This window comes from Acidobacteriota bacterium (assembly GCA_004299485.1).
Lineage (GTDB): Bacteria > Acidobacteriota > Terriglobia > Terriglobales > SCQP01 > SCQP01.
Window position 1 is genome coordinate 56513 of the sequence record SCQP01000012.1, and the last position, 55890, is coordinate 112402.

Consider the following 55890-nt stretch of genomic DNA (forward strand, 5'->3'; position numbering starts at 1 on the left):
GCGGTCGCGCGGAACCGGCTTCATGGGCGGGTTCAGATGTCGAGGTTTTTGACGTCGAGGGCGTGCTTTTCGATGAACTCGCGGCGGGGGGCGACTTCGTCGCCCATTAAGGTGGAGAAGATTTCTTCGCAGGCGGCGAGGTCTTCGGCCTTGACGGCGAGCAGGGAGCGGGTGGCGGGGTCCATGGTGGTATCCCACAACTGGTCGGCGCGCATCTCGCCCAGGCCCTTGTAGCGCTGCACGCTGAAGAGGCGTTTGCCTTCTTCGAGAATCGATTCCAGCAGGGCGCGGCCGTCGGCAAGTTTATGGGGCTCAGCTTCGCCATCGGTGAGCAGGAAGGGCGGGTGGTTGAATTCGGCGATGGTCTTGCCGACTTTGACCGCCTGCTTGAACTCGGGCAGCAGCGCCAGCTCGGCGTTGACGACGTGCTCGAGCTGATTGCGGTCCTTGTAGCGCAGCTCCCAGAGATCGTGCTCCTCGTCGAGCACGGCGGTGGCGCTGGCGACGCCGGGGGCTTCCTTGAAGCGGGCGGCGAGGGCGCGGAGCTTGTCGGGGGATTCGAAATCGGACTTCTTCTCCAGGCCGGCTTCGAGCACCAGGCGGGTCAGCTCGGGCGAGCGCAGCTTGCGGTCGGCTTTGTCGAAGTGCTGGTAGTACTCGCTCAGGGCGACGAGAAATTTCGTCAGGGCCGCGCCCTTCAGTTCCGCCCCGCCTTCGCCGTAGCGCAGGGAGCGGTCTTCGGTGATGCGGCGCATCATGACGCTGACGTACTCCTTGTCGTCCTTGATGTACTGCTCGCTCTTGCCCTTCTTGATGCGGTAGAGCGGGGGCTGGGCGATGAAGACGTTGCCGCGCTCGATGAGGATGCGCATGTGGCGGAAAAAGAAGGTCAGCAGCAGAGTGCGGATGTGGCTGCCGTCCACGTCGGCATCGGTCATGAGGATGACCTTGGCGTAGCGCAGCTTGGCGTAGTCGAGGTCGCCGGCGGCGGGGCCGATGCCGGTGCCGAGGGCGGTGATCAGCGCCCGGATCTCTTCATGGCCGAGCATCTTGTCGTAGCGCGCCTTCTCCACGTTGAGGATTTTGCCCTTGAGCGGCAGGATGGCCTGATAGCGGCGGTCGCGGCCCTGCTTGGCGGTGCCGCCGGCGGATTCGCCCTCGACCAGAAACAGCTCGGAGCGCTGAGGATCGCGCTCGCTGCAGTCGGCGAGCTTGCCGGGCAGGCCGCCGGAATCGAGCGCGCCCTTGCGGCGGGTGAGGTCGCGCGCCTTGCGGGCGGCTTCGCGCGCGCGGGCGGCGTCGACGGCCTTGAGGATGATCTTGCGGGCGACGGGCGGGTTGTGATCGAAGTACTCGCCCAGCTTGTCATTGATGAGCGCCTCGACCTGGCCCTTGATATCGCTGTTGAGCTTGCCCTTGGTCTGGCCTTCAAACTGGGGCTGCGGCAGCTTGACGCTGATGACGGCGACCAGGCCTTCGCGCACGTCGTCGCCGGTGAGGTTGTCCTTGAGGTCCTTGAACAGGTTCAGGGCCTGGCCGGTATTGTTGATGGTGCGGGTGAGGGCGCTGCGGAAGCCGGACAGGTGGGTGCCGCCATCGACGGTGTTGATGTTGTTGGCGAAGCTGAAGAGCACTTCCGAGTAACTGTCGTTGTACTGCAGGGCGACTTCCATCTGCAGGGTGCCGCCGGGGATTTCGCGCGAGCCCTCCATGGAGATGGGCTTGTCGTGCAAGACCTGCTTGCCCCGGTTGAGGTGCTTGACGAACTCGGTGATGCCGCCGGAGTACTGGAACTCGGCGGATTTTTCGGTGCGCTCGTCGCGCAGGATGATCTTGAGGCCGCGATTGAGGAAGCTGAGCTCGCGCAGGCGGTTGGCGAGAGTGTCGTAGTTGTACTCGGTGACGGAGAAGATCTCCGGGTCGGGCTTGAAGTCGATTTTGGTGCCGCGCTTGCTGGTCTTGCCGGCCTTTTTGATGGGTGCGAGGATTTCGCCGCGCGCGAACGACTGCGTCCAGGTGAAGCCGTCGCGCCAGACTTCGAGATCGAGCGTTTCCGACAGCGCGTTGACGCAGCTTACGCCCACGCCGTGCAGGCCGCCGGAGACTTTGTAGCTGGAGGCGTCGAACTTGCCGCCAGCGTGGAGCTTGGTCATCACCACTTCGGCGGCGCCGCGCATTTCGCCGTCCACTTCCATGGTATCGACGGGAATGCCGCGGCCGTTGTCAACCACGGTGATGGAGTTGTCGGTGTGGATGGTGACTTCGATGTGGTCGGCATAGCCGGCCAGGGCTTCATCAACGGAGTTGTCCACCACCTCATAGACGAGGTGGTGCAGGCCCATCTCGCCGGTCGACCCGATGTACATGGCGGGGCGCAAACGCACCGCTTCCATGCCGCCCAGGACTTTGATGGAAGAGGCGGAGTAGTCGTCGGCGTCGGCGAGCGCGCTGTCGAGAATCGGGGGTTCTTTGGTACTCACGAGGTGTAGTTCTCAGTTTTCAGTCGTCAGTATTCAGTAAAGGCTCGGGAGCGAGGCGGGCGGAAGTCGCTACCCAAGCCAGGAGCTGGAGTGCGGAAGCGTTAAAATGCGCACTACCAGAATAGCACGGAGAGGCGTTTCTGCCAAGTGCTAAGTATATGGAAAATCAGTGATTTGCAGCGACTTTCGGGGCGCGTCAGATGCGCATGGGCATGACGACGTAGCGGTACTCGGCACCGTCGCTGTCGCCGGGGCGGAGCTGGGCGGCGGAGGACTCGTCTTTGAACTCCAGCAGCACCGATTCGGTGTCCACGACCTGGAGGAAGTCCTGCAGGTATTGGGCGTTGAAGCCGATGACGACGGCGTCGCCTTCGAAGGCGATATCGAGCTCTTCTTCGGACTCGCCCATGTCGCTGTTGGAGGCGGTGAGGACCAGCTTGCCGGACTCGACGCGGATGCGGATGGCGTGGGAGCGCTCGTCGGCGAACTGGGCGACGCGGGCGATGGAGGCAGCGAACTCGTCGCGGCGCAAGGAGACGGAGTGGAGGTTTGCCTTGGGGAGAACGGCTTCGTAGTTGGGAAACTGGCCGGTGAGTTTGCGCACGCTGAGGAGGCGGGTGGCGCCGTCGGCTCCGGCTTCGGCTTCGCCGCTGGGGACGCGGAAGTAGAGGTGGGTGTCGTCCTGGGCGAACTCGACCTGGGCGTCATCCTTGACGCGGTCGAGCATGCTGGCCAGCTCGCCCATGGCTTTTTTGGGCACCAGGGCTTTGATTTCGGCGGTGACGCCGGTGAGGGTGAGGCCGTCCTGAACGATGTGCGCCAGGCGGTGGCCGTCGGTGGTGACCAGGCCGAGGGAGGCGGGTTTGAGCACCATGAGGGCGCCGTTGAGGGTGTAGCGGGATTCTTCCGTCGCCACCGCAAAGGCGGTTTTGGCGATCATCATTTTGAGCGGGCCGGCGGGCAAGGTGAGGGCGCCGGAGGGCGGAAAGGCGGCGAGCTCGGGGAAGTTTTCGCGCGACATGCCCACCATGCGGGTGTTGGCACGGCCGCAGCGCAGCGAGACCCAGTGGTTTTCGAGGCGCTTGAGGGTGATGGTGGCGTCGGGCAGGAGCTTGACGTAGTCGAGCAGCTTGCGCGCGGGCAGGGCGCAGGCGCCACTCTTTTTTACCGTCGCGGGGCAGGCGGTTTCCAGACCGAGCTCGAGATCGGTGGCGGCCAAAAGGAGGCGGCCTTCAGGGGTGGCCTCGGCCAGGATGTTGGCGAGGATGGGGATGGTCGTCTTGCGCTCCACCGCGCCTTGCAGCAGCAGCAGTTCTTTCAACAGGTCGAACTTGCGGACGGTGATTTCCATGGCTGCCCCCCTCGAAAACCCTCTGATTGTAGCAGGGGGAAGGGCAAGGGAACAGGGGTCAGGGGACGGGGAAGAGGGGGGAGGGAAAAGGGGAGAGGGAAGAGGGAGTGGGGGCGGGCGGAAGGAGCGGAGCCGGGGCGTAGGGGCCCCCGGCGCAGCGGCTTGGCGGCCTTAGAGAGCGGGCCCCCGGGCGAAGCCCGGGTGGGAGCCCGCGATTTAGAAATGCGGGGTGATGACGGTGGCGCCGGGGAAGGAGGTGGAGAACAGGGGGTCGCTCAGTTTGGGGTTGAGCTTGATCGCTGACAGGGTCAGGAGGTGGTAGTCGCCGCCGGGCTGCCAGATTTTTTGCTGCACGCCGATCCAGGTGCGGGGGTTGTACCAGATGTCGAGGCGGGTGATCTTGCTTTTGAGCTTGTCGGAGCGGGGCGTCAGGGTCAGTTCGACCGTGACCTTGCCCTTGAGCTGGACGGGGCCGTCGAGAGTGACGGTGAAGGCGCGGGTCAGGTCGGCGCCGGTGGCGCCCATGCCCAGCAAGAGGTATTGGTCGATCCCCGCGGGATTTTTGCCCAGGGGGTACTTCATGACTTGCTTGGCGCTGGGGGTGTAGACGTAGGCGGTGTGATCGACGTAGAGGAGCTTCTTGGCGGTGGCGCGGGGCTGGATGAGGTCCAGCACGTAACGGGGACCGTGCGCCTCGAAGTAGAGCTTGCCGGAGCTGTGGTCGGCTTCGTCGACCAGGGCGGTGTAGTCCACAACCGCGGCGGCGGCTTGGAGGGAATGAATTTTTGGGGCTGCGGCGGTGAGATGGTCAAGGACTTGGGGGAGGGTCCAGGTTGACTGCGGGGGCGCAAGGCCGAGCAGAGAGATGCTGAGCAGGGCGGCGGCGGCCGCGGTGAGGACACGCTTCATCGATGGGCTGGGGTTGCAACCCGGGCCGTGATGGCGGTGTGGGGGTGCGGAGGATGATGGAACCAGGAGCGCGGCGAGAGGAAGATGAAGGCCAGGATCACCGCGACCATGATGTCGTACTCGAGGCTGCCGCGCGGGTAGCTCCACCAGATAAAGGAGGCGATTTTGCGGCCGAGGTCCATGAACGCTAAGACTCTATTGTGGCTGTGGACGTATGGGACCCTGCTTCGCGCTGCGCGCTTCGCAGGGTGCCGCTGCTGCTGCGCAGCAGCGGCAGCGGCTTCATTACGGTGCGGTTGAGGATGGGGGCGATCTGGCGGACCGACTGCATCAGTGCGGCAAATTGCTCCGGGTACAACGACTGCATGCCGTCGCTGAGGGCTTCTTCGGGTTTGGGATGGACTTCGATGATGAGGCCGTCGGCGCCGACGGCGATGGCGGCGCGGCCGAGGGGCGTGACCTGGTTACGCTTGCCGGTGCCGTGGCTGGGGTCCACGAGGATGGGCAGATGGCTGAGGCGCTGGACCGCGGGGACGATGCTGAGATCGAGGGTGTTGCGGGTGTGGTCGGTAAAGGTGCGGATGCCGCGCTCGCACAGCGCCACCTGGTAATTCCCTTCCGCCATGATGTATTCGGCGGCCTGCAGGAGCTCGTCGAGGGTCGCCGAGAGGCCGCGCTTGAGGAGCACGGGTCTGGAGGCGCGGCCAGCGCACTTGAGGAGCGAATAGTTCTGCATGTTGCGCGCGCCGATCTGGATGACGTCGGCGTAGCGGGTCACCAGATCGAGGGAGCGTTCGTCGATGGCTTCGGTGACGATGAGCAGGCCGAAGCGATCGCGGACTTCGGCGAGGATCTTGAGGCCGTCTTCTTCCAGACCCTGGAAGGAGTAGGGCGAGGTGCGGGGCTTGAAGGCGCCGCCACGGAAAAAGTGCGCGCCGGCGGCGGCGACGGCGGCGGCGGTGGCGAAGGTTTGCTCGCGGGTTTCGACCGCGCAGGGGCCGGCGATGATGGCCAAATCGGGACCGCCGATGGTGGCGGCGTAGCCGGGGAAAGAGATAACCGTGGTGTCGGGGCGCAACTCGCGGCTGACGAGCTTGTAGGGCTTGGTGACGATAATGACTTCGGCCACGCCGGGCATTTCGCCAAAGGCCGCCGGCTCGACCGGGCCCTGATTGCCGGTGATGCCGATGGCCGTGCGCTGCGCGCCGGGGATGGCGTGCGGGCGCATGCCCAGATAGGTAATGCGTGCGCAGACGGCCTGGATTTGCTCTTCGGTGGCGGCCGGCTGCATGACGATTAACACGTTTATCAGTTTATCAGTTGGTCAGTAAAAGGCTCGTCCGGCGGGGTCGTCGTGGGGTGCGGACCGCGTCGCTCGGGGGAATGGGGTAGGCTGCTGGGATGGGTTCTTTCGAGGGGTTGCTGGCACGGTGGTTGCCGGAGTATGGCTGCGAGCCGGGCGAGGAGGTGGTGGCAACGCTGGCACGCTATCTGGAGCTGGTGGCGGCGGCGCAGGGGCGGGTAAGACTGGTGGGATCGATCGAACCGGAAGTGCTGGTGCGGCGGCATGTGGGGGAATCGGTGGCGCTGCTGCGATTGTGGCACGGCCACCACTTGCTGGAGCCGCCCTCCCGGTGGTCGGGCTGTGGCCGAGCGTCGCTCCCCGGCAACGGACGCCCGCTGGCGCTCAGGGCGTCTCCAAGTTGCCGCGTGTGGGCGCTTACGGGTGGGCGGGTGGTGGACCTGGGGTCGGGGGCGGGATTTCCGGGGCTGGTACTGGCGCTGGTGCGACCAGAACTAGAAACTACATTAGTAGAAGCAACGCACAAGAAGGCGGTATTTCTGGAAGAGGCGGTTGCGGAGCTGGGGTTGGCGGGGCGGGTGAGGGTGGAGAACCGGTTTGTAGCGCGGCAGCCGCCACGCGGGGAACGCACGCCGATCGCGGGGGCGGCGTTGGTGACGGTGCGGGCACTGGAGGGGATGGAGGAGGCGCCGCGCTGGCTGGGGCGCTGGTTGGACCCGGAGGCCGAGGCCGCTTTTTGGGTTACGAGGGAGCGGGCGGAACAGTGGCGGCGGCAGTATCCGGCGTGGCGCTGGGGCGCGTTTGAGGCGCTGCCGGGAGCGCACAGCCGGGGCCTCGTGCTGGCGCAAAAACCGGCGGGAGTGTAGCCCGCGCGGGCGGGCACGCGACCGGCAGGCCAGGCCATATCAGGGGTGGCTCGCCACTTTTTGCCCTGGTCGCTCCCGATGGTCGCTTGGAGTGCGGGCTTCGATTCCCGGCAGGGTCCGCCCGCTGGCGCTCCGGGCTCCACCGAGCTGCCGCCACTGGTTGTGCTCTGGGGAGTGTTCCACGTGAAACACTCCAGCGGCCGGCTGACTGACTGAGAACGGCCGGGAGGAGGCGCCGCGCGGACTGGGGCGCTGGCTGGACCCATGTTTCACGTGAAACACTTTCTCCCTCGCCCGGTCGAACTGAAAAGTGGCTCGCCACTTTTTGCCTTGGTCGCTCCCGATGGTCGCTTGGAGCCCGGGCTTCGATTCCCGGCAGGGTCCGCCCGCTGGCGCTCAGGGCTCCTCCGAGCTGCCGCCAACTGATGTACTGACAAACTGAAATACGGTGCGCTACACTCATCGCCATGGCTCGCGTGCTGGCGATTACGAACCAAAAGGGCGGCGTAGGCAAAACTACCACTGCCATCAATCTTGCCGCCTCGCTCGCCGCTGCGGAAGTCGCCACCCTGCTGGTGGACTGCGACCCCCAAGCCAACGCTTCAAGCGGGTTGGGCGTGCCGCCGGACGAGGGGCGGCCAAGCTTGTACCAGGGGATGCGCAGGGAGGCCGATGCAGCCTCCCTCATCGTTAAGACGGCGATGGAGGGGCTGGATCTGATCCCCTCGAGCCGGGACCTGGTCGGCCTCAATCTCGAGCTGGTCAATGAACCTGAGCGCGAGCTGCGGCTGCGGCAGCTCCTGGCGCCGCTGGCGCCACGCTACCAGTTCATTCTGCTCGATTGCCCGCCAGCGCTCGACCTGCTGAATTTAAACGCCTTAGTGGCTGCACACGCCCTGATTGTGCCGATGCAGTGCGAGTATTTTGCGCTGGAAGGGGTGGCGCAACTGGTGCGGACGGTTGAGGCAGTGCAGCAGAACTGGAATCCGGAGCTGGAAATCGCCGGGGTGCTGTTTACCCAGCTCGATGAGCGCACGAATTTGAGCAAACAGGTAGCCGACAGCCTGCGGGCGCACTTCGGCGATCGGGTGTTTGCCACCGCCATTCCGCGCAACATTCGGCTGGCCGAAGCTCCCAGCCACGGCTTGCCTGCACTACTCTACGATTTGCGCTCGCGCGGCGCCGAAGCTTACTTGCAACTAGCCCATGAGGTGATTCAACGTGAACAAACCCGCTTCACCGCCGCCAGTCCCGCGTAAAGCGCTGGGCCGCGGTCTCGATGCTCTGCTGGCGCGGCCGGCAGCGGCTGCTGCAGCGACGCAGACAGCCCCAGCCCACGACCGTGATTTGCGCGAAATTCCGGTCGCGTTGGTTGACTCGAATCCCCACCAACCGCGGCGGCAGTTTGATGAGACCGAACTGGAGGAGTTGGCCAGCTCCATTCGCACGCAAGGGGTGCTACAGCCGATTCTGGTGCGTCCAAAGGGGCAGAAATTTGAGCTGATTGCGGGCGAGCGACGCCTGCGGGCGGCGAAAAAGGCCGGATTGGAGCAGATTCCGGCGATTGTGCGCGTACTGCCTGATCTGCAAGCGATGGAGGTGACTATCATCGAGAACCTCCAACGCGCGGATCTGAACCCGATTGAGCAGGCTACGGGGTTTCAGCACCTGGCGCAGCGGTTTGGAATGACGCAGGAGGACATTGCTCGCGTCAGCGGAAAAGACCGGGCGACGGTGGCTAACTTCCTGCGATTGTTGCGACTGGAGGCGGATGTCGTCGAGCTGGTTCGGAGCGGCAAGCTTACGCCCGGGCAGGCGCGGCCGCTGCTGGCGCTGGCGCCGGAGACGCAGCGCGAGCTGGCGCGGAAAATCGCCGCGGAAGCCTGGCCGGCGCGCCGCGTGGAGCAGCATGTCGCCAAGCTGCAAGCACCGCCTGCACCGGCCCAGCCGGCGCCGGTGCGTGATCCTAACGAGCGCGAAGCGGAACTACAGTTGGCGCGGGCGCTGGGGACGCGCGTGGAGCTCAAGCCGGGACCGCGTGGCCGGGGCGCGATCGTGGTCAATTACGCGTCGCTGGATGAGTTTCAGCGGCTGTTTGAGCGGCTGACCCATTCCTGAGGGTTCTTTGTGGCACGGCCACCTCTTGTTGGAGCCGCCCTCCCGGTGGTCGGGCTGTGGCCGAGCGTCGCTCCCGGCAATGGACGCCCGCTGGCGCTCAGGGCGCCTCCTAGTTCCCGCGTTATGCCAGAATGGAGGCAATTGCTGATGTCACGCCTCCTTGCTCCTTTCGTTCTGTTTACTATCTTGATTCTGCCGCTTGGGGCCCAGACCTCCGCCCCGGTCCCAACCGAACAGGCACGGCAGGATAAGCTGGCCTCCATTTTGGAGATTCAAGAGCCGGGGCAACAGCTTCGCGCTCTGGAATCCTTCGCGCAGCAGTACCCGAAAGCGCCGGAATTGGGCGACGTTTATAATGCCGTCATCCAGGACGCGGTCGCGCTCAACGACGATAACCTGATCCTGGTCTATAACTTAAAGCTGGAGCAGCTTGACCCTGGCAACCTTGCGCAACGGGTCAAGGTCCTGAATCTGCTGCTGCTCGAAACCGACGCCGCCCATAAGCAGCAGACGGCGGCGCAGGCCGCCACGTTCGCCCGGATGGTTGAGGCCAAGACGCAGGAAACGCCGCCGAAGTCGATGGGACCGGCGCGCTGGCGGCTGGACATGGCGCGGCTGCGCTCGCTGGCCGGCCTGTTCCAGGGAGCGGCGGCGCAGGCGCTGGGGCAGTATCCGCAGGCGGAGAAATTTCTGGTGGCCAGCCTGCAGCAGAGCCAGACGGAGGAGGCGGCCCAGCACTTAGGGGATGTCTATGTGGCGCTAGGAAAACTTCCGCAAGCGGTGGATGCGTATGCGCTCGCACTGGCGCTGCCGGGACAGACGATCCCGGAGCGCGCCAAGCTGGAGCAGACCGCGGGCGGGCTCTACGCCCAGATCCACAACGGCAGCCGGGTGGGGTTTGGCGACCTGATCCTGCAGCGGTTCGGCGATGTGGCCGCGCGCGATGCCGAGCAGCAGCAGACGCTGCATCCCAATGCCGAGGCGAACGCCAATGCCACCACGGCGGGCCAGTTCGTGCTGACCGCGCTCGATGGCGCCAAGCACAGCCTCACGCAGGAAAAGGGCAAGGTGGTGGTGCTGGATTTCTGGGCGACCTGGTGCGGTCCCTGCAAGGTGCAGCACCCGCTGCTGGCGAAGGTGGCGGGGCAGTTTGCAAATAATCACGACGTGACCTTTATTGCGATCAACGAGGACGAAGAGCGTTCGCGGGTTGTGCCCTTCCTCGATACTCAGCACTGGAAGCACACCACCTGGCTCGACGCCGGACTGGGCGCGTTTCTGGGGGTGGAATCTCTGCCGACGACCATGATTCTCAACCCGGAGGGACTGGTGGTGTACCGGCAGTCGGGCTTCATTCCGGGCACGTTTGTGGCCACGCTGCACGCCGCCATCGAGCGCGCGCTTAAAGCCAGCGACGCGACGGCGGCGAATTAATCGAGCAGCAGGGCGAGTGTGGCTCGCCACTTTTTGCCCTGGTCGCTCCCGATGGTCGCTTGGAGTGCGGGCTTCGATTCCCGGCAGGGTCCGCCCGCTGGCGCTCAGGGCTCCTCCGAGCTGCCGCCATCGGCGGCCTCGGCAAACGCGCGGAAGATGCGTGCGGCTTTTCCTGATGTCAAAGCCGCAGGCGCTTTGTTCCGCCGGGCTACAGCGGGGCTGGTTTTGCTCTACCGCCAGGCGGCTTTTACGGGGACTTGGTGGAGGTCGCGCACCTGCGGTGGCCCGGCAGCGGACGTGGCAACGCGGCCCACCTCTGCTAGCCAGATGCCGTTGGATTGCGGCGGCTCGAGCGGGCCGAATACGGTGCTGCCGTCCGAGCAGGCGTAGGTGCCGATGCGGCCGGCGGGGCCGGGGGGGCGGGTTCCGGTAAATGGCCGGCAAACCGCGCCGTCGGCGAGCTCGAGGAGCCAGGGTTGGGGCGCGATGCGGGCGGGAATCGGTTCGTGCGGGAGCGGGAGGGTCAAGGCAAGCGCCAGGGGGTGCGCCTGAGCCGGATCGGCGGGGTTGGCGCCGCAGAGCAGGTCCGATTCGCCGGCGATTTCAAAGCAGGGGTCCTCGATCCGGTTGCCGAGGGTGCAGCGCCAGGCGTCGGGGCGAGCGGGCGCGGCGATAGAGTGCGTCCAGCAGGAACCGCTCACGCGCTGCGCGCGCGGCGGGACGGCGGCGGGAAGAAACGTCACGATGCGGGTGCGCGCGGGCGAGCAACCCGCGAGCGCAACCGCTGCCGCGAGCAGAACCAACCGCCGGTTAGATGCCACCCTGATTGCCGCCGAGAACACCGCCGAGGATCGCGCCCAGCGCTCCGGCGCCTGCCATGCCGGCGACGCCGCTCCCGCCACCTTGCACGCCGGCGGCGGCGACGATGCGGCTGGCGAGGCGGTCGAACGACAGCGTCTGGAGAATGACCGTGCCCGGGCCGGTGAGGACGATGAAGAACATACCCTCGCCGCCGAAGAGCAGGTTCTTGAAGCCCTTCACGAACTCGATGGTGTACTGCACGCCAGCGTCAAAGGCGACGACGCTGCCGGTATCGACGCGGATCTGCTCGCCGGGCTGCAAGTCGAGCTTGATGAAATGGCCGCCGGCGTGGACGAGCGCGTCGCCCTGACCTTTGAGCGTTTGCAGAATGAAACCTTCACCGCTGAACAGGCCGTAGCCGAGCTTTTGGCTGAAGCCGACCGAGAGCGTGACCTGCGGCGAGCAGCAGAGGAAAGAATGGCGCTGGCAGAGCCACTCGCGCGCACCGATCTCGAGGCGGTGGATGGTGCCGGGATAAGGTGCGGCAAAGGCGGCTTCGCCGGCGCCGTTCTGGGCGGTGAAGTGCGCCAGGAAAAACGAGTCGCCAGCGAGCGCCCGCTTGAAGCCGGACATCAAGCCGCCGCTCATGGCGGTGTTCATGTTCACGTCGCCGCGCATGTAGAGCAACGCGCCGGGTTCGGCCATGACGCTCTGGCCCGGAGCCATGGTGACGACCGCGCCCTGCATCTCGTAGCCGACAACTTTATAGCGGGCGTCGCCGATGGCGCCCTCGGTGGGCGTTACCGATGAGGAAGAAGCGGCCACGAGAGCGGGCTGGGGGGCGCCGCAAGCGGGGCAGAAGCGGTCGCCGGCGGCGAGGGATTGATGGCAGGCGGGGCAGGAGGGCATGGGTTGACTATAACGCGCTCTCGATTCGCGCCGGTCAGCGCGGCAGGTCGGTGCGGTAACCGGCGCCGCGTACGGCTTTGAGCTGCAGGTGGGCCGCAGCACAGGTGGCGAGGCGGGCGCGGAGGCGGCGGATGGCGACATCGACGGCGCGCTCGGTGATGAAATGCTGCGGCGCCCAAACGGCGTCGACAATCTGGCGGCGGGAAAACACCTGCCCGGGCGAGCGCAGGAAAAAGGCCAGCAAGCGGAATTCAGTGTCGCTGAGTGCCAGCTCCTGGGCGCCGCAATAGGCGCGCTGGGCGCGCAGGTCGAGGCGCAGTCCGCCGGCGGTGAGTTCCTCTTCGGCGCTGGCGGCGGTGCGCAGGCGGGCGCGGATGCGGGCGGCGAGCTCGCCCGCGCTGACCGGCTTGCCGAGGTAATCGTCGGCGCCCAAATCCAGGCCGCGGATGCGGTCGGGCTCGGCGCCCAAGGCCGTCAGCACCAGCACGGGCAGCTCGCGGCTGAAGGGGCGGCGGCGCAGCTCGCGCAGGATCTCGAGGCCGTGGGCCTGGGGCAGCATGAGGTCGAGAAGCACCAGTTGCGGGCGCCAAGTGGCGACCTGATCGAGCACGCCCGCGCCGGTGGCGTTCAGGGCGACTTCGTAGCCTTCGCGGGTCAACTGGAGCCGCAGGAGCGCGCCCAGATCAGCGTCGTCCTCGACCACGAGGATGCGGGCGGGCAAGCTCATGGCACGGGCGGAGGGGCGGAGTGATGGCGCACATCGACGCCTTCCAGCCAGAAAATCACGTCTTCGGCGATGTTGGTGGCGTGGTCGGCAATGCGCTCCAGGTTGCGGGCGATGAACATCATGCCGAGGTTGGCTTCGACCTGGGAGGGCTGGGAGACGATGGCGCGCGTGAGGCGTTCGAAGATTTCATCGCGCATGTGGTCGACTTCGTCGTCGCCGGCGAGCACCTGCCGCGCCAGGCCGGCATCGCCCGGCACCAGGGCATCGAGCGCCGAGCGCAGCATTTGGTTGGCGCGCTCCGCCATCAGAGGCAGATCGACCAGCGGCGGCGCCAGGGGCTGGCGCAGCAGGCGTTCCGCGCCCTGGGCGATGTTGACCGCCAAGTCGCCCATGCGCTCCAGATCGTTGCTGATTTTGAGGGCGGCGGCGACGAAGCGCAGATCCACGGCCAGGGGTTGCTGCAGGGCCATGAGCCGCAGCGCACGCTCGCCGACTTCGAGTTCGGCGCGATTGATCTCCGGCTCCAGCTCGCGCGTCACCGCCGCCGCCAGCGCGGGTTCGCGGTCGAGGACGGCGTGCAGGCTGTGCTGCACCGCGGTCTCCACCAGGCCGCCCATGCGCAACAGCAGATCGCGCAGTTCATTGAGTTCGCGTTGGAATTGCTCACGTGGCATGGATTCACTTTAGCCGAAGCGGCCGGTGATGTAGTCTTCCGTGGCCTTGTGGACGGGTTGGGCGAACAGGCGCGAGGTCGCACCGGTCTCGACCACGCGGCCGGAGAGAAAGAAGCAGGTACGGTCGCTCAGCCGCGCCGCCTGCTGGAGGTTGTGGGTCACGATGACGAGGGTGTAACGTTCCTTGAGCTCGCGCGCCAGGTCTTCGATGCGGGCGGTGGCGATGGGGTCGAGCGCACTCGCCGGCTCATCCATGAGCAGGATCTCGGGCTCGATGGCCAGCGCGCGGGCAATGCAGAGCCGCTGCTGCTGCCCTCCGGAAAGGGCGAGGGCGGGGCGGCGCAAGCGGTCCTTGACCTCGTCCCATAGGCCCGCGCCGCGCAGACTCTGCTCGATGCGTTCGGTTTCGCCGCGGCGGCCGCGGGCGAGGCCGTTGATGCGCAGGCCGAAAGCGATATTGTCCCAAATGGAGAGGGGGAACAGGTTGGGGCGCTGAAAGACCATGCCGACGCGCCGCCGCAATTGCATCAGGTCGGTGCCGGGCGCATAGATGTCCTGGCCATCGAGGAGCACTTCGCCCGTGAGGCGGGCGCCGGGAATGAGCTCGTTCAGGCGGTTGAGGCAGCGCAGGAAGGTGCTCTTGCCGCAGCCGGAGGGCCCGATCAGCGCCAGGATTTCGTTGCGCTTCACCTCGAGATCGACGCCGAACAAGACCTGATGCGCGCCATAGAAAAAATCCAATTGGCGCACACTCATGCAGGCTGTAGCCGCGGGCGGTGCGACGGGGATGGGTTGCGTGGTCACGAGGCTGCCTTTTCCTGGCGCGGGGCCCCGCTCGGCTGCGCCGAGCGGCTCGCGCGCTCCACCAGCGGCAGGCGCACACGGAAGGCGCTGCCGGCGCCCAGCGTGGACTCGACGGTGACCTCGCCGCTGTGCTCGTGGACGATGTGCTTGACCAGGGCGAGGCCGAGGCCACTGCCGGACCGGCCGGGCGCCGGCTGGACGCGATAAAAGCGCTCGAAGATGCGGGGCTGATCGCGGGTGCTGATGCCGGCGCCGGTGTCGCGCACCAGGAATTCGTAGGCGCCCTGGCGGACGCCCCCGCTCAGTTCGACCCGCAGCCGATGGGTCTCCACCGGCGAGTGGCCGTGGAGGATGGCGTTCTCGAGCAAATTGAGCAGCACGCGCTCGAGCGCGGGCGCATCGCCGCGGATTTGCCCCGGTCCGAGCGCGCCCTGGCGCAGCGTGACGCCGCGCTCGCGCGCCAGGGGCGTGACCACGGCCAGGGCGGGCGCGGCCAGCGCTGCCGCCTCCAGCGCCGCAAAGTGGAACGGATAGGTGCCCGTCTCCAGCGAGGACAGAGTGGCCAGATCGCCGATGAGGCGCGCGAGGCGCCCGGCGTTGTCGGCAATCACCGCGAGCCAGGCCGCACGGTCGGCGGCCGGGGGTTCGGGCTTTTGCGCGAGCATCTCGGCGTAGCCTTGAATGGAGGCGAGCGGCGTGCGCAGTTCGTGCGAGATGGCGGCGATGAAATCGCGGCGGGTGGTTTCGAGGCGCACGGCGGCGGTGATGTCGCGGGCGCTGACCAGGCAGCCGCGGCCTGCCGCGCCAGCCGCTTGACGCTCGGCCGGGCTGGGGGCCCCGAGAGCTCCAGCCCAGCCCCCGCGCAGCGCCAGCGGCGAAATCCGGAGTTGCAAGGTGCGCTCATCGGGCAGGGGCATGCGTCCACTCCAGGGTTGGCCGCTGGCCATCACCTCGGCCGACCGGCGCAACAGCAGCGGCAGCCGCCGGGGTTGGGGCAGAAGCTGGGCGGCGGCGGCATTGGCGAAGCGGACCTGCTGACGCGGATCGAGCACCAGTACCGCCTCCTCGAGGCGGTCGAGCACGGCAGTCAACAAGGCGGGAGACAGACCTTTGGTCATGCGACCTCCTGCCGGCTGCCCCACCAGCGCGCGCACAGGCTGAGGCTCACGATGAGCACGATCAGGGTCAGTGCCGCCGCCCAGGCTTGCCGGTGCCAACCATCATAGGGGGAAATGGCGTAGTTGAAGATCTGCACCGTCAAGGAGGCCATGGGCTGGTCCGGGCGCAGATTCCAGTGCGAGTTGTTGAGGGCGGTGAGCAGCAGAGGCGCGGTTTCGCCCGCGGTGCGAGCGACCGCGGTGAGCGCGGCGCCGACCAGGCCACTACGCGCCGCGGGCAGCAAGACCCGCCGCCAGGCCTGCGCCGGAGTGGCGCCCAGCGCCAGGGCGCCCTCGCGGTAGCTGGACGGCAGCGCGCGCAGCGCCTCTTCGGAGGCGCGCATCATGACCGGCAGCAGCACCAGCGCCAGCGCCACCGCACCCGCCAGCCCCGAGAAGCGGTGCATGGGCACCACGAGCAGCAGATAGACGAACAGTCCGGTAACGATGGTGGGGATGCCGGTGAGCGTGTCGGCGGCAAAGCGCACTGCAGGCGCCAGCCGTTCCCTTCCCCGCTCGACGCAATAGACCGCCGCGGCCAGGCCCAGCGGCAAGCCGATGAGCATGGCGATGGCGAGCATCTCGATGGTGCCCAGGATGGCGTTGCCCATGCCGCCGCCGTTCTGGCCCGGCGGAGCCGGCAGATGGGTGAGAAACTGCCAGCTCAGCGCACCCACGCCTTGCCGTAACACGTAATAGAGCACCAGCGCGAGCGGCGCGAGCACGATCGCGGTCGCGACCGCGCACAGGGCGAGGCCGGCTACGTTCGATCCGCGGCGCCAGGCGTGTCTCATGCGGCCTGCACTTGTCCGCGCGCCAGGCGGACCATCAAGCCGCGCGCGACGAGATTAATGATGAGCGTCAGTGCGAACAGCACCAGCGCCAGTTCGGTCAGCGAAGAAATATAAAGAGGCGAAGTGGCTTCGGTGAACTCGTTGGCGATGACGCTGGCAAGACTGTAACCGGGAGCCAGCAGCGACCCGCTCGCGGCCGGATTGTTGCCGATCAGCATGGCCACCGCCATCGTCTCCCCCAGCGCCCGCCCGATGGCCAGCAGGACGCCGGCGGCCAGCCCGGAGCGGGCTGCCGGTACAAGAATGCCGGTGATCAACTCCCAGCGCGTCGCTCCCAGCGCATAGCCCGCCTCGCGCTGCGCCCGCGGCACTGCCTGCAGCGCATCGCGCCCGAGCAACACCACGAAGGGCAGGATCATAATCGCCAGCACCAACCCCGCGGCGAGATAGCCGACGCCGTAGGGGGCTCCCTGCAGCAGCTCCAGGCCGCCCGCATGGGCGCTCAGCCAGGGTTCGGCGGATTGTTGCAGCCAGGGGACCAGCACGAATAGGCCCCACAGTCCATAAACCACACTCGGGACCACGGCCAGCAGTTCGACGAGATAGCCCAAAGGTCCCCGTAACCACGCCGGCGCCAGCTCGGCAAGAAAAATAGCCACACCGATTCCCAGCGGCGCCGCCAGTAGGATGGCGATGGCGGTGGTGAACAGCGTGCCGAAGATAAACGGCCAAGCACCGAAGTGCTGAAACACCGGGTCCCAGGCGCTGCTGAACAGAAAATGCCAGCCGAAAGCGTGGCGGGAGGCGAGCGAGTCGCGATACAACTGAATACCGAGCGCAATCAGAAGCGCGGGAAGCGCCAGCGCCAGTACGCGCAAGCTCCACGTGAAGGAGGCCTGCCGCAGGCGGCCCGAAGGGGTGCGGACACGGACAACGGCGGTGTTCACAGCTTCAGTATCCCTGCGTTACCCGCCCGTGCCGCCGCGCCGGGGCGGTTGTCTTCGATCTGTAATATTCCCCCGCTCGATTGACTGGCGCGGGGCCTGGCGTGGCTATGCCACGCCACCCGCTTGACGCTCAGCCGGGCCGGGGACCCCGGGAGCCCCAGCCCGGCCGGGTCCGCGCCTCGTAGTTTGCCGGGGGCGGGCCGCCACTGGGTAAATTTCGCGGCCTTCCGCGCCGATTTGTACCACGGTGCCAGCGGCGCGGCCCCCGCGTCCTGTCTTCGTTCTGTAACCGCACGCGGCAGCCAAGCCGGGCAAGATGAAGCCAGCCTATGAAACGACACCGATTCTTTCTCTCTGCGCTGTTGCTGCCGCTGCTGCTGGCGGGGGCGGGCGCGCAATCGACTCCGGCTTCGCCGCTGGGCTTCAAGCTCGGCGACATGCAGGTCACCCCAGGTGGCTTTATCGACTTCACCCTCTTCTATCGCACCACCACGGTGGGCAGCGGCATTGGCACCAACTTTGCCGGCATCCCCGCGAACAACAGCATCGCGGGGCGGCTGAGCGAGTTTGGCGAGAGCGTCCAGAACTCGCGCCTGACGCTCAAGGTCAGCGCGCCGTCGGGCCACTTATACGGCTATCTCGAAACCGACTTTCTGGGCAGCGCCCCCGGCAACGTGGCGGTGAGCAGCAACTCCAATACGATGCGGATGCGGGTGTTCTTCGTGGATTACCAGCACGGCGCATGGGAGCTGATGGCGGGGCAGGACTGGAGCCTGCTGACACCCAGCAAGACTGGTCTGTCCCCGATGCCCTCGGACGTGGCCTATGGCAGCACGGTGGACACCAACTATCACGTGGGTCTGACCTGGGCGCGGCAGCCGCAGGTTCGGCTGCTCTATCACGCTTCGCCGAACTTTACGCTCGGGCTGTCGTTCGAGAATGGCCAGCCCTATGCGGGCGGCAGTTCGGGCGCGCCCAAGGTGACACTGCCGGGCGGCGACAGCGGTCCGTATGCCAAGCAGGTCAACACCGGCAGCTCCGGCTTTGGCGCCTCCGATACCACGCCGGATATCATCGCCAAGGTGGCGTACGATTCAGCGCCCGCCGGACACGGCTGGCACCTGGAAGTTGCCGGTCTGGAAAGCCAATTCCGGGTCTTCAATCCGGCGCTCAATCGCACCCAGCACGCTGCGGGCGCGGGCGTGGAAGCGGATGCCGCTTACTCGTTTGGCGGCGGGCTGCGGCTGTTCGCCACCAGCTTCTTCGGGGACGGCGGCGGCCGCTACTTCTACGGCATGGCGCCTGATCTCATCATCCGGCAGAACGGCGCGCCGTCGCCCGTGCTCAGCCAAGGCGGCATGCTGGGCGCGGAGGTGTCGCTTGATCCCGCCGACAAACTTTATGCCTACTACGGTGGCCTTACGATTCATCCCAACTTCGATCTCTCCGGCGCGACGCCGGTGGGCTACGGGTATCCGGGCGCGTCCACCGGCCAGAACCGCAGCCTGCAGGAAGCGACGCTGGGGCTCAACCATACGTTCTGGAAATCGGCCCGGCTCGGCTCGCTGCAATTGATGACGCAGGCCTCCTATCTCGTCCGCACGCCGTTCACGGCAGCGGATGGCGCCCATGCCCACGCGGTGATGGGTTTTGTCAATTTGCGCTACACCCTTCCCTGATTTTCTGTCACGAGAGCCAAACATGAAAACCACACTTCTTCTCTGTCTTTTGACCTTGGGCGCGGTGGGCCAGACCCTCACCGGCGCAGGCAGCACCTTCATCTATCCCATCATGTCGCGCTGGGCGGCGGCGTACGAGCAGGCGCACCCCGGCGTCAGCATCAACTATCAATCCATCGGCAGCGGCGCCGGCATCGAGCAGGTGCGCAACCGCACGGTCGACTTCGGGGCCAGCGATGCGGCGCTAACCGACGAGCAACTCAAGACCATGCCGCCGGTAATTCAGATCGCCGAAAGCGCCGGCCCGGTCTGCATCATTTATAACGTGCCCGGCTTGCGCGCGCCGCTGCGGCTCACGGGCGCGGCCCTGGCGGGCATTTATCTGGGCCAAATCCGCTACTGGGATGCGGCGCCGCTGGCGGCGGCCAACCCGGGCGTGCATTTGCCGCATGTTCCGGTGCTGGTGACGCATCGTTCTGACGGCAGCGGTACGACGGCGATCTTCACGAGCTATCTGGCCAAGGTCAGTCCCGAGTGGCGGCAGCGGACGGGCGCGGGCCTGGCGGTACGCTGGCCGGTCGGCCTCGGAGGCAAGGGCAGTGAAGGGGTGAGCGGGCTGGTGAAGCAGATGCGCGGCACGATCGGCTATGTCGAGCTTTCCTACGCCACCACCAATCATCTCGGCACGGCGCAGATCGAAAATGCCGCCGGCCACTTCATCACAGCCTCAGCGGACTCGGCGACGGCGGCGCTGGCGGCGAGTGCGAAGGTGCTGGAACGCGACCTGCGCACGCCGATCACGAACGCACCCGGCGCGGCCTCTTATCCGATCACCGGGCTGACGTTTCTGATTCTGCCCAAAAATGCCGCGAACGCCGGCAATCAGCGCGCGCTGCGGCAATTTGTCACCTGGGTGCTGACTCATGGCCAAAGCCAGGCACGCGCGCTCGGGTACGCACCGCTGCCGCCGGCGGTGGTGCGGGTGGATTTGGAAGCGCTCAAAGGCTAGTGGCGGTGGAGGTCTTTGAGGATTTCGCGGGCGGCGTTGTGACCGGGGGCACCGGTCACGCCGCCGCCGGGGTGGGCGCCGGAGCCGCATAGGTACAGGCCCTTGAGAGGCATGCGGTAGTTGCCATAGCCCAGGGCGGGGCGGGCGGAAAACATCTGGTCGAGGGTGAGCGCGCCGTGGAAGATGTCGCCGCCGGTGAGGCCGAAGGTGCGCTCGAGGTCGAGCGGAGACAGGGCACGGCGGCCGAGCACGGCGGCTTTGAAGTTGGGGGCGTACTGGGTTACCGTCTCGATCATGAGGTCGGCGACTTCTTCGCGGTGGTCGTCCCAACTGGCGCCATCGGCAAGGACGGGCGCGACGTGCTGGCAGAAGAGGCTGGCGACGTGCCGGCCTTTGGGGGCGAGGGAGTCATCGAGGGTGGAGGGGATGAGCATTTCGATGATGGGCGCGCGCGACCAGCCGAAGCGGCGGGCGTCGAAGTAGGCCTGCTCCATGTACTGGAGCGTGGGCGCCATGATGATGCCGCCGGTGTGATGATCGCCCATGACGGCGCTGGGCAGGCAGAGGAAGTTGGGCAGCTCGGCAAGCGCCACGTTGACGTGGAAGGTGCCGGAGCCGCAGCGGTACTGGCGCATGTGGGCGAGGAAATCGGCAGGGACGGCGCCTGCGGGGACGAGGTGGCTGAAGAGCAGCTTGGGATTGACGCCGGCGGCAACGACGCGGGCGCGGTAGACGGCACCCTGATCGGTGATGGCGCCGGCGGCGCGGCCATTTTCGACGATGACCTCATGCACGGCTTCGCTGACGCGGATTTCGGCGCCGCGCGCTGCCGCGGATTTGGCCATGGCCTGGGTGATGGCGCCCATGCCCCCGACGGCGTGTCCCCAGACGCCTTTTTTGCCGTTGGTTTCGCCAAAGACATGGTGCAGCAGCACGTAGGCGGAGCCGGGCGTGTAGGGACTGGCGTAGTTGCCGACGATGCTATCGAAACCGAAGACCGCCTTGATGGGGTCGGAGTCGAACCAGCCGTCGAGATAATCGCCGGCGGAGATGGCGAACAGACGCAGCAGCTCGCGGCGATTGGCGGCATCGAGCTGCAAGATGCGCTTGCCGAACTTGCCGGCGCGCAGCAGCTCGGGCAGGGCTTTGGTCCAGCCGCCTCCAGGCAAGTTGGGCGGGGTTTCCAGTACCAGCTCGCGCAGCAGGGCGGCGAAAACTTCGAGTTGTGAGCCGTAGCCCGCTAAACGTTCGGCGTCGCGCAGCGAGAATTTCGCGACTTCCTGGGCGGTGCGGCCTTCGCCGACCAGGAGGTAGCGGCCGTCGGCGGTCGGCAGAAAATTCGAGACGCGGCGCTCGAGGATGCGCAGGCCGTACTTGGCCAGCTCGAGGTCGCGGATGATTTTGGGGTTCAGTAGCGAGACGGTGTAGGCGGCGGCAGAGTTGCGGAAGCCGGGGAAGAATTCTTCGGTGACGACGGCGCCACCGACGACAGCGCGCCGCTCCAGCACGATGACCTTAAGGCCTGCGGCAGCGAGATAGGCGGCACAGACGAGGCCGTTGTGGCCGGCGCCGAGGACCAGAACGTCGCAAGTGATAGGATTCGCCATGATTTGGATGGGCTAGGAAGTGAATTGGTAGGTGCTGCCGGTACAGCAGAGGACGAGCGCGTCGGGCATTTCCTGCTTGGCGAGGTCGATGAAATTCTGGCCGCTGCAATGCATCGGCAGAACGTAGTCGGGGGTGAAGGTTTTCAAGGCTGCCATTTCCTGCCGCAGGTAAGCTTCGGGCGCGGGGCCGAGATGAAAGCCGCCGACGAGAGCGTGGATTTTGTCGACACCGCTGACCTGGCGGGCGCGCAGCAGCGTATTAATAATGCCGGCATGGCCGCACGAGGTGATGACGACGAGGCCGCGGTTGCGCAGGTGAAAGCAGGTTGCCTGTTCGTGCCAGTGCTGATCGGGCACGGGCGAGCCGGCGAGCTCCTGGGCGGTGAAGTGATGATCGTGATAGGCGGAGGGGTTGCAGCCCAACCCAGCCTTACGACCGTATTCGACCCAGGTATTGGGCAGGACGTGCTCGAAGCTGACGCGCGGAATGGCGCCGGTGGTGAAAGCCTGGCCGGCGACGACGAGCGGAGCTTCGGAGAGCACGGGTTCCACGTCGAGCGCCTGGAGTTTTTTGCGGTCGAGGGGCGTGCCGAAGGGGGTAAAGGTTCCGTCGGGGTTGCGGTTGTAGCGCCAGCAGAAGTTGCCCTCGCCGCCGGTGTAGAGGCGCAAGCCGGGGCGCATGCGATCGCGGTCGGTCTGCAGAAAACCCAGTAAGCCGCCGCTGTGATCGTAATGACCGTGGCTGAGCAGGAGGGCGTCGACGGGTGCGACGTCGATATCCATGAGGGCGCGGTTGTTGGCGTATACGTCGGAGGTAAAACCGAAATCGAGCAAGTAATTGCGGCGCTCGGCGCCGGCGCGCGAGGCGAGCTGTAAGGCAAGGCCCCACTCGCTCTCGAGGGTTTTGCCGCGTGCGGCGGCGGCGGCGCCGGTGAAGCGGTGTACGGCGAGGCCGGGCTTGGTGACGGTGCGCAGAAAAATATCCTGCTGGGTGTCCGTAATCTCGCGGATGGTCAGTTCGTCGACCACGGGCACGGGCAGCGGCCCAGTGGTAGAGGCGGCGGAGTTGGTGAGTGCTCCGGCGACGAGGAGCGATCCGCCGGCGAGTGCGGATTGTTGCAAAAAGCGACGGCGACTAAGGGGTTCCATCATTCACCGGTTGACAGAGGCGGGCAATACGGCGAATGTAGCCGAGGATGCCGCCACAAGGCAAGGACAGACGATTGACTGGCGCGGGACCTGGCGTGGCTGCGCCACGCCGCCCGCTTGGCACTCGGCCGGGCTGGGGGCCCCGGGAGCCCCAGCCCGGCCGGGAGCGGGTGGGATTGTTTCTGGCCACGATGCTGGTGGCGGGAAGCATGATCGGTTCGGGGATCTTTCTGCTGCCGGCGACACTGGCGCAGTTCGGCAGCATGACCACGCTGGGCTGGCTGATCGCCGCTGCGGGCGCGCTGGTGGTGGCGCGGGTGCTGGGGCAACTGGGGCGCGAGCAACCGGCGGCGGGCGGAGCCACCGCGTATGTGACACGGATCCTGGGGCCGCAGTGGGGATTTCATGCCAGCGCAGCCTATTGGCTGGCGATGTGGACGGGTGATGCCGCGATTGCGCTGGCAGCGATCGGGTATCTGGCGCATTTTTTCCCGGTGCTGGCGCGGGCGCTGCCGCTGGCGATTGCGGCCGTGGGACTGATCTGGCTGCTGACGGTGGCGAACATGCTGGGAGCGCGGCGGGTGTGCCAGTTTGAATCGTTGACGCTGTTTGTGGGCTTGATTCCGCTGCTGCTGGTGATTGTGGGTGGGGTGTGGGCATTCCGTGGGGCAACGTTCGCTGCCGCATGGAACACCAGCGGCGAGCCGGCGTGGAGGTCGCTGCCGTCGGCGCTGGTGCTGATGTTCTGGGCGTTTGCCGGGGTCGAAAGCGGATCGATTGCGACCGCGATTGTGAAGAACCCGGAACGCAATGTGGCGCGCGCGACTTATTACGGCGTGGTGCTGGCGGCAGTGGTGTACTTGCTCAGTTGCGGGGTGATCATGGGACTGCTGCCGGCGGCGGCGCTGGCACGCTCGACCGCGCCGTTTGCGGACGCGGCGCGGCTGCTGCTGGGTCCAGCGGCGGCGGTATGGCTGGCCGCCGCGGTCGCCGTCATGGCGCTGGTGAAGATCCTGGGCACGCTGGCGGGCTGGATTTTGCTGACCGCGGAAATGGGGGAAGCGGCGGCGGAACACAAGCTGTTTCCGCGGGTGTTCGAGCGGCGGGGGGCGAACCTGATCATCGCCGGGGTGCTCATGAGCGTGGCTGTGGTGGGGGCGGCGTCGCCCACGCTGGGCGAGGCCTTTGGCAAGTTGATCGCGGTGTCGGTGATTCTGACGCTGCTGCTGTACGTCTACTCGTGCCTGGCGCTGTGGCGGGTTGGGCGGGGCCGCGACCGGGGGTTTGCGGCGGTGGGGGTGGTGTTTTGCGCCGCGGTGATCGCGCTCTCAGGCGAGGAGATGCTGCTGTGGGCGGCGGTGGTGCTGCTGTGCGTGTTTCCGCTGTACTACTTCCGCCGGCGGGAGGTTAGGCTGGCGGCCGGAAGAGCTGAATGAAGCCGAGGCGCGCCATGCGCTCGAAGGCGCGATCGAGAGACCAGACGGGGGCATCGGCTTCGGCAGCCAGGGCGGCGATCAGCAGATCGATACATTGAAAATGTTGACCGGCAGCGGTGGCGCGCTCGCACCAGGTTTCCATGCGCGACCAGGTTTGTTCGCCCGGCTCGACCGTTGGCAGGGTTGAGAGATTGTCGCGCAGATAAATTTGCCCGCGGACGCTGGCGCCCGCCAGCAGTTCGATGCGCACCGGCGCGGGCAGCAGCACTTCGCGCGTATCGAGGCGCGCGTTGATGTGTTTTGTAATCTCAACGTCGCCGCGCAGATGCTCGATCCACACCGAGCTATCAACGCAGATCATCGTCCACGCGGGATGCGCTTGATTTTCATCGTGCCCGCCATAGCCTTTAGATTTTCGATATGGCAGCGGTGGATCAGCTCCCTAAGCGCCAGCTCGATGGTCTCGGTTTTGGTTTTGGTGCCCGCCAGCTCGCGCGCCTTATCGAGCAATTCCGGGTTGATATTCAAGGTTGACCGCTGCATACGTTCTACTGTAAATCGTATGCATGGTGAAGTCAAAACTGGTCCAGGTCAGGGACTTTGCGGAAGGCGATGCCGCGACGCGCGGCGGTGCGCGAGTCGTGGAGGCTGGCGGGATAGAGGGTGCCGGCGCCGAAACGGCGATTGAGGGTGTCCATGGCTTCACTGGCGCGGGTGGATTTGGCGGGAGTCTCTTCGAACAGGCCGGGCGTGCGCTGGGAGGATTCGGTAACGTCCGCCAGCCAGACGGAAACCAGCAGGGGCTTGTGCGGCGGGCAGGCCGACCAGAGGCGGGTGAGGAGATCCTGGAAAACGAAGCTGTCGCGGCAGTCGTCGATGCGGCGCTCGGCGCGAAATGCCGGGCGATCGCCCAGGAACTTGACGGCGACGCCGAGGCCGCGCGCCCAGAGCTCCTGCTTGCGCAGCTCGGCGGCGGCGGAATCGAGCAACTTGCGCGCGATGGCGAGGGCGGCGTCACGCGAGCGGCTTTCGGGCGGCAGGACGTGCTGGCGGCCGATGCTGTGGCGGCCCGAGGAGGGCGCATCGAAGTCTTCGCCGCGCAGCCAGTGCCAGAGGCGCTCGCCCCAGACGCCGTTGAGCTGGCCGAGCTGCGGCCGCGTGAGCGCGCAGAGCTGCTCGACGGTGTGAAGGCCCTTGGCTTTCAGCCGGGCTTCCGTGCGCGCGCCGATGCCGGGCAGATCGCCCGGCTTCAAGCCGAACAGCGCTTGCGGCAGATCGGCGTGGCGGAGCAAGGTCAGGCCGTCGGGCTTGTGCATGTCGGAGGCGACTTTGGCGAGATAGCGGTTGGGCGCGAGGCCGACCGAACAGGTCAGCACCTCACCCACGCCGCGCACGGCGCGTTTGACGCCGAGCGCCAGTGCGCGCGCCTTTGCTTCCTGGCGCTGGCTGCCCACCAGGCGGCAGGCGGCTTCGTCAATCGAGAGCACCTCGTCGATGGGCAGGCAGGTTTCGATCGCTTCCAGAATGCGGTGGTGATATTCGACGTAAAGCCTGGGGCGTGCGAGGATGAGCGTCAACTCGGGGCACAGTTTCTGCGCGTCGCGCACCTTAACGCCGGTTTTTACGCCGAAGGGCTTGGCCTGGTAGCTGGCGGCGATGCAGACGGTGTTGGGCGTCATCACCTGCACCACGGCAACCGGCTTGCCGCGCAACTCCGGACGATCCTGCTGCTCGACGGAGGCGAAGTAGGCGTTCAGATCAACGAAGAGCCAGTTAAAAGAATCGCTCCCGGCGGCCAATCCCTGCATGGGAGAGATTGTACGCCGGAAGCGAAGAAAAAGCGAAGTAGCGCACGCTGCCGCGCCTAGTGGCCCTTGTGGATGTAGATGTTGCCGTTGAAGTTCTGGACCTGGATTTGTGGGCCGCCGCCGTTGAGTTTGCCGAAGATGGTGTTGTCCACGTGCACGCGGTACATGCCGTTGCTGCTGCGCTCGGAGACCGATCCTGGGACTTGGGACTGCTGGAAGGCGAAGCTGTTATCCATATAAATCTGGCCCATCGAGGTCTTGAGCCGCAGGTCGGCGCGCACGGCGGCGGGGAGGGTGATGTCAATGGTGCCGTTCATGGAGCTGAAAGAACTGGGCTTGCTGGCGTCGAGATGGCCGATGACGGCGGTGATGCGGCCGTTCATGGCGCTGGCGACGATGCTGCCGTTGACGTTGTTGAGGATGACGTTACCGTTGGTGTCTTCGGCGCTGATGTCGCCGGTGACGCCATCAACCTCGACGCGGTCGCCATTCATGCTGTGCACTTGCATGGAAGTATGGACCGGGACCTGGATATCGAGATTGCCGCCGCCGCCGAAGATGGAGGTGTGCACGCTGACGACGTTATTGTCTTCCGAGGCCGACAGGCCGGAGTTGCCATTGAGGCGATGCATGCCCTCGGCTTCCGGCGGGATGCGATCAGCGCGGTGATGCTCGCCGCCGCTGCTCTCGATGATGACCTGGTTACCACTGTAGGCACGGACGACGATCGAGCCGTTCATGGTGGTGACGCGCAGGGTGGCGGGCTGGGAGGGATGGCTGAGCGGCACCACGATGCGATTTTGCGCGCTCGCGGGCATCGCCCAGGTGAGGAAAAAGATTGCCAACAGCGCCCCCACAAGCGCCAAGTCGATTTTGAATTGCTTTTGCATAGCCAAGGTCTCCATGCTTTCTGATATCGTCGCGTTGCGCGCCGGTTACGTTTACCTGGCGCGGCGGATATATATGCTCCCGTTGAGGGTGTTGAAGGTGAGCTGCGGTCCACCATGGCCGATCTGGCCATCCGCCCAGCGGCCGTGGCGGAAGAGGCGCATGCCGCGGCTGTCGCTGCTGGCTTCCACGTCGCTGGGTGCTGGGGTGACGTCGAAATCGGTGTAGATGCTGCCGTTGAAGGTCTTGTAGCGCAGCCGTGCATCAACGCCGCGCGGCAGGGTGACATCGACCGAGCCATTGACGGTGTGGAAGGAACTGTCGCCGGCGGGTTGCGCCACGTACACGGCAACGATTTTGCCGTTCACGGTGGTAGCGCTGCCGGCGCCAGCCACGCCCTGGATGCGGATGCCGCCGTTGACGGTGCGGGTGTGAAACGCGCCGGAAACATCGGTAAGCTGCACACCGCCGTTGACGCTGCCAAGATCGACGCTCGCGCCGCGCGGCACGTGCAACTCGAAGTTGAAAGTCACTTCGTAGCCGGGGTTCTCCCAGCGATGACCACGGAAGGGGCCGTCGACATAGGCGTTAAGGCTGTCGCCGGTGTGCGTCAGCTTGAGCGTCACCTCGCGCTGGGCCTCGGTGGCGAGGTCCTGGGCGGCGGCACGGATTTTCTCGGTGGCGACGAGGCGAACCTGCGAGCCGCCATCGCCGGTGACCGAGATCGAGCCGTTGATGTTGCTGAGCTTGACGAAGGGCGTTGCGCCGAGGGCGAACGTCTGCGTGCTCACATGGTCGGGCAGGCGCACCGGATAGTCCTGTGCGTGAGCGGCGCTGAGGGTGAGCAGGAAGGCGGAGGCGAGGCCTGCGGCGACGAGGAGTTTGGTTCGCAATTGAGTTTGAGTCATGGTCAGTTCCATTCCGGTTGCGCCAGTCCCCAGGCGGCGCGTTTGCGCACTTCGGGTTCGTACTGCTTGTTCCGGCTGATCTGCTGCAGCAGGTTTTTGGCTTCGGGATTGCCGGTTTCGACAAAGCTATCGACCAGGGCGACCTGCACCAGTGGCGAGGTCTGGAAGGCAAAGGCGTTGACCAGGCCGTGCTGAATTTGCGGCAGGGCGGCGTGGCGGCTGAGGGCATCGAGCGCGGCCAGGCGGACGCCGGGGCTGGAGTCGTACTTAAGAGAATGCAGCAGTGCGTCCATCACCTGCGGATCGGTGGATACCAGGCCGGTGCTGTAGCTGACGCCTTGCAGGCGGTCACTGGGCGATTGCTGCCGCAGCAGCGAGAGCACGGCAATCTGGCGCGTGCTCTGGACTTCGTTGCGCAGCTCGGCCATCTGCTGGGCCTCGGTCGCGCCGGGCGCGCGCGCGCTGCGCAGGAACCAGCCACCGGCTACGCCGGCGACCAGCAGCACGACGGCGGCGAGAGCCAGGCCGGGCTGGAAGCTCCAGGCCGACCAACGGTGTCGAGCTTGCGGGCGGGGCACGCGCGCTTCGATGCCGGCTTCGTAGGCGTCGAGCATTTGCTGGAAGCGTTCGCGCTGGCGGGGATCGGGATCGGCCGGCGGGAGGGTGCCCATCTTCTCCCAGAGCGCAGCCATGGCGGCACAATCGGCGCAGGCCGCCAAGTGCTCGCGCAGCCAGCGCCGGCTGTCTTCATCGCCCGCTTCCGCCAACAGGCCGGCGGCCCGCTCGCAATCGTTGATCGCGTTCATGAAACACCTCGATTCGACAAGAACATGTAGTGTTCGCGCAGTTCGCGCAGGGCGCGATGGACGCGCACTTTCACGGTATTGGTCTCACAGCCGAGCAGTGCGCCGATGTCTTCGTACTTCATTTCCTGATAGCGCGCCAGGACCAGAATTTCGCGCTTGTCTTCCGGCAGACGCGCCAGGGCGCGCTCGAGCAACACGCGCTCCTGCTCTGCCTGGGCCGAGTCGCCGGGCAGTACCGAGGGAGCGTAGACGTCGTCCCACTCGGTTTCGCCGCGGCGCTTGTGCAGGTGGTTCAGGCGGGCGTTGCGGGCGATGGAGTACATCCAGGTGGCAAAGCGGCTGCCGGGGCGGTAGGTCGCCCGATATTTGAGGATGCGGACGAAAACGTCCTGCACCAAATCCTCGGCGGCGGCCCGGACCGCGCCTAAGCGTAAAAAATAGTTGAGCAGCGGCGTCTGGTGGCGCTCGAACAGGAGCGCCAGCGCCTGCACCTCGCCCGCCTGGACACGACACATCACCGCATCGTCGGTGTCCGTGGGGTTGTCTTCGGCCCTTGCGTGCACGAGCGTCATCGGCATGAAGATTACATCCGCCATCGCGGCTCGCGCCGCCTGTGCTCGGGGCTACGCCCCACGCCTCCCGCTGGTCGGCTCCCCTTTCCCATATCCCCAAGTACCGTGAATCCGCTAATAGGTTACGCGGTAAAGTGAAGCAGCATGGAAGCACAGGAGGCGCTGCATCGGTACTGGGGGTACGAAGAGTTTCGTCCTTTGCAGCAGCGCGTCATTGCGAGCCTGATGGCCAGCCGGGACGTCTGCGTCATCATGCCGACGGGGGGCGGGAAGTCGCTGTGTTATCAGCTTCCGGCGGCGCTGCAGGCGCACAAGACGGCGGTGGTGATCTCGCCGCTGGTGGCGCTGATGCAGGACCAGGTGGCGCAGCTTGGCCAAGTGGGCATTCCGGCGGCGATGCTGAACAGCAGCCAGAGCGGGAGCGAGCAGGTGGCGGTGCGGCGGGGGTTGCAGGCGGGCAAGTACCGGCTGCTCTATATATCGCCGGAGCGGCTGGCGCGCGAGGACACCTTTGGCTGGCTGCAAGGGATTCCGATTTCGCTGTTCGCCATCGATGAGGCGCACTGCATTTCGGAGTGGGGGCACGAGTTCCGGCCCGAGTATCGCCAGCTCGGGGCCTTGCGGGCGCGCTTTCCGGAGCCGCCGATTGCGGCGTTTACGGCGAGCGCGACGCGCCGGGTGCGGCACGACATTCTGGCGCAATTGCACCTGCGCGACCCGGAAAAAGTCATCGCCAGCTTTCATCGCGCGAATTTACGTTACGTGGCGCGGCAGTGCACGGCGGTGCGGCAAAAGGCGCTGCTGTACGCCAGCCTGCGGCATTTACTGCAGGCGGCGAGCTCGGGCAGCGTCATTGTCTATGCCCCGACGATCGCGCGCGTGGAGGAAACCGCGGCGGAGCTGACGGGGGCGGGGATTGCGGCGCTGCCGTATCACGGCAAAATGGAGGCGGCCGCGCGGCGGACGCATCAGGAGCGCTGGATGGAAGAAGAGGTGCGGGTGCTGGTGGGCACGCTCGCCTTTGGGCTGGGGATCAACAAAGCCAACGTGCGGGCGGTGATCCATCTGGCGCTGCCGAAGTCGATCGAGCAGTATTACCAGGAAGCGGGCCGCGCGGGGCGTGACGGCGCTCCGGCGGACTGCCTGCTGCTGTGGCAGAAGCGCGATGCCGGGCTGCTGGCGCACTTTGCCCAGGAGACCGAAGACCCGGACGAGCGGGAACGGGTGTGGCAGCGGTTCCATGAAATCCGCAACTTCGTCACCGCGCCGGCGTGCCGGCATCGGCAGATCTGCACCCATTTCGGCGAACGCTGGACCTTGGCGAGCTGCGGCGCCTGCGACGTGTGCGGCTATGAGCCGGAGTACTGGACTGCGGCCGCGAAGCCCAGCGCCCACGTCGTAATCCCGCCAGCCGTGCCGCCGCCCCCGCGGCCGGATCTGCTGGAGGCGCTGAAGGCCTGGCGACGGCAGACGGCGCACGCCGCCGGGCTGCCGGCCTACATGGTGCTGCACGACGCCACGTTGGAGGCGCTGTGTCACTGTCCGCCGCGCTCGCTGGGCGAACTGCGGCAAATCACCGGCTTTGGCGAAGTCAAAGTAGCCCGCTACGGCGAAGCGGTGCTGGGAGTACTTGGTGTTTCGCGATCGGCGAGTGAGTAGCCGGCGCTGCGAGCGGCGCGGCGATGCGGACGAGCTGCAGGCGCCGCTACGAAAATATGCCCGGGGCCGGAATCGAACCGGCACGTGACTTGCGCCACTCGGGATTTTAAGTCCCGTGCGTCTACCAATTTCGCCACCCGGGCGGGGGCGCTGCCCGGTTTCTACTGTATACCGGCTTCGGCGCGGCGCTGGATGGCGTCGTGCAGGAAACTCCAGCCCTGGCTCATGTCGGCCTGGCGGCTGGCGGGAACGATGCCAAATCCGTAGTGATGGAATTTGATGAGCGTTACGCCGTTCTCTTCGCTCAGGCGGTACTGGATGTTGTTGGTGACGGCGCACGACATCATCAGCGGACCGGTTAATTCCAGCAGCGTGGGGCGCTTGATGGCCTGGACGGTGGCCCAGAAGTGGCCCTGGTTGTTGCCGAAGTCGCGGAACCAGCGGCCGCCGGGCCAAGGCTCGATTTTCAACCGCAGCGATTCGCCGCTGGGGGTGGCGAAGCCGGGGCCGAGCTGTTCAAGGAGGGCGGCGAAGGTCGTCTCGAGTGAGGCCTTCACGCGGATTTCCTGTTCGATGGTGACGGTGTGGTCGGAGAGAGTTACGGGTGCGTCGGTGATCATGGTTTTTTCCTTTCTAGATCCTCGGCGCGCTCTTTGACGCGCAGAAGTTGGTGTTGCCATAACTGCTCGAAGCGGCCGGTCCATTCGTGCAGCGGGCGAAGGGCGGCCGCGTTGGTGCGGTAGTACATGTGCTGGCCCTCGCGGCGGGCCTGCACCAGGCCAACCGCTTTCAGTACCTTCAGATGCTTGGAGACGGAAGGCTGCTCCAGCCCGAGCGCGTCGACGATCGCGCCCACCGGACGCTCGTCGAGCGCCAGCAGGGCGAGAATGTCGCGCCGGCGCGGTTCAGCGACAGCGTTGAAGGCATCCGAGGTGGTAGTGGCGCGGGCCATGCGAAGACTATATATTCTGTTATAGGAATATGTCAACGGCCAAGTTGCCGCAAAGGGGGGCGTGGTCTTGCGGGCGAGGTTCCACTACACTGGTGAGCTGTGAGCCTGCTTCTTGCTTTCCTGCTGTCTTTGGGGCTGGGACCGGGACTGGGTACGCCGCCGCGGGCGCAAGCGCCTGTGCTGCGGGAAATTGCCGCCCTGCGCTTGCCTGGCATCCACGGCCGCATCGATCACTTCGCGGCGGATGTGAAGGGCGGGCGGCTGTTCATGAGCGCGCTGGGGAACGATACCGTCGAGATTTTCGACCTCCGCACCCTGCGCCACCTGCACACGCTGCGGGGCATCGGCGAACCGCAAGGGGTCACGTACGCGCCGGTGCCGGGACGCCTGTTCGTGGCCAGTGGCGCCGACGGAACGGTACACGTTTTTGATGGGGCACATTACCGGCTGTTGCGGGTGGTGCGGCTGGGGAGCGATGCCGATGACACGCGCTACGATCGCGCCAGCCACAGTGTCTTCGTGGGCTTCGGCGATCGCGGCAGCGCCGGGCTGGCGCAATTGAACGCCGCCACGGGCGAGCGGATGGCGACCATCGCGCTGCCGGCGCACCCGGAAGCGTTCGCGGTGGCGGCATTGAGTCCGCGCATCTTCGTCAATCTGCCTTCCGCGGGCAACGTGGTCGCGGTCATCGACCGGCGCCAGGGCAAGGTCATCGCCCTGTGGCATTTGCACGGCGCGCGCGGGAATTTTCCCATGGCGCTCGATGAGCGCGATCACCTGTTGTTCGTCGTTTGCCGAGAGCCGGCGGAGGTGTTGGTGCTGCATACGGAGACCGGCGCGATTGTCGGACGTGTTCGCTGCGTGGAACGGGCGGACGATGCCTGGTATGATGCCGCGCGCCAGCGGCTGTATGTGTCCGGCGGCGGCGGCGCCATCACAGTGATTGCGCGGCAAGCCTCCGGATCATTTCGCGTGATGGCTGAAGTGCCGACCGCGCCCGGAGGCCGTACCTCGCTGTTTCTGCCGGAGCTCAGCCGGCTCTATCTGGGCATCTGGGGCCGCCACGGCCAGGCCGAGGAAGTGCGTACCTACGCCGTGCGGCCCTGATGGCGATTGGCTGGCGCGGCTGCGCCCGTAGTGGCTCGCCACTTTTTGCCCTGGTCGCTCCCGTGGGTCGCTTGGAGTGCGGGCTTCGATTGCCGGCAGGGTCCGCCCGCTGGCGCTGAGAGCTCCTCCAAGCTGCCGCCAAGTCGTTTACCCCGCCGTAACGCACGACCGGGCTGGGGCCCCCCCTGGGATCCCCAGCCCGGTCGTGCGTGGGACAACTGCGTTACTGGCAGCCGGTGAAGGTGAGGGTGGTGGCGGTCACACTGATGCCAGGGCCAGGATTGAGCGCGACTGCCGCGGTGGTCTGGGTAGCCGTCTGGGTGGCCGGAGTGCAATCGGGCGTACCGCCGGAAGAGGGCACAAAGGCGTCGGCTTCGACGGAGTAGGCGGCGCTGGAGGCGGCGGTCCAGGTGGTGCCGCTGGCGCTGAAGGCGCCGACGTTGGGCGCGGCGCCGGGTACGGCGAGAGTGTACGAGGCGCAGTCGGTGTTGGCGGCGCAGGTGGCGCCGGCGGTGGTGGCGAGCGAGGCGGTCCCGCTGGACTGCTCGACCAGCGGCACGGTGAACTGCAGCGTGGCGCTAGCGCTCTGCAGGGCCGACAATGTCAAGTCCACGGGCACGGCTGCGGTGCCGGAGCTGCTGGTGACGACGCCGGTGATGCTGGCCGGTGCTTGCGCGGCGACCAGGTCGATAGTTCCCACCGCCGTGCCCACGCTCACGCCAGTGGTGACAGTAGCGGCGTAGATGACGTTGGCGGAGCTGATGGCGGTGGACACCACGTCATAGCTGCCGGCGGGCACGGGGCAGAAGACGAAGTTGCCGGAGGCGTCGGTGGTGGTAGTCATGAAGATGCGGTCGACGCCGGCCGAGTCTTTTTGCTCGAGCGCCACCAAAGTTGTTCCGGTGACGGGCTTGCCGGTGGCCTTATCGACGACGGTGCCGTTGATGGAGGTGGAGGTCGTCGCGATTTCGCCGGCGTGCAGTACCGGCTTGAGGCGGTACTGGCCGTTGCCCTCGAGCACCAGCGAATCGCAGGTGTCGAAGTCAATGTTGAGGTCTTTGGTCTGGCCGGCGGCGACGGTGAATTGGCCGCCCGCGATCTGGCCGGACGGGATTTTGATGCCGGTCTGGGATTCGCTGGAGAGATCGAGCGCTGCGACCGTGCCGTTGTTGAGGACGACGCAGTTGGCGCCGGCGTTGCCGCACTTATTGCCGGCCACGGTGGTGGTATTGCTGGCGAGGATAAGGCGGAGCTGCTGGTAGTTGCCCGGCTGGAGCTCGGTGGTCGAGCCCAAGGTGGCGAGGAAGCACTGGTTGTTGGCCTGGCCAAGCAGGTCCACCTGCATGGGCGGGCCAGCCTTCAGCGAGGGGGTGAGGTCGACGAAGCCGCCGTTGCCGCTGGCGCTGGTGGAGGCTTCGGCGTCGGTGATGGTGACGTAGACGTGACTGAACGGACCGCTGGGGCCTTGACAGGCCGCAGGATCACTGAGGGTCACGTTGGTCACCGTAGGAGTGACTGTGGTCGCGCTGCTGCCGCCGCCGCCGCACGCTGCCAAACCGGCAGCCGCCAGCCCAACCGCGGCCAAAGCAAGCAAGGAAATCCGCAAACTCGTTTTCATAATCATCTCGATTCTCATCCCCCCGGAGTTTCTGAGCACGTCAGTAGCCACCCTACAACTGTTGCAAACACATACACTTAGCTTCCTGCCGGGTAGGACCGGGCGCTGCCAATCCGGTATTTTCTTCCCGTTCTGATGCCCGGCGCGCGGGGGCTCTGGTCCAGACATTGTCTTGACATAAGCACAGCGGGAGTTTAGGGTTGAAGGATGAGAGCGGTCGCCTTAAAGCCGGAAGGGATGCATTCGCCCGCGGCGGGCGTGCTGGCCCGCTTTGCCGAGCTGCGGCCGATTGGCTCGCTTCGGGACCTGGAAGAGGTGAAGCAGGAGCAGCCCGACGTAGTACTGCTGGACATCCACATGCCTCGCCTGGAGGGGCAGGAGCCGATTGATGTCTTGCGCCGGACGCGGCCGACCCCAGTGGTGATTCTGGTCGATGCCAATCTGCAACCCGCAGCGCTGCTGCAAAGGCTGCGCAGCTTGGGCGCGCTGCGACCGCCCCGCGAAGGTCGGCCGCCGGACTTGGCGCAGGCCGCTCGTGTGTTGGGCGTTTCGCAGGAAGCCCTCGGCCGGGTGCTCCATGTTTCCGGGCGCACCGTGCATCGATGGCTCAAAGGAATACGCCCGCGCCGGACGCAGGAACTGGATCGGGTGCTGGCGCTCGCAGGGCGACTCGAGCAGACTTTCCCTAACCAGGATGCCATTCGGCGCTATCTACATCAGGCGAGCGCAACCCTTCAGGGAGAGACGCCTATGGATTTGCTGCTGCACGGGGAAGGGGATCGGGTAGCGGCCGATCTCGAGGCGGTGCAAGAGGGGGTCTACGTCTGATTGCTACTGGCCAGTGATTTCCCGCGCTTGCCTCTGACCAGAACCGTATTCCGCATTGTTCGCGCGGGCGTGGACCCGCTCGCTACGTCCGGCAGCCTGCAGGCGGGTGGTCGTTTTAACCCGCCCCACGTCTTTGGCGCGATCTACGCCTCGCTCGAGGCGCAAACAGCAGTCCAGGAGGTAGCGCGAGGATTACGGGTGCGCGGCATCGACCCGCAGCAGTTTCCGCCCGCGGCCTGGTGGTGCTATGAGTTGGAGGTGCGACTGAGGGCGGTGCTGGACTTAACAGATTCGGCCATATTACGGGAGGTTGGCCTCTCCGCAGACACTTTGACCGGCAGCGATTTGGAGAGGACGCGTCAGATCGCTGGCGAAGCGCGCAGAGCTGGCTTCGAAGCCCTGCTGGTTCCCTCCGCTGCTGCGCCGGGCGGCCGGAACCTGGTGATTTTAGCGGATGGGCTGGCGCAGCTCCCAACCGTCCTCGGCGCCGACCCCGTGCGCCTCGTGACAGAGCCAGCGTGAGCTCAAGGGTCACCGCCAGGTTGCGGGCTGCCCGGTTTGCGCTAGCCTTTGGCCGCCCGGCTCACGGCGAATTCCGCGGCGCGAGCGAGTGCGGGAGTGAAGCGGTGGGGAAAGGCGATCGCAAACGGAAGCAGGAATTCGGGGAAGTTGTTGAAAAGCAGCAGCAGCGGCGCATCGTTGCTCCAGGCCGCTAGGCGGGCAACGGCTGGACTTCGCGCTGCACGGCAGCGGCGGCGCGGTCGCGTTCGGTATCGAGATCGTAATGGGTCTGGAGGTTTATCCAGAACTCGGGCGTGGTGCGCAGCAGGCGCGCCAGCCGGAGCGCCGTAGCCGGGGTGATGGCCCGGCGGCCGTTTACGATTTCACCGATCCTGGTGACCGGCACGTGCAACTGTGCGGCCAGCCGGTTCTGGCTCAATCCGATAGGCGCCATGAATTCCTCACGCAGGATTTCGCCGGGGTGGACGGGGTTTGTTTTGGTTGCCATCGCAGGTGTCCGCCAGTTCAAGCATAGATCGGGCCGCGGGCGGCTGGCGGCAGCTTGGAGGAGCCCTGAGCGCTAGCGGGCGGACCCTGCCGGGAATCGAAGCCCGCACTCCAAGCGACCAACGGAAGCGACCCGGGCAAAAAGTGGCGAGCCACGAGTGACCGCGAGATGCCTCATTGACTCTGTGAGAGTGGGCATAGTAGCGTAAGCTCCGGGGTGAAGTGTGGCGAATGAGGCGGCCGCCGCGAAGGCGGAGGGCGAGATCCAGGCGACGGCAGCGGCCCGCGCGGGCGAGCGCGGGAGCGTGCCCGAGGCGATTCAGTGGCATGAGGGCATGTTGCTGTCGCCGCAGCACTTCCAGCAGCAGACGGCGCGTTGGGATGCGCTGCTGCAACAGACGGCACTGGACCTGAATCCGTTTGCCTGGGGGGTGCGGCGGCTGCAGCTCGACACTGCAGTGCTGCCGGTGGGGCGGTTCCGGGTGAGGGTTTTGGAGGCGGTACTGCCGGATGGGGCGGCGGTCAGCTTCGATGCCAGCGAAGAGGCGGAGACGGCGGCGCTGGAGATCGATCTGGCGGCGGCGGCAAAGGCGCATCCGGCGCCGCAGCTAACCATCTATATAGCTGCTCCGCTGCGGACCGCCGAAGCCGCGCACGGGGAGATGGCGCGCTTCCGGTCGGTGGCGGGCGGACCGGTGGTGGATGAGAACACCGGCGAAGGGGGGATGCCGCTGGCACGGCTGCGGGTGCGGCTGAGCCTGTTCGCGGGTGAGCCGCCGGCGGCACGTTTCGTCTGGATGCCGCTGGCGCGGGTGGAGCAGCGCGAAGACGCCTTTGTACTGAGTGACTACGTGCCGCCGCGGCTGCGGGTGGAGTTCGACAGTCCTTTATATGCCGCGTGCGCGGACGTGGCCGAGGTGCTGCGCGCCAAAGCGCTGCATCTGGCCGAACAGGTGCGCTCGCCCACGATTGCCGCGCAGTCGGCAGTGGCATGGGAGTGCAAGCGGCAGATTCAATGTCTGGTGAGCGCGCTGCCGGCGTTTGAGGCGCTGCTGGGCACGGGCAAAGCGCATCCGTTTGCGCTGTATCTGGGGTTTTGCCATTTGGCGGGCGCGGTCACGGGACTGGCCACGACGCTGCAGCCGCCGCTGCTCGATCCTTACCGGCATGAAGAGCTGGCGGCGACGTTTGCCGAGGTACGCGAGTTTGTGCTGCGGGCGGTGCGCGAAGGCGTGGCCGACGCCTACCTGACGATTTCGCTGGAGCGTGCGGCCAACGGGGTGTTCCATACGCTGCTGGACGCGAGCTGGGCGGAGCGGCGGCTGGTGCTGGGCATCCGGCGGCCAGCGGGGGCGAGCGAAGCCGACATGACCGCCTGGGGCGAGCAATGCGTGATCGCCTCCGAGGACGCGGTGCCGGAGCTGCGTGCCAAGCGCATTCTGGGACTGCGGCGGCGGCTGCTGGGGCCGGGCGACGAGCTGGTGACGCCGGCGGGGGTGGTGCTGATGGAGCTGACGCGCGACCTGGCGCTGCTGCCGCCGGGCCGGCGGCTGGTAGTCGAAAATCCCGGCGCGGCGGCGGGGCGCGCGCCCGCCGAGGTGCTGCTGTACGTGAAACAACCGCAAGTCTAGCGAGTCACCATGAACGCTGCCCCGATGGATTCGCTGCTGCTCCGCCAGTTCCGGCAATTCTATGCCGAAGCGGCGCGGCGGCGCGCGGGGGTGGCGGGGGCTGTACCGGCCGCGGCCGCGGCGGGGGCAGGGATCGGGGGCCAGGGGACAGGGGCCGGGGCCACCACCGGGACTGGCGACGAGGGGGGCGACACAAGGACGGATGGGGCCCTGCTTCGCGCGGAGCGCTACGCAGGGCGCCGCGGCGAAGCCGCGGCGGCGGCGGATCCGGTGCAATCCGCGTTTCATGGGCTGCTGGGGTGGTTGCAGGCGCAGGCGGATGAGGCGGCGCAACGCGGGGGCGTGCTGGGGGCGCGAGTGTACCGGGAAATGCAGTACATTGAGGCCGCGCTGGCGGACGAAATGTTTCTGCAGGGCGACGCGGGGGCGCGCTGGCCGCTGCTGGAGACGACCTTATTTCATACCCAGTCGGCGGGCGAGACGCTGTTCGAGCGCATCGATGCCCTGTTGGCGCGCGCCGATCACGCCTACGCCGACCTCGCCGCCATTTATTTCTGGGCGCTGGCGCTGGGGTTTGAGGGCAAGTACCGGGGAGCGAGCGACCAGAGCGAGCTGCAGCGGTATCGGCAAAAGCTGTTTCACCTGCTCTACCGTGACCGGCCGCGGCTGTTCGATCCTGAGCGGGCGCTGTTTCCACAGGCGTATCTGCACAATCTCGAAGAAGGCTCGGGACGGCGGCTGCCCAATCCGCGCGTCTGGATTGGCGTGCTGGTGCTGCTGCTGGTGGTCTGGTGGGGAGTGGCGCAATTGGGGTGGGATCACATCACCGCGCCGATTCAGACGGCGGTGTGCCAGATCAATCCGCACGGTGCGGGCTGTGATGCTCCCGCCAGGATGGCGCCATGAGCTGGATGGATTCGCTGGCGGCGCATCTGGGGTTGTGGATCCTGGGGCTGGTGATCGTCACGGTCGTCGTGATCGTGTTGCTGGTGGTGTGGGTCAGACGACACCGGGAAAACGAGGAGAAGGAAGCATCGGCAGAGGCCCTGCTTCGCCCGGAGGGCTACGCAGGGCGCCCCGGCGAAGCCGGGGCGGGGGCTGCGACGCTGCGGGGGGCGGATCTCGCCCTGTCGTTCCTGCGAGCGATCAAGTATCTGCGGGCGCAGGCGACGGGACGGCGGCGGTTGTACCGGGTGCCCTGGTACCTGCTGCTGGGGCAAGTGGGATCGGGCAAGACCTGCATAGTGCAATCGCTGGGCCGGACCTCGACGGCAGGTGGGGACAGCGAAGGATCGGGATTGCACCATCACCTGGGCTGGAGTTTCTTTGATCACGGGGTGGTGCTGGATGTGCCGGGCGAGTACGTGCTCGATCCGTTCACGCTCGACTCGCAGGAGCGCAACTGGCGCTCGCTGCTGCGGTTGCTGAACCGGGCACGGCCGCGGCGGCCGATGGATGGCGTGGTGCTGGTGCTGCCGGTGGAGGATTTTCTGTCGTCTTCCGAGCTGGGCGGCGCCGAGCTGGCGGACAAGGCGCGCAAGCTCGCCGACAAGCTGGGCCAACTGCAGCGCGAAGCGGGCGTGTGTTTTCCGGTTTACGTGCTGCTGTCGCAATGCGACCGCGTGCCTGGGTTCGCGAGCTTTGCCGCGGCGCTACCGCCGGTGCGGCTGAAGGAGATGTTCGGCTGGTCGAGTCCGTACCGCGCCGATTCCAGCTTCGAGCCGCATTGGGTGGACGAAGCCTTCGAGGAGATCGGGCGGGCGCTGGCGCGGGTGCAGAGCGAGCTGTTCGCGGAGCGGCTGGACAGCAGCGAAGCCAACGGCTTGTTCTTCTTTCCGCACGCGCTGCTGGATGCGCGCGAGCGGCTGCGGTCGTTTTTGCATCAAGTCTTTCGCACAACGTCGTATCGCGACGCTTATTATTGCCGTGGACTTTATCTGACTGGCGATGGGCCGGAGGCGGTCGAGCTCAGGGGTCAGGGGTCAGGGGCCAGGGGTCAGTGGACGCCGCCCGCGGGGGTGCTGGAGCTCGGCGGGGAGACAGCGGCGGCAGGGCAGGCGCGGCCGGTGTTTCTGGATGAGCTGTTTGAGAAGAAGATTTTTCCGGAGTGGGGGCTGGCGTACCCGGAGGAGCGGGCGCTTTGGTTCCGGCGCAGCGAGCTGCTGACCTGGCGCTCGGCGGCGATTGCCGTGGCCATCCTGGGGGTGATCGGCCTGAGTGTGGGCTACGTCCGGCTGAGCCGGTTGCGGAATCAGGCGCTGCCGCTGCTGGCGTCGATCAACACCGAGCCCAGCAGCACCGAAGCCGAGGCCGCGCATGTGGGGCTGGTGCGCAGCATCGCGGCGCTCGGCGACGAGCGCTTCGTCTCGCTCGCCTATCCGGCGTCGTGGTCGCACCAGTTGGACGATCAGGTGCAGAACGCAGTGGAGCTGGCGTTCAAGAAGAAAGTCTTTGATGAGGAACGCACGGAGCTGACGGCGCGGCTGATGGCGATTGCGCCGCCGATGCAGCCGTCAGCCATCAGCCATCAGCCATCAGCCAGCGCTCTGGGGGCGGAGGCGCCGGCGAGTGCCGAGGTGACGTCGGCGAACCTGGCGGATCTGCCGCAGTTTGTGGAGTTGCAACAATTCACGCAGCGGGTAGCGGCGCTGGAAGACGCGCTGGCGCGCTATAACCATCTCACCCAGGCCAACTCCACGCAGCCGGTGGAGGACCTCAACGCCCTGCTCAACTACCTGCACCCGAACCAGAACACCGACATCGCCAGCGGGGATGAGAGCTTTTACGCGCGGGCGCTTTCGGCCGCCACCGGCCAGCCCATCGATCCGGCGGCGATGGCGGCGGCGCGGGCGCGGGTGCATGCGGGCATGACGGCGCGCATCGACACGCTCTATTCGGCCTGGTTCGAGAACAACCCGGGGGTGGCGCAATTGCAGGATCTGGCCGATCAGATTGCGTCGCTGCAGCAGGGCCGGCGGCTGAGCTACGCCGCCATGCAGTCGTTGCAGACGGCGCTGCAGCAGGCGGAGGGGCTGGTCAACAGCCCGCAGGCGGTGTGGCTGAGCGATCCGGCAACGCTGTTTTCCGGACCGATGGGGCAAGTCACGCTCAAGCCGGTCGAACGATCGGCAGGCAAATCCTGGGGGCTGTTCGGGCCGGCGCAGGAACTGGAAACCTACACCCAGACGGGGGCGGCGGCGGGGTGGCAGGATTTGCATCAGGCGCTGGCGAACCTGTCGACCAGCCTGACCGGGCCACTGCTGACGTTTGGCATGCACTCGGTGCAGCTCTCACCGGGGGTGGAGGCGCTGCGGCTGCCGTTGGTCAATCTGCTGGGGTTGTCATTCATGGCGCCGGGCAATGGCGCCAGCTTCCGCGCGACCATTCCGGTGGGCAGCACGTTGAGCTGGAACACGGGGCCGCTGGGCAATGCCGTCACCATGGTGGCGGACTACCAGCGCTACGTGGATGAGGGGTTGAACAATACCCCGCTGGCGGTGCGCTCCAGTTTCCGCCAGATCGCGCAGGCGCACCTGCTGGTCAATATCGACGACCAGATCGCGGCGGCACAGATGTGGGCGCCGCAGACGGGTGCGGCGGCCGATCAACAGGCCGTCATTCAGAGCTTTCAGGCGGCGGCGCCGCAACTGCAACAGCTTTTGCAGGATTTGCAGCGCCAGGGCGCGACCGGGGAGCATGCGCGGCTGCTGACGCTGCTCAACCAACAGGCGTTTGGGCTGTTGCGCGGTATTGAAAGCCAACTGCAGACCAATGTCAGCTTCAACATCCACGCCGGCCTCGCCGCCTGGGATGGCAATGAGCCGCCGCTCGAGGCAGCGTTCGATCTGCACGGGCCGGATGATCTGACCAATTTTCTCAATTACACGCAGCAGCGGCTGGTGGGGTATGCACAGGAAGCCGCGCCGCTGGTTGCCGTCCTGCGCGAGGTTCCGGCACAGGGGCGCAGCGCGACGGAAACCGCGCTGCTGGCGGGATGGGAAGAGCTGGGTAAAACGATTCAGGCCTACGAGACCAAGCAGCCCGGCAACGCGCTGGTACGCTTGCAGGATTTTCTTCGCACCGATGTCAACAAGATCACCCCGGCGTCGCACTGCCAGCCGGCGCCGACCGCAGCCGCAGCGGCAGGAAGGGGCTTTCTCGAGCGTACGCGGGCGCGGCTGTGGAGAGACGTTTACGCACGATGCCGCGTGCTCGACCGCGGCATGGCCCACCGGAACTATGCGAGCCTGGCGGCGTTGTTCAACCGCACGCTGGCGGGCAAGTTTCCCTTTGCCGCGCCGGCGGATGCAGGCACCGTCGAAGCCGAGCCGGCGGCGATTGCGGCCTTTTATGTGGAGCTGGCAAAGCTGAAGCCGAGCTTTGGGATACAGCTCGATCGTAACGCTGCCGGTTTCGTGCGGACCATGGAGGCGCTGGAACCGCTGTGGCAGCCGCTCGTGGCGCACACTGCGCCCGTTCCTGTGTTGCAGGTGACGCCCACCTTCCGCGTGAACCGCAGCCGGGAGCAGGGGGGTAACCAGATCATCGGCTGGAGTCTGCAAATGGGCGGCCGGACCTATAGCCCGGGGCCTGCGCCCGCGGCCGCGCGCTGGGTACTGGGCGATCCCGTGACGCTAACGCTCACCTGGGCTGCGGATTCACCCCGTGTGCCCGTACCCTCGGCGCTTTCGCCCGGCGCCGAACCGCAGGTTCATGGCCGGACGGTCATTTACACTTACCATGACCCGTGGTCACTGCTGGCGCTGGTGACACAGCAGCACGCGCCCGCCGCCGATCTTGTGACGCTGCAAGACACTACGCCCACCACTTTGGCGTTCCGCATCCCGACCGCACCGGCGGACGACCCACTCACCCCGTCGGGTCCGGCGACCTTAGTGTTTATACGCCTTGCAATCAAGTCACCGGGCACGGTAGAATCCCTTCGCATTCCCCAATTTCCCGCGCGAGCACCCACAGAGGCAGTAGCTAATGCAGGCAGCGACTCACAATAAAGACTACGCGGCCCTCTGTCTCTCCGCGGAGGGGGGTACGGCGCTGCTGGCGCCGCTCGCGGGAGCGCAGCGCACGGGCGAGCCGCTGCGCTACAGCGACGTCTACGACCGCATCGGGGAAGCGCGGCGCGAGGACGATGACCGGCTGGCGCAGGGGGTTTGGCAGAAAGACCTCAAGCGTGCCGACTGGACGGCGGTGGCGCAGTTATGCGGGGAAGCGCTCGAGTACCAGAGCAAGGACTTGCAGATTGCCGCCTGGCTGGCGGAGGCCTGGGGACGGCTGCATGGCTTTGGCGGGGTGAGCGCAGGGCTGAGTCTGGTGGCGGGATTGTGCAACGAATACTGGCCTGATCTGTATCCGCCGCTGGAAGACCCGGAGTATCGCATCGCGCCCTTTCACTGGCTCAATGAAAAGCTCTCGGTGAGCATCCAATTCATTCCGCTGACGCAGCCGGCGGAGTCGCAGACCGCGGGCTACACCTGGCTGGACTGGACCGGAGCCAAGCGCGCCGAGCAGGAACACCAGCAGCATAAGGAAGTTCCAGCGCCCGAGCCCGCACCCGGCGCGATCGAGCAGGCGCTGCGGCGCACCGCGCCGGAGCGAATTGCGGCCACGCGTGCGGGCGTGGCCCAGGCGGCGGCCACGGCGCTGAATTTGGAGAGCTTTCTGGACGGCCACTTGGCGGCGGCGCATCCCAGCCTGCGGCAGTTGCGGACGTGCCTGAGCGAGATTGGGCAATGGTTAGAAGACACCGCGGCGGGGATTACGGTGGTGGCGACGGCGACGGAGGGAAAAGGGATAAGGGAAGAGGGAATTGCGGCGATGGGCACCGGAGGGGATGAGAGCGGGGCGCTTGGGGCGCCAGCGGTCGTGCCGGGTGGGGGAATCCGCAACCGCGAGGAGGCGTATCGGCTGCTGGGGGAGGCGGCCGCGTATCTGATGAAGACGGAGCCGCACAGTCCGGCGCCGTATCTGGTGCTGCGCGCCATCCGCTGGGGGAACATGCCGCTGCATGAGCTGCTGCCGGAGATGATCCGCAACCAGGGCGCGCTCGATGATCTGCAAAAGTTATTGAATCTGGAAACTTGAAAGGAAGGCTATGCCCGAAAGCACACAGCACAAACTGGACCGCATTCGCCCGCCGCGGGTGCAAATCACCTACGACGTGGAGACCGGCGGCGCTATTCAGAAAAAGGAGCTGCCGCTGGTGGTGGGCGTTCTTGCCGACCTCGCCGGTCAACAGGAAACGCCCGCGCCGCGGCTGAAGGATTGCAAGTTCGTCGACATCGACCGCGACAACTTCAACCAGGTGATGGCCTCGATCGGGCCGCGCCTGGCGCTGGCGGTGGACAACAAGGTCGCCGGCGAAGGCAAGACCAACGTCGAGCTCCATTTCAAAAGCCTCGATGATTTCGAGCCGCTGGCGGTGGTGAGGCAGGTCGAGGTGCTGCGCCAACTGCTGGACGCGCGGCAGAAGCTGAGCGATCTGCTGGCCAAGCTGGACGGCAACGACGCGCTGGACACGCTGCTGGTGAGCGTATCCAAAAACCCGGATGAGATCAAGCAGTTGAAGCCGGCGAATATCCCCGCCGGGAATGGAGACAAGGCCAATGGCTGAAGAACCCAATGCTCCCAAGACGGCCGAACGGCCGGCCAATCCGGTGATGGAACGCATCATCAACGGGGGCCGGATGGTCAAGGATGACTCGCAGCTTGCCTATGCGCAGGAGATGGTGAGCGAGTACGCGCTGCAGGTGTCGGACCACGCGCTGGCGCCAGGCGCCTACACGGTAGTCGCCGGCATCAAGGACCGCATCGCGCAGATCGACGAGGCGATGAGCGCGCAGCTCAACGCCATCCTGCACGATCCGGCGTTTCAGGCGCTGGAAGGCGCCTGGCGCGGACTGCACTATCTGGTCTCGCGCGCCGAGACGGGCGAGATGATGAAGCTGCGGCTGCTGAACACCACCATGAAGGAGATCACCAGCGATCTGGAGAAAGCGGTGGAGTTCGATCAGAGCGGGCTGTTCAAGAAGATCTACGAAGACGAGTACGGCACCTTCGGCGGCAATCCGTTCAGCCTGCTGATCGGCGACTTCGAGTTTGGGCGGCATCCGCAGGATGTGGCCACGCTGGAGAAGCTGTCGAACGTGGCGGCGGCGGCGCACGCGCCGTTCCTGTCGATGGCGAGCGCGAAGATGTTCGACTGGGCGAGCTACGCGGAAATGAACGTGCCGCGCGATCTGGCCAAGGGGTTCGAGACGGCGGAACTGGTGAAGTGGCGCAGCTTCCGGGCGAGCGAGGACTCGCGCTATGTGACGCTGGTGCTGCCGCACTTTTTGCTGCGGCTGCCCTACGGCCCGGACACGGTGCCGGTGGACGGGTTCAACTACGTCGAGGATGTGGACGGCACCGACGCCAGCAAGTACCTGTGGGGCAATGCCGCCTACGCGCTGGGGGAGCGCATCTGCAATGCCTTCTCGCACTATCAGTGGTGCGCGGCCATCCGCGGGGCGGAAGGCGGCGGGCTGGTGGAAGGCCTGCCGGCGCATGTGTTCCACACCGCCGAGGGGGATGCGGCGCTGAAGTGCCCGACGGAGATCTCCATCACCGACCGGCGTGAAAAGGAGCTGAGCGATCTGGGCTTTATCGCGCTGTGCCATCGCAAGGGCACGGATCAGGCGGCGTTTTTCGGCGGCCAGACGACCAACAAACCGATCAAGTACAACACGCCGCAAGCCAACGCCAACGCCCGCATTTCGGCGATGCTGCCCTACATGCTGGCCTCGGCGCGGTTCGCGCATTACCTCAAGGTCATCATGCGCGACAAGATCGGCAGCTTCATGACCAAGGACAACGTGTCAAAGTATCTGAATACGTGGATCGCCGATTACGTGCTGCTGGACGATACGGCGCCGCAAACGGTGAAGGCCAACTACCCGCTGCGCGAGGCGCGGGTGGATGTGCTGGATATTCCCGGCAAGCCCGGCTGCTACAAGGCCGTGGTGTTTCTGCGGCCGCACTTCCAACTGGATGAGCTGACCGCGTCGGTGCGCCTGGTGGCGGAGCTGCCGCCGCCGGCGGCGAAGTAGAGGGGAAGAGGGAAAAGGGAAGAGGGAAAAGGGACAAGGAGGGATTGAATGGCGGATGTATTGATTCTCGATTGTGGGGATGACATCAAGGGTGAATGCACGGTCAACGGCTTCGACAACAAGATTGAACTGCTGTCCTACAGCCACGGCGTAGCGCAGCAGATTACCGGCGATCCGAGCAACACCAAGCGGACTTCGGGCAAGCCGAACCATCAGGACTTCACGGTCACCAAATACCTCGATCTGGCGAGCTGCAAGCTGATTGAGAACTGCAATTCGGCGACCGTGATTCCGTCGGTGAAGCTCACGGTGGGGCAGACGGAAGCGGACAAGGTGACGCCGATCATCGTGTACACCATGACGAACGCGCTGGTGTCGTCGATATCGGTGGGTGGGGGCGGCGGTGGCAAGCCGACCGAGACGGTGACGTTCAATTACAGCAAGATTCAGTGGGACTACAAGCAGCAGAAGTCCGATGTTTCCGATGCCGGCAATGCCGCGGCGAAGTGGAGCTTGCTGACCAACAAGGCTGAGTAATCCCATGCGTGAGCTTCGGCCGGAACCCAGGCCGATGGCGGGCGCGCGGGCACCGCTGTTCGAGCGCCTGGCGGAAGTGGAGGGCACGGCGGCGAGTGGGCCGGCGCCGCCGCGGGTGCTTGATCGCGCGGGGCTGCGGACCTCGATACTCGAGGGCCTCGCGCAGTTGTTGAACACGCGGCGGCCGGGGGGAGTGCCGGAAGGCTGGGTGCTGGATTATGGGGTACCGGATTTTGGCGGGCTGAGCGCCGCCAGCGCGCCTGACCGGGAACACTACGCCAGCGCGCTCACGGCCGCGATCGCGGCCTACGAGCCGCGCCTGCTCGACGCTCGCATCAGCCTGGAGCCGGTCGCCGGGGATCCGCAGCGGCTGAGGGGACGGCTGAGCGGCGATCTGCTGCTGGGCAGCATCCGCGAGCCGGTAGTTTTCCCTTTGCTGCTGCACGCCGCCAGCGGCGCGTTGCAGTTTGGCGAGGACAACGCCGGCGAGGTGACGGCATGAGCGCCAACCTCGACGAACTTTACCCGTATTACCGCGCCGAGCTGGACTATCTGCGGCATGCGGCGCGGGCGTTTGCCGCCGACTATCCCAATGCGGCGGCACGGCTGGAGCTCTCGGGCGAGGAATCGCCCGATCCGCACGTGGAGCGGCTGCTGGAGAGTTTTGCGTTTCTCACCGGCCGCATTCAGCACCGGCTGGACAGTCAGTTTCCGGAAATCACTACCGCCCTGCTGGCGCAGCTTGCGCCCCACCTGGTGAATCCCATTCCGCCGATGGCGATGGCGCAGTTCGAGCCGGACCCGAAGCAGGGGAAACTGGAAAACGGCTACCTCATTCCGCGCCAGACGAAGCTGTTTGCGCAAACCGAGGACGGCCTCACCTGCCGCTTCCGCACCTGCTACCCGGTGATGCTGTGGCCGGTGGAAGTAAGCGAGGCGCGGCTGGAGCCGGCGAGTCACTTCGCCTTTTTGCGCTACCGACCACAGGTGGCGAGCGTGCTGCGGTTGCGGCTGTGCGCGCGCGGCGGACCGCTGCACGAACTGAGCCTGCGGCGGCTGCGGTTCCATCTGCACGGCGATGGGCCGCGGATGGAGGCGCTCTACGGGCTGCTGTTCGCCTCGATTGCGGGCGTGGCGCTGCGGCCGGGCGAAGAGAGCGAGCCGCGCTGGCCGCAGATGCTGCCCGCCTCGGCGCTGGAGGCGGTGGGGTTTGCCGAAGAGGAAGAGCTGATTCCCTACCCTTTGCGGGCGCAGCCGGCGACGCGGCTGCTGCAGGAATATTTTCATTTTCCGCAGAAGTTCCTGTTCTTCGACGTGGACCAACTTTCGACGAAGGGCTGCGCGCAATCGCTCGAGATTCTGCTGCTGCTGTCGCGCCTGCCGCCGGAAAAACTGGAAGCGCGGGCGAGCGATTTTCAGCTTGGCTGCACTCCCATCATCAATTTGTTCCCGCGCACGAGCGAGCCCATCCGCGTGGATCAGCGCGCGACCGAGTACCGGCTGCAGGCGGACATGCGGCGCGAGCGCACCACGGAAATTCATTCCGTGCTGGCGGTATCGAGCTCGTCGAATCCGGCGGAAGAGCAGCTCGAGCTGGAACCGCTGTTTTCGCTGCGGCATGCGGCAGCACGCAACAAGGCACGCTGCTACTGGCAGGCGCGGCGCGTGCCGGCGGAGCTGCCGGACATGCCGGGCAGCGACATGCGGGTTTCGTTTGTGGATCTCGACCTGAATCCCGCCGCGCCGCCACGGCAGATGGCCTACGCGCATCTGCTTTGCAGCAACCGCGATCTGGCGGAGCAGATTCCGCCGGGGGCGCGGCTGCAGACGGAAGAAAAGGCGCCGCTGCAGCGCATCCAGTGCCTGGCCAAGCCCACGGCGACGGCCTATCCGCGCCTGGGCGGTGCGGCGCTGTGGAGCCTGATCGGCAGCCAGTCGCTGAACCATCTGTCGCTCACCGGACCGGAGGGCCTTGCGGCGCTGCAAACCATGTTGCGGCTCTATGGCGGCGGCGACAGTCCCAGCGGGCGGCAGCAGATCGAGGATCTGCGCGAGCTGCAATGCCGGGCGGTGGTGCGGCGGCTGGGGGCGGAGGCGTGGCGCGGCTTCTGTCCCGGCTATGCAATCACGCTGACGTTACAGGACCGAAGCTACCGCGCCCACGGCGCCTATCTGTTCGGCGCAGTGCTGCAGCATTTCTTCGGCCTGTACGCGGCGCTTAACAGCTTCACCGAGCTGGTGCTGCGCACGGCCGATCCCCATTCCCCCGAACTGCGTTACGCGCCGCGAGCGGGCGCGCAGGCGCTGCTGTAACCGGAGATCCCCCCATGCCTTTTGGAGCTGAGCAAACCCAATACCTGCCGCCGCCCGATGCCTGGGTGGAGCGGATCACCAGCGGCCTGGCGAAGTATTACGACAACTCCGCCGACGCCGCCGTGCGCGAAAAGTTTGACGCGTTTGCGCGCTCGGGCATGGGCACGTTCACGTCGCTGAAAGACCGTTTCAGCTCCTTCGTGAGCGCGCCGCGCCTCAATGCCGCGGCCAACCATTTTTTTGACGCGAGCAAGGCGGCGGTGCAGATGAAGCTCAATCAGCTCTACGCCAACCGCGGCTATTTCGTCACCTATCTGGGCACAACGCTGGCGCAGACGGCGCTGGAGGCGGGCCTGGGAGCTGCGCTGGTGAAAGTGCCGGGAGGCAAGACGATCGCCAGCTTCGTGGGGCAGAAAGCCTTCGAGGACAAGTTCGCCGAAATCCAGCGCGACAAGCTGAACGACATGCGCGCCAGCCTGGGGCAGGCGAGTGATCCGCGCGATACGGCCGCGATCAACAAGAGCTTTGTCGCGCCGAACGAAGCCAAGGAGGCGGCGGGCGGAGCGTTCGACACTTACGTGAGTCTGGGCGGTCTGCTGGCGACGCTGGGCGGCGCCAAGCCGATTCAGAGCTGGGCCGAGGCGGTGACCTTTCCCGAGCGGGCGTTCGAGGCGCGCAAGCTGGCCTCGCAGCTCAACGTGCAACTGGTGGCGGTGGAATCGTATCTGGCGTGCATGCGCTCGCACTTGACCGAGGTGCAGAAAGTGGTGCAGCAGTACCGTGGCCAGCTCGCGAGCACGTTGCGCACGGGCGTGCAGGAGACGCTGCAGAAGGCGTTTATGGAGGGACGGGGCGCCGGCGTGAAGGCGCTCACCACGGCGGCCAACAGAGCCGGCGGCGTCAACCGCATCGGGGTGATGGATTTTCCGCCGAGCGCGCCGCACAGCGACATGACGGGATCGATTCAGGACCCGGCGACACTGCTGGGCGCGTGCATCGCCAACGCGGCGGCACAGGGAGTTTACGCGGGCTTTAACGACATGTACTACCGATCGCGCAACCTTTCGCCGGTGCGGCCGGGGCTGCCGGTGCGGCAGTTCTAGCCCACTAAATCGCTGCGACGGGGCGGACGAGGGCGAGGAGGCCGTCGGAGCGGCGGAGCTGGGCGGCGGCGGCGGCGGCTTGTTCGAGGGTGGCGAAGGGGCCGATGCGGACCACATTCCAGACGCGGTGTTGCGCGTCGGTCAATTGCATGACCTGAGCGGTGCAGCCGTGGGTTTTGAGGCTAGCGACGAGGCTGGCGGCGTTGGCGGCATCCTGGAAGGAGCCGAGCTGGAGGTCGTATTCCGGCTGACCGGTTTGGGCGCTGGCGGTGAGGGCGAGGCCGCAGGCGTTGGCGGGCGCGGCGGCAGCGGCAGTAGCGATCGCTGTGGGCGTGGGCGCAGGCTGGGGTGGAGGAGCGGTTGGGACTGCAGGGACCCTGCTTCGCGCTTCGCGCTTCGCAGGGTGATTCTGCCGCTGCGCAGCAGCGGCAGAATCAGCGGCTAATTCCTGCGCATGCTGGGAAGCTTGGGCCTGGCGGCCGGCGACGAGGATGGGCCAGACGCTTTGGCGGTACAGGCCCATGCCCACCAGCAAGCCATCGGCGAATACCAGCGCGACCACCAGACAGGCGCCGAGGACGAAAAGCGCGATGCCTTTATGGTCGAGGGCGAAATGGATCTTCTTTTTGGGCGGCTTTTCCGGCATCGTTTTCCTCGATTAAGGCACCATGGTTTTGGTCTGTCCGGGCGAGACGATCTGAATGACGCCACCCCACATGCACATCAGCTTGGAGTTGCTATCGAGGGCGGGCATGTTGGCGATCATGACCGTGGGCGCGCCCGGCGCCCAGGGCGCGGTCGTGGCGGGCACACAGGGCATGGGCGTGAGCACGCCCAGCGCGGCCGCGGTGGCGGCAGCGACGGTGGGGTTGGAGGGGGAGTTGCACATGCCGAAGGGCGGGATGTTGACCATCGGCTTGTTGTCCATGATGTTGGCAGCGGGAGTCTGGGTCAGGACTTTGTTGGCGGGGAGGACCACCAAAGTTGAGGGCGCAACGCCGAAGCTGCATTGCATCATCGCTCCCATGCATACTTGCATTGCCACAGGTTAGTAACTCCTCTTCTTCGGAGGCCCTGCTTCGCGCTGCGCGCTACGCAGGGCGTTGCCACCGCGCTCGATCCGCTTGCCCTCCTCATAATACTCCGTTGAGACGGGTTTGCCATCCGGGTCAAATACCGTGACTTCGCCGTGCTGGTTGCCTTCATGAAAGTGAGCGAGCAGGAGGAGCTTGCCCGATTGGTACGCCTTGAGCGGGCCGTCAAGCTTGCCGCCCTTGAACTGGGCGGTGTGCACAATTTCGCCGCCGGGGCCGTAGCGAGTCACTTCACCCTCCAATTGGCCTTGCACGAAGTGCGCGCGTTCGAGGATGGTGCCATCGGGCGCGTGGCGAAGAATTTCTCCGTGAAGAGGGTCCGGCATAGTCAGTTGATTTGTACCAGCGAGCCTTTAATCTGGGTGATGCCGCTGCTTTCGACGGTTTGCTGGGCGTTGGCTTTGTGGTCCATGGTGGTGCCGGCCTGGTTGGTCAGGCTGGTGCCGGCGTTATTTTCGAGCGACGTACCGGATTTGTTGGTGAGCGAGGTGCCGGCGTCGTTTTCGAGCGACGTGCCCGCCTTGTTGGTGAACGACGAGCCGGCCTTGATCGAGACCGAGCCGCTGACCTCGATGCTGAGATTGCCGCTGACGCTCAAGGTGTAGTTGCCGCTGACCGTTTGCTTGAAGTCGGCGGAGTTGGTGTGGGTTTCGTTGCCGGTGATGGTCAGCTCGCGCGTGCCTTTGACGCTGTGGGTTTCCTTGCCGGTATTGACGGCGATGGAACGGTCGCCCTTGTCGACGACGAGCGATTCGTTTTTCTGCTGCACCGTGACGGTGCGATTTTGAGCAATCGTGATCGCCTGATCGTTGAGCACGCTGACGTTCATGTCTTTCTGCGCCTGCATGAATAGCTCTTCCGAGCCGGCCTTGTCCTCGAAGCGGATTTCGTTGTTGCCGTCCTGGTTGGGGCTGGAGTGCGTCTTGATGGTGCTGCGGGTCTGATTGTCGGGCAGGGCGTAGGGGGTGACCTGGGTGGCGTTGTAGACGGTGCCGGTGATGAGCGGGCGGTCGGGGTCGCCCTCTTCAAAGCTGACGACGACCTCCTGGCCGATGCGGGGAATGAAGCTCGCGCCCCAGGACTTGCCCGCCCAGGTTTGCGCCACGCGGATCCAGCAGGAGCTGTTTTCGTCGCTCGCACTCGACTGATCCCAGGGGAATTTCACCTTCACGCGGCCATATTGATCGCTGAAAATCTCATCGCCTGATTTGCCCACCACCACCGCGGTCTGGCAGCCGGCGACGGCCGGCCGCGGGGTGGTGAGCGGCGGACGGAAGACCTGGGTGGCGAGGATGGCTTCGAAGTCGTTTTGATATTCCAATTGCGTGCCATCGACCTTCAGCGACGTGAGCACGTAACTGGTGTTGGCGGAGGAGCGGAAATGACCGGCCAGGGTGAAGGTGCAGCCGGCGTGAAAGGCGCGGCAGAGGCTGGTGCCCGAGATGCGCTGGGCGGCAGCTTCATGAATGCCGAGACGCAGGCCGGCGCGGGTTTCGCCATCGGCTTTGGCGGCGTAGCGGCCGGGATAGTTGTACCAGGTGACGGCGTCGGCGCCGCTGCCGGCGGTGGCCAGCAGGTCGGTTGCGGGGATGGTGAAGTTGTAGTCGTCGAGCTGGGTTTTGGCGGTGACCACCTGCTGCTCGATACGGCAGGCGAGCACAGCGTCGGCAGTTTGCTGGGCGGCGCTTTCGGCGCGGAAGGTGGCGGTGGTGAGGCCGGTGCAGGCCTCGTAGGTGCTGGGGTCGTCGGCGAGGACGAGAGTGTGGGCGGAGCTGGTGTGCTCGAAGAAGTAGAAGATGCCCTCTTCCTCCAGCAACCGCGAGACGAAGGCCAGCGCCGTCTCGTTGTACTGCACGCAGTAGTCACGCGCGGTGTAGGTGCCGGTGAGCGCGTCTTTGAAGGCGGTGAAGCCGAGATTGCTGAAAACTTTTTTGACGATGTCGGGCGCGGAGAGGTTCTGAAAAATCTGGCAGCCGGAGGAGAAGCCCAGCAGCCACAGCCAGGGATGGATTTCGGCGGTGTAGGAGGTCAGGCGCGGCGATTGCGCGGTGACGGCGAAGCGGCCGACCACGCCGTTGATGTACTGCTGGTCGCCGCTGGGCAGTTCGATCTGCAGGGTGATGTTCTGGCCGACGATGCTGGAGAAATCGAGATTGGCGTCTTCGCTGACCAGATCCAGGGTGTAGTGAAACAGGCCGGAGATGCGCTCTTCGCCGGAATAACGCTCGACCAGGAGCTGGTTGGCGCCGAGCGGCGTGGTCAACTGCACCGGGCTGGTGGATTGATCGAGAGCCATGGCGGTTACTCGAGGTTGAAGCGCACGCGCAGGGGCTCGCCGGCGGTTGCTGCGGCTGCATCGGCGGCGCCGCGCTGCGGCAGGAAGGCCGTCCAGCCGAGACGTGCGCCGCCCAGGCGCGCGCTCTCGACGGCTTCGGCGCGCAGGCAGAGGCAGACGGTGATGGCGCAGAGGGTTCCGGCGTAGAGGCGGGTGAGGGCGCGCAGGGCGGTGAGCGCGGCGCCGCCGGGCAGGAGCTCGAGGAACTGCGGCAGGTCGAGGGGCGCGGTTTCCAGCTCGGCGGCGGCGGCCTGCAGCCAGACGCGCTGGCCGACGACGGCGCCATCGCCCAGAATCTGGTTGCTGCCCTTGACGCCCAGGCGCGTCCAGGCTTCGGGCGGCAGCGGCCGCCAGGCGCCCTGCATTTGCCGCAGCGCAAAGCGCACGCCGAAGTAGTCGCTGAGCATGCGCTCCAGGCCCACCGCCGAGCGCGGCTGCTGCCAGAGCAGGCCGGCGTAGGCGATGAGCGCCCGGTCGGGCACCGGCAGACGCTCGCGCTGGCCGGGCAGCGCCAGTCCGGCGAAGGCGCGCAGGTAGCGGCCGGCGGGACTGTCTTCGGGCGGTTCGGCGGCGAGCGCCGGGCGGTGCGCGCGCGCGCCCCGGAAGACGAGCGAGAGCAGGCGGTGATGGAACAGGTTGAGGAAGTCGCGGGCGGCGTAGTCGCGCTCGCGCATGCGGTTCTGGATGATCTCGACCAGCGGCGGCGGCAGCGGACCCTCCGCTCCAGCCAAGCTGAAGAAATTCACCAGCAGGTGCGGGGGCGCGGCTTCGTCATCGGCGGCGGTGAGGGACTCCAGGTCGCTGGGCGGAAAATCCAGCCGGATGCTGGCCGCCAGGCGCACCGCCTCGCGCTCGGGGTCGCTGCCCGCGGCGAGCGGCGCTGCTTCGGGCCGCGCCCGCTCCAGCAGCAGCAGGGCCTGGAAAAAGTCAAAGCGGTAGGGCTCGGCCCGCAGCCACTCGATCACGGACGTGTTCGACCGCCAGCCTCGCTCCGCCACTCGCTGCGCTCCTTGTGGCCCAATCCTACTCTGCCGTGGCCGAGTGTGCAACCGCGCCGTGGCGGATTTCGGCTTCGGATTTGGGGAATTGGATAAGCGCGCCGGGGGCGAGGGTGCAGGTGGCGCCGGGGGCAACGGGGCGGCGGCTCGCGCCGCTTTTTTCCGGGGCTGCGCCCCGCGCCTCCCGTTGGTCGGCTGCCCCTCCGTGCCGAGGGTCGGGGCGCTGCTCGCTCGAGCACCAGGTCCAGGGGTCGGGGGAGAGGTTTTTCAGGCCCCAGAGGCCGGGCTGGGTGGGGTGGGCGGCGACGGCGGCGAGGGGCTCGGAGAAGTCGTAGGGGCGCGCGGGGTCGAGGTGGTGGGGATAGAGCCTGGTGTCGTGGTTGAGCATGACGATGTGGCGGCCGGCGTGCAGGCGGTAGGGGAGCTGAGCGGGAGCGCCGCATTGCCAGCAGGGCGCGGACGCGGCGGCGCCGGGATCGTAAAAGCTTTCGCTGGCGCAGTGGGGGCAGTAGTAGATGGCGTCGCGCAGGTCGATGGCGGCGGCGCGCCACTGGGTTTCGCGCACGCGGCCCTGGGCGGGATCGCGAAGGCCCAGGGTAAACGCCTGCGTGAACAGGTCGCGGAACCAGCGTGGGTAGAGCGGCCAGAAGGTGAGGGCGTTGTCGTGAAGGCCGGGGACAGGGCGGTTGGCGTCATCGTCGGGATCAAAGATGAACAGCGGCGCGGAGCCGAACAGGCGCGTCATGGCGGCCAGATCGAAGCTGTGAATTTCCGCCTCGCGGCGGCCTTCGAGGGGATGGTGCATGAAGAAGATGTAGAACAGCAGCACCGCGAGCGAATACAGATCGGTCTGGATGCTGGGCACGGCGCGGCGCAGGACGATTTCGGGCGCCATGAAGCGGGGCGTGCCCAGGATGCCGGTTTCCGGATCGCCATCGACGGTCACGTTGTCGTTGTCGCAGATCAGGATTTCGCCGTTTGCGGGATCGAAGAAGACGTTGCCGAAGGAGATGTCGCGGTAGCAGAGGCCTTTGGAGTGCAACTGCAGGAAGTTGTGGGCGAGGGAGAAGGCCATGGTGGCCAGGGTGCGGAAGCTGGGGTCGAGCTTTTGGCGCATCAGCTCGGCGATGCCGCGGAAGCGCGGCTCGCGCAGGGGCATGATGTAGCCGAAGCCGGAGGCGCGGGAGGAGCTGGCCAGCTCGCCGGGCCAAAGGAATTGCGCCGTAGGCGGACCTTTTTTGACGATGGTGGCGAGACGAAAGCGCTGCTGTTCGGTGGCGGCGTGGGGCAAGTACCACTTCAGCGCCACCGGACGGTCGACCATCAGGGCACGGTAGACTTCGCCCTGGCCGCCGCCTCCGAGAAATTGCTTGACCGTGCAGTCGAGCCGCGAGGCCTCGCCGTGCACGCTCTGGCCCGCCGCTAAAATCATGAGAGTGCCAGCGCTTGCCGCAGGCCGAGGGCGA

54 protein-coding genes and 1 tRNA gene (1 of these 55 running past the window's edge) are annotated in these 55890 nt (G+C 66.3%); 21 read left to right on the top strand and 34 right to left on the bottom strand.

From position 1 onward, the window contains the following. Positions 1-32: 32 nt before the first annotated feature. The 5 genes from gyrB to aroF all read right to left on the bottom strand — a co-directional run bounded on the left by gyrB (position 33) and on the right by aroF (position 6043). Positions 33-2480, bottom strand: a complete 2448-nt coding sequence (gyrB, locus tag EPN33_08360) for a DNA topoisomerase (ATP-hydrolyzing) subunit B (GenBank protein ID TAN22272.1) — start codon at positions 2478-2480, stop codon at positions 33-35. Positions 2481-2676: 196 nt separating this feature from the next. Further along, positions 2677-3831 carry a DNA polymerase III subunit beta gene (locus tag EPN33_08365; protein TAN22273.1) on the bottom strand — a complete coding sequence of 385 codons (1155 nt, stop codon included), beginning with the start codon at positions 3829-3831 and terminating at the stop codon, positions 2677-2679. 216 nt (positions 3832-4047) lie between these two features. Continuing rightward, positions 4048-4740: an outer membrane lipoprotein carrier protein LolA gene (locus EPN33_08370; GenBank protein TAN22274.1), complete on the bottom strand. Its 693-nt coding sequence runs from the start codon at positions 4738-4740 to the stop codon at positions 4048-4050. Then, positions 4737-4922 (bottom strand): hypothetical protein, encoded by a 186-nt coding sequence (locus EPN33_08375; GenBank protein ID TAN22275.1) that lies wholly within the window; start codon positions 4920-4922, stop codon positions 4737-4739. Before EPN33_08375 ends, EPN33_08370 begins: the two co-directional genes overlap by 4 nt. 5 nt (positions 4923-4927) lie before the next feature. Beyond that, positions 4928-6043, bottom strand: coding sequence for a 3-deoxy-7-phosphoheptulonate synthase (gene aroF / locus EPN33_08380; protein TAN22276.1), 1116 nt, complete (start codon positions 6041-6043; stop codon positions 4928-4930). A gap of 98 nt (positions 6044-6141) precedes the next feature. Between aroF and EPN33_08385 the strand changes: the two genes are divergently transcribed. The 4 genes from EPN33_08385 (at position 6142) to EPN33_08400 (ending at position 10461) form a co-directional block, all read left to right on the top strand. Continuing rightward, positions 6142-6909: a hypothetical protein gene (locus tag EPN33_08385; GenBank protein ID TAN22277.1), complete on the top strand. Its 768-nt coding sequence runs from the start codon at positions 6142-6144 to the stop codon at positions 6907-6909. A gap of 467 nt (positions 6910-7376) precedes the next feature. Continuing rightward, on the top strand, positions 7377-8168 hold the full coding sequence (locus EPN33_08390) for a ParA family protein (protein TAN22278.1): 792 nt from the start codon (positions 7377-7379) through the stop codon (positions 8166-8168). Beyond that, positions 8131-9027, top strand: coding sequence for a ParB/RepB/Spo0J family partition protein (locus EPN33_08395; GenBank protein ID TAN22279.1), 897 nt, complete (start codon positions 8131-8133; stop codon positions 9025-9027). Before EPN33_08390 ends, EPN33_08395 begins: the two co-directional genes overlap by 38 nt. A 123-nt stretch (positions 9028-9150) precedes the next feature. After that, on the top strand, positions 9151-10461 hold the full coding sequence (locus EPN33_08400; protein TAN22280.1) for a redoxin domain-containing protein: 1311 nt from the start codon (positions 9151-9153) through the stop codon (positions 10459-10461). Positions 10462-10691: 230 nt separating this feature from the next. Here EPN33_08400 and EPN33_08405 read toward each other — a convergent pair whose 3' ends face one another. From EPN33_08405 to pstC, 8 genes are read right to left on the bottom strand one after another with little or no spacing between them, the layout of a single operon-like run. Further along, positions 10692-11282, bottom strand: coding sequence for a hypothetical protein (locus EPN33_08405; protein TAN22281.1), 591 nt, complete (start codon positions 11280-11282; stop codon positions 10692-10694). Then, a complete protein-coding gene (locus tag EPN33_08410; protein TAN22282.1) occupies positions 11272-12171 on the bottom strand; it encodes a TIGR00266 family protein in 900 nt (299 codons plus the stop codon). Before EPN33_08410 ends, EPN33_08405 begins: the two co-directional genes overlap by 11 nt. A gap of 34 nt (positions 12172-12205) precedes the next feature. After that, on the bottom strand, positions 12206-12898 hold the full coding sequence (locus EPN33_08415) for a response regulator transcription factor (protein ID TAN22283.1): 693 nt from the start codon (positions 12896-12898) through the stop codon (positions 12206-12208). Beyond that, positions 12895-13572: a phosphate signaling complex protein PhoU gene (gene phoU, locus EPN33_08420; GenBank protein ID TAN22284.1), complete on the bottom strand. Its 678-nt coding sequence runs from the start codon at positions 13570-13572 to the stop codon at positions 12895-12897. Before phoU ends, EPN33_08415 begins: the two co-directional genes overlap by 4 nt. 9 nt (positions 13573-13581) lie before the next feature. After that, positions 13582-14328 (bottom strand): phosphate ABC transporter ATP-binding protein, encoded by a 747-nt coding sequence (gene pstB / locus EPN33_08425; protein ID TAN22359.1) that lies wholly within the window; start codon positions 14326-14328, stop codon positions 13582-13584. A gap of 44 nt (positions 14329-14372) precedes the next feature. Then, complete coding sequence (locus EPN33_08430; protein TAN22285.1) at positions 14373-15494, bottom strand: hypothetical protein; 1122 nt, start codon at positions 15492-15494, stop codon at positions 14373-14375. After that, the gene (gene pstA / locus EPN33_08435) at positions 15491-16327 is read right to left on the bottom strand and encodes a phosphate ABC transporter permease PstA (protein TAN22286.1); all 837 of its coding nucleotides are present in this window, start codon (positions 16325-16327) and stop codon (positions 15491-15493) included. Before pstA ends, EPN33_08430 begins: the two co-directional genes overlap by 4 nt. Further along, entirely contained in the window at positions 16324-17232 is a 909-nt protein-coding gene (gene pstC, locus EPN33_08440) for a phosphate ABC transporter permease subunit PstC (protein ID TAN22360.1), read from the bottom strand. Before pstC ends, pstA begins: the two co-directional genes overlap by 4 nt. Before the next feature lie 371 nt (positions 17233-17603). On the opposite strand from pstC, the gene EPN33_08445 reads away from it, so the two are divergent. Both EPN33_08445 and pstS read left to right on the top strand, forming a co-directional pair. Further along, positions 17604-18953, top strand: a complete 1350-nt coding sequence (locus tag EPN33_08445) for a hypothetical protein (protein ID TAN22287.1) — start codon at positions 17604-17606, stop codon at positions 18951-18953. A 22-nt stretch (positions 18954-18975) separates the two neighbouring features. Then, the gene (gene pstS / locus EPN33_08450; protein ID TAN22288.1) at positions 18976-19962 is read left to right on the top strand and encodes a phosphate ABC transporter substrate-binding protein PstS; all 987 of its coding nucleotides are present in this window, start codon (positions 18976-18978) and stop codon (positions 19960-19962) included. Here pstS and EPN33_08455 read toward each other — a convergent pair. Both EPN33_08455 and EPN33_08460 read right to left on the bottom strand, forming a co-directional pair. Further along, entirely contained in the window at positions 19959-21569 is a 1611-nt protein-coding gene (locus EPN33_08455; GenBank protein TAN22289.1) for an NAD(P)/FAD-dependent oxidoreductase, read from the bottom strand. The two genes, pstS and EPN33_08455, sit on opposite strands and share 4 nt — an antisense overlap. A gap of 12 nt (positions 21570-21581) precedes the next feature. Beyond that, complete coding sequence (locus EPN33_08460; GenBank protein ID TAN22290.1) at positions 21582-22721, bottom strand: MBL fold metallo-hydrolase; 1140 nt, start codon at positions 22719-22721, stop codon at positions 21582-21584. 44 nt (positions 22722-22765) lie between these two features. On the opposite strand from EPN33_08460, the gene EPN33_08465 reads away from it, so the two are divergent. Further along, the gene (locus EPN33_08465) at positions 22766-24154 is read left to right on the top strand and encodes an amino acid permease (GenBank protein TAN22291.1); all 1389 of its coding nucleotides are present in this window, start codon (positions 22766-22768) and stop codon (positions 24152-24154) included. Here EPN33_08465 and EPN33_08470 read toward each other — a convergent pair. Genes EPN33_08470 through EPN33_08500 form a run of 7 tightly spaced genes read right to left on the bottom strand, consistent with a single transcriptional unit; the run spans position 24126 to position 29160 of the window. Next, positions 24126-24515 (bottom strand): PIN domain-containing protein, encoded by a 390-nt coding sequence (locus tag EPN33_08470; GenBank protein ID TAN22292.1) that lies wholly within the window; start codon positions 24513-24515, stop codon positions 24126-24128. The two genes, EPN33_08465 and EPN33_08470, sit on opposite strands and share 29 nt — an antisense overlap. After that, a complete protein-coding gene (locus tag EPN33_08475) occupies positions 24512-24697 on the bottom strand; it encodes a type II toxin-antitoxin system VapB family antitoxin (protein ID TAN22293.1) in 186 nt (61 codons plus the stop codon). The genes EPN33_08470 and EPN33_08475 overlap by 4 nt, the downstream gene beginning before the upstream one ends. Positions 24698-24729: 32 nt before the next feature. After that, entirely contained in the window at positions 24730-25962 is a 1233-nt protein-coding gene (locus tag EPN33_08480) for a DNA polymerase (GenBank protein ID TAN22294.1), read from the bottom strand. 56 nt (positions 25963-26018) lie between these two features. Then, positions 26019-26867, bottom strand: coding sequence for a hypothetical protein (locus EPN33_08485; GenBank protein TAN22295.1), 849 nt, complete (start codon positions 26865-26867; stop codon positions 26019-26021). 36 nt (positions 26868-26903) lie between these two features. Next, the gene (locus tag EPN33_08490; GenBank protein ID TAN22296.1) at positions 26904-27758 is read right to left on the bottom strand and encodes a hypothetical protein; all 855 of its coding nucleotides are present in this window, start codon (positions 27756-27758) and stop codon (positions 26904-26906) included. A gap of 2 nt (positions 27759-27760) precedes the next feature. Further along, on the bottom strand, positions 27761-28564 hold the full coding sequence (locus EPN33_08495; GenBank protein ID TAN22297.1) for a HEAT repeat domain-containing protein: 804 nt from the start codon (positions 28562-28564) through the stop codon (positions 27761-27763). Next, positions 28561-29160: a sigma-70 family RNA polymerase sigma factor gene (locus EPN33_08500; GenBank protein ID TAN22298.1), complete on the bottom strand. Its 600-nt coding sequence runs from the start codon at positions 29158-29160 to the stop codon at positions 28561-28563. The genes EPN33_08495 and EPN33_08500 overlap by 4 nt, the downstream gene beginning before the upstream one ends. Positions 29161-29280: 120 nt before the next feature. Between EPN33_08500 and EPN33_08505 the strand changes: the two genes are divergently transcribed. After that, positions 29281-30795, top strand: a complete 1515-nt coding sequence (locus EPN33_08505; protein TAN22299.1) for an ATP-dependent DNA helicase RecQ — start codon at positions 29281-29283, stop codon at positions 30793-30795. Between the two features lie 57 nt (positions 30796-30852). Here EPN33_08505 and EPN33_08510 read toward each other — a convergent pair. The 3 genes from EPN33_08510 to EPN33_08520 form a co-directional block, all read right to left on the bottom strand. Next, positions 30853-30938, bottom strand: a tRNA-Leu gene (locus EPN33_08510). Between the two features lie 18 nt (positions 30939-30956). Continuing rightward, on the bottom strand, positions 30957-31415 hold the full coding sequence (locus EPN33_08515) for an SRPBCC domain-containing protein (GenBank protein TAN22300.1): 459 nt from the start codon (positions 31413-31415) through the stop codon (positions 30957-30959). Next, complete coding sequence (locus tag EPN33_08520; protein TAN22301.1) at positions 31412-31747, bottom strand: ArsR family transcriptional regulator; 336 nt, start codon at positions 31745-31747, stop codon at positions 31412-31414. The genes EPN33_08515 and EPN33_08520 overlap by 4 nt, the downstream gene beginning before the upstream one ends. A 99-nt stretch (positions 31748-31846) precedes the next feature. On the opposite strand from EPN33_08520, the gene EPN33_08525 reads away from it, so the two are divergent. Then, positions 31847-32854 carry a YncE family protein gene (locus EPN33_08525; protein TAN22302.1) on the top strand — a complete coding sequence of 336 codons (1008 nt, stop codon included), beginning with the start codon at positions 31847-31849 and terminating at the stop codon, positions 32852-32854. 223 nt (positions 32855-33077) lie between these two features. On the opposite strand, the gene EPN33_08530 is transcribed toward EPN33_08525, so the two are convergent. Further along, positions 33078-34640: a DUF4382 domain-containing protein gene (locus EPN33_08530; protein ID TAN22303.1), complete on the bottom strand. Its 1563-nt coding sequence runs from the start codon at positions 34638-34640 to the stop codon at positions 33078-33080. 39 nt (positions 34641-34679) lie between these two features. Here EPN33_08530 and EPN33_08535 point away from each other — a divergent pair, with 39 nt between their 5' ends. Next, positions 34680-35300 (top strand): response regulator, encoded by a 621-nt coding sequence (locus tag EPN33_08535; protein TAN22304.1) that lies wholly within the window; start codon positions 34680-34682, stop codon positions 35298-35300. Further along, entirely contained in the window at positions 35301-35822 is a 522-nt protein-coding gene (locus tag EPN33_08540; protein ID TAN22305.1) for an RES domain-containing protein, read from the top strand. A gap of 190 nt (positions 35823-36012) precedes the next feature. Here the strand turns inward: EPN33_08540 and higA are convergent, their stop codons facing one another. Then, complete coding sequence (gene higA, locus EPN33_08545; protein ID TAN22306.1) at positions 36013-36309, bottom strand: addiction module antidote protein, HigA family; 297 nt, start codon at positions 36307-36309, stop codon at positions 36013-36015. Positions 36310-36532: 223 nt separating this feature from the next. On the opposite strand from higA, the gene tssK reads away from it, so the two are divergent. From tssK to EPN33_08595, 10 genes are read left to right on the top strand one after another with little or no spacing between them, the layout of a single operon-like run. Then, complete coding sequence (tssK, locus tag EPN33_08550; protein ID TAN22307.1) at positions 36533-37939, top strand: type VI secretion system baseplate subunit TssK; 1407 nt, start codon at positions 36533-36535, stop codon at positions 37937-37939. 9 nt (positions 37940-37948) lie between these two features. Continuing rightward, positions 37949-38845: a hypothetical protein gene (locus tag EPN33_08555; protein TAN22308.1), complete on the top strand. Its 897-nt coding sequence runs from the start codon at positions 37949-37951 to the stop codon at positions 38843-38845. Then, positions 38842-42951 (top strand): hypothetical protein, encoded by a 4110-nt coding sequence (locus EPN33_08560; protein TAN22309.1) that lies wholly within the window; start codon positions 38842-38844, stop codon positions 42949-42951. Before EPN33_08555 ends, EPN33_08560 begins: the two co-directional genes overlap by 4 nt. Further along, positions 42929-44041, top strand: coding sequence for a type VI secretion system protein TssA (tssA, locus tag EPN33_08565; GenBank protein TAN22310.1), 1113 nt, complete (start codon positions 42929-42931; stop codon positions 44039-44041). The genes EPN33_08560 and tssA overlap by 23 nt, the downstream gene beginning before the upstream one ends. 10 nt (positions 44042-44051) lie before the next feature. Then, on the top strand, positions 44052-44570 hold the full coding sequence (gene tssB / locus EPN33_08570) for a type VI secretion system contractile sheath small subunit (GenBank protein TAN22311.1): 519 nt from the start codon (positions 44052-44054) through the stop codon (positions 44568-44570). Beyond that, positions 44563-46044 carry a type VI secretion system contractile sheath large subunit gene (tssC, locus tag EPN33_08575; GenBank protein TAN22312.1) on the top strand — a complete coding sequence of 494 codons (1482 nt, stop codon included), beginning with the start codon at positions 44563-44565 and terminating at the stop codon, positions 46042-46044. The genes tssB and tssC overlap by 8 nt, the downstream gene beginning before the upstream one ends. A gap of 48 nt (positions 46045-46092) precedes the next feature. Then, on the top strand, positions 46093-46581 hold the full coding sequence (locus tag EPN33_08580) for a type VI secretion system tube protein Hcp (protein TAN22313.1): 489 nt from the start codon (positions 46093-46095) through the stop codon (positions 46579-46581). Positions 46582-46585: 4 nt separating this feature from the next. Continuing rightward, positions 46586-47083 (top strand): type VI secretion system baseplate subunit TssE, encoded by a 498-nt coding sequence (tssE, locus tag EPN33_08585; protein ID TAN22314.1) that lies wholly within the window; start codon positions 46586-46588, stop codon positions 47081-47083. Then, positions 47080-48894 carry a type VI secretion system baseplate subunit TssF gene (gene tssF / locus EPN33_08590; protein TAN22315.1) on the top strand — a complete coding sequence of 605 codons (1815 nt, stop codon included), beginning with the start codon at positions 47080-47082 and terminating at the stop codon, positions 48892-48894. The genes tssE and tssF overlap by 4 nt, the downstream gene beginning before the upstream one ends. A 14-nt stretch (positions 48895-48908) precedes the next feature. Next, entirely contained in the window at positions 48909-49997 is a 1089-nt protein-coding gene (locus EPN33_08595) for a hypothetical protein (protein TAN22316.1), read from the top strand. Positions 49998-50001: 4 nt separating this feature from the next. Here EPN33_08595 and EPN33_08600 read toward each other — a convergent pair whose 3' ends face one another. The 7 genes in view from EPN33_08600 to EPN33_08630 are tightly spaced (at most 12 nt apart) and all read right to left on the bottom strand, a layout consistent with a single transcriptional unit that may run on beyond the window. Next, positions 50002-50643, bottom strand: coding sequence for an SPOR domain-containing protein (locus EPN33_08600; GenBank protein TAN22317.1), 642 nt, complete (start codon positions 50641-50643; stop codon positions 50002-50004). A gap of 12 nt (positions 50644-50655) precedes the next feature. Continuing rightward, positions 50656-51042, bottom strand: a complete 387-nt coding sequence (locus EPN33_08605) for a DUF4280 domain-containing protein (GenBank protein TAN22318.1) — start codon at positions 51040-51042, stop codon at positions 50656-50658. Between the two features lie 3 nt (positions 51043-51045). Then, positions 51046-51417, bottom strand: a complete 372-nt coding sequence (locus tag EPN33_08610; GenBank protein ID TAN22319.1) for a hypothetical protein — start codon at positions 51415-51417, stop codon at positions 51046-51048. 2 nt (positions 51418-51419) lie between these two features. Beyond that, on the bottom strand, positions 51420-53387 hold the full coding sequence (gene tssI, locus EPN33_08615; protein TAN22320.1) for a type VI secretion system tip protein VgrG: 1968 nt from the start codon (positions 53385-53387) through the stop codon (positions 51420-51422). A 5-nt stretch (positions 53388-53392) separates the two neighbouring features. Beyond that, positions 53393-54559, bottom strand: coding sequence for a type VI secretion system baseplate subunit TssG (gene tssG, locus EPN33_08620; protein TAN22321.1), 1167 nt, complete (start codon positions 54557-54559; stop codon positions 53393-53395). Then, entirely contained in the window at positions 54450-55856 is a 1407-nt protein-coding gene (locus EPN33_08625) for a serine/threonine protein kinase (protein ID TAN22322.1), read from the bottom strand. The genes tssG and EPN33_08625 overlap by 110 nt, the downstream gene beginning before the upstream one ends. Further along, positions 55853-55890: the 3' end of a hypothetical protein gene (locus tag EPN33_08630; protein TAN22323.1), read on the bottom strand. 484 nt of this gene lie beyond the right edge of the window; only the last 38 of its 522 coding nucleotides appear in the window; its start codon lies off the right edge, out of view; it ends in the stop codon at positions 55853-55855. The genes EPN33_08625 and EPN33_08630 overlap by 4 nt, the downstream gene beginning before the upstream one ends.

Excerpts from the sequence above, each read along its gene's own strand:
- EPN33_08485 (TAN22295.1), bottom strand. The coding sequence starts at position 26,867 with ATGGAGACCTTGGCTATGCAAAAGCAATTCAAAATCGACTTGGCGCTT.
- EPN33_08470 (TAN22292.1), bottom strand. The coding sequence starts at position 24,515 with ATGATCTGCGTTGATAGCTCGGTGTGGATCGAGCATCTGCGCGGCGAC.
- EPN33_08500 (TAN22298.1), bottom strand. The coding sequence starts at position 29,160 with ATGGCGGATGTAATCTTCATGCCGATGACGCTCGTGCACGCAAGGGCC.
- EPN33_08430 (TAN22285.1), bottom strand. The coding sequence starts at position 15,494 with ATGACCAAAGGTCTGTCTCCCGCCTTGTTGACTGCCGTGCTCGACCGC.
- EPN33_08530 (TAN22303.1), bottom strand. The coding sequence starts at position 34,640 with ATGTCTGGACCAGAGCCCCCGCGCGCCGGGCATCAGAACGGGAAGAAA.
- EPN33_08455 (TAN22289.1), bottom strand. The coding sequence starts at position 21,569 with ATGGCGAATCCTATCACTTGCGACGTTCTGGTCCTCGGCGCCGGCCAC.
- tssA (TAN22310.1), top strand. The coding sequence starts at position 42,929 with ATGCAGGCAGCGACTCACAATAAAGACTACGCGGCCCTCTGTCTCTCC.
- EPN33_08535 (TAN22304.1), top strand. The coding sequence starts at position 34,680 with ATGAGAGCGGTCGCCTTAAAGCCGGAAGGGATGCATTCGCCCGCGGCG.
- EPN33_08410 (TAN22282.1), bottom strand. The coding sequence starts at position 12,171 with ATGCCCTCCTGCCCCGCCTGCCATCAATCCCTCGCCGCCGGCGACCGC.
- EPN33_08475 (TAN22293.1), bottom strand. The coding sequence starts at position 24,697 with ATGCAGCGGTCAACCTTGAATATCAACCCGGAATTGCTCGATAAGGCG.
- EPN33_08490 (TAN22296.1), bottom strand. The coding sequence starts at position 27,758 with ATGACTCAAACTCAATTGCGAACCAAACTCCTCGTCGCCGCAGGCCTC.
- EPN33_08580 (TAN22313.1), top strand. The coding sequence starts at position 46,093 with ATGGCGGATGTATTGATTCTCGATTGTGGGGATGACATCAAGGGTGAA.
- EPN33_08595 (TAN22316.1), top strand. The coding sequence starts at position 48,909 with ATGCCTTTTGGAGCTGAGCAAACCCAATACCTGCCGCCGCCCGATGCC.
- EPN33_08415 (TAN22283.1), bottom strand. The coding sequence starts at position 12,898 with ATGAGCTTGCCCGCCCGCATCCTCGTGGTCGAGGACGACGCTGATCTG.
- EPN33_08370 (TAN22274.1), bottom strand. The coding sequence starts at position 4,740 with ATGAAGCGTGTCCTCACCGCGGCCGCCGCCGCCCTGCTCAGCATCTCT.
- EPN33_08625 (TAN22322.1), bottom strand. The coding sequence starts at position 55,856 with ATGATTTTAGCGGCGGGCCAGAGCGTGCACGGCGAGGCCTCGCGGCTC.
- EPN33_08390 (TAN22278.1), top strand. The coding sequence starts at position 7,377 with ATGGCTCGCGTGCTGGCGATTACGAACCAAAAGGGCGGCGTAGGCAAA.
- EPN33_08495 (TAN22297.1), bottom strand. The coding sequence starts at position 28,564 with ATGAACGCGATCAACGATTGCGAGCGGGCCGCCGGCCTGTTGGCGGAA.
- pstA (TAN22286.1), bottom strand. The coding sequence starts at position 16,327 with ATGAGACACGCCTGGCGCCGCGGATCGAACGTAGCCGGCCTCGCCCTG.
- EPN33_08375 (TAN22275.1), bottom strand. The coding sequence starts at position 4,922 with ATGGACCTCGGCCGCAAAATCGCCTCCTTTATCTGGTGGAGCTACCCG.
- phoU (TAN22284.1), bottom strand. The coding sequence starts at position 13,572 with ATGCCACGTGAGCAATTCCAACGCGAACTCAATGAACTGCGCGATCTG.
- EPN33_08465 (TAN22291.1), top strand. The coding sequence starts at position 22,766 with ATGCCGCCACAAGGCAAGGACAGACGATTGACTGGCGCGGGACCTGGC.
- EPN33_08460 (TAN22290.1), bottom strand. The coding sequence starts at position 22,721 with ATGATGGAACCCCTTAGTCGCCGTCGCTTTTTGCAACAATCCGCACTC.
- EPN33_08600 (TAN22317.1), bottom strand. The coding sequence starts at position 50,643 with ATGCCGGAAAAGCCGCCCAAAAAGAAGATCCATTTCGCCCTCGACCAT.
- EPN33_08445 (TAN22287.1), top strand. The coding sequence starts at position 17,604 with ATGAAACGACACCGATTCTTTCTCTCTGCGCTGTTGCTGCCGCTGCTG.
- EPN33_08515 (TAN22300.1), bottom strand. The coding sequence starts at position 31,415 with ATGATCACCGACGCACCCGTAACTCTCTCCGACCACACCGTCACCATC.
- tssC (TAN22312.1), top strand. The coding sequence starts at position 44,563 with ATGGCTGAAGAACCCAATGCTCCCAAGACGGCCGAACGGCCGGCCAAT.
- higA (TAN22306.1), bottom strand. The coding sequence starts at position 36,309 with ATGGCAACCAAAACAAACCCCGTCCACCCCGGCGAAATCCTGCGTGAG.
- tssB (TAN22311.1), top strand. The coding sequence starts at position 44,052 with ATGCCCGAAAGCACACAGCACAAACTGGACCGCATTCGCCCGCCGCGG.
- EPN33_08520 (TAN22301.1), bottom strand. The coding sequence starts at position 31,747 with ATGGCCCGCGCCACTACCACCTCGGATGCCTTCAACGCTGTCGCTGAA.
- EPN33_08480 (TAN22294.1), bottom strand. The coding sequence starts at position 25,962 with ATGCAGGGATTGGCCGCCGGGAGCGATTCTTTTAACTGGCTCTTCGTT.
- tssF (TAN22315.1), top strand. The coding sequence starts at position 47,080 with ATGAGCGCCAACCTCGACGAACTTTACCCGTATTACCGCGCCGAGCTG.
- EPN33_08555 (TAN22308.1), top strand. The coding sequence starts at position 37,949 with ATGAACGCTGCCCCGATGGATTCGCTGCTGCTCCGCCAGTTCCGGCAA.
- EPN33_08560 (TAN22309.1), top strand. The coding sequence starts at position 38,842 with ATGAGCTGGATGGATTCGCTGGCGGCGCATCTGGGGTTGTGGATCCTG.
- tssE (TAN22314.1), top strand. The coding sequence starts at position 46,586 with ATGCGTGAGCTTCGGCCGGAACCCAGGCCGATGGCGGGCGCGCGGGCA.
- EPN33_08365 (TAN22273.1), bottom strand. The coding sequence starts at position 3,831 with ATGGAAATCACCGTCCGCAAGTTCGACCTGTTGAAAGAACTGCTGCTG.
- tssI (TAN22320.1), bottom strand. The coding sequence starts at position 53,387 with ATGGCTCTCGATCAATCCACCAGCCCGGTGCAGTTGACCACGCCGCTC.
- pstB (TAN22359.1), bottom strand. The coding sequence starts at position 14,328 with ATGAGTGTGCGCCAATTGGATTTTTTCTATGGCGCGCATCAGGTCTTG.
- pstS (TAN22288.1), top strand. The coding sequence starts at position 18,976 with ATGAAAACCACACTTCTTCTCTGTCTTTTGACCTTGGGCGCGGTGGGC.
- EPN33_08610 (TAN22319.1), bottom strand. The coding sequence starts at position 51,417 with ATGCCGGACCCTCTTCACGGAGAAATTCTTCGCCACGCGCCCGATGGC.
- EPN33_08505 (TAN22299.1), top strand. The coding sequence starts at position 29,281 with ATGGAAGCACAGGAGGCGCTGCATCGGTACTGGGGGTACGAAGAGTTT.
- EPN33_08400 (TAN22280.1), top strand. The coding sequence starts at position 9,151 with ATGCCAGAATGGAGGCAATTGCTGATGTCACGCCTCCTTGCTCCTTTC.
- EPN33_08385 (TAN22277.1), top strand. The coding sequence starts at position 6,142 with ATGGGTTCTTTCGAGGGGTTGCTGGCACGGTGGTTGCCGGAGTATGGC.